This is a genomic window from Janthinobacterium sp. SUN033, assembly GCF_030397595.1.
Lineage (GTDB): Bacteria > Pseudomonadota > Gammaproteobacteria > Burkholderiales > Burkholderiaceae_D > Janthinobacterium > Janthinobacterium kumbetense.
Genome location: NZ_JAPQNV010000005.1, coordinates 403,005 through 458,196 on the forward strand (window position 1 = coordinate 403,005; position 55,192 = coordinate 458,196).

The 55,192-nt window shown below is 64.3% G+C and carries 52 protein-coding genes and 1 other RNA gene (2 of these 53 only partly in view); 28 read left to right on the forward strand and 25 right to left on the reverse strand.

Annotated elements, in window-relative coordinates; genetic code table 11:
• The 4 genes from ssrA to ompA form a co-directional block, all read right to left on the reverse strand.
• Positions 1–188: a transfer-messenger RNA gene (gene ssrA, locus OX460_RS22440) on the reverse strand; it reaches 173 nt to the left of the window's first position.
• Between the two features lie 67 nt (positions 189–255).
• On the reverse strand, positions 256–975 hold the full coding sequence (locus tag OX460_RS22445; RefSeq protein ID WP_289899980.1) for an HAD-IA family hydrolase: 720 nt from the start codon (positions 973–975) through the stop codon (positions 256–258).
• 68 nt (positions 976–1,043) lie between these two features.
• Positions 1,044–1,739 carry a bifunctional 2-polyprenyl-6-hydroxyphenol methylase/3-demethylubiquinol 3-O-methyltransferase UbiG gene (gene ubiG / locus OX460_RS22450; RefSeq protein WP_077400739.1) on the reverse strand — a complete coding sequence of 232 codons (696 nt, stop codon included), beginning with the start codon at positions 1,737–1,739 and terminating at the stop codon, positions 1,044–1,046.
• A gap of 127 nt (positions 1,740–1,866) precedes the next feature.
• Positions 1,867–2,577, reverse strand: coding sequence for an outer membrane protein OmpA (gene ompA / locus OX460_RS22455; protein ID WP_034782001.1), 711 nt, complete (start codon positions 2,575–2,577; stop codon positions 1,867–1,869).
• Between the two features lie 656 nt (positions 2,578–3,233).
• Between ompA and gyrA the strand changes: the two genes are divergently transcribed.
• The 15 genes from gyrA (at position 3,234) to OX460_RS22530 (ending at position 20,246) form a co-directional block, all read left to right on the forward strand.
• Entirely contained in the window at positions 3,234–5,918 is a 2,685-nt protein-coding gene (gyrA, locus tag OX460_RS22460) for a DNA gyrase subunit A (protein WP_251349945.1), read from the forward strand.
• Between the two features lie 106 nt (positions 5,919–6,024).
• Positions 6,025–6,609 carry a DUF2059 domain-containing protein gene (locus tag OX460_RS22465; RefSeq protein ID WP_251349946.1) on the forward strand — a complete coding sequence of 195 codons (585 nt, stop codon included), beginning with the start codon at positions 6,025–6,027 and terminating at the stop codon, positions 6,607–6,609.
• Between the two features lie 27 nt (positions 6,610–6,636).
• Positions 6,637–7,728 carry a 3-phosphoserine/phosphohydroxythreonine transaminase gene (gene serC, locus OX460_RS22470; RefSeq protein WP_289899981.1) on the forward strand — a complete coding sequence of 364 codons (1,092 nt, stop codon included), beginning with the start codon at positions 6,637–6,639 and terminating at the stop codon, positions 7,726–7,728.
• An 83-nt stretch (positions 7,729–7,811) separates the two neighbouring features.
• Positions 7,812–8,882 carry a prephenate dehydratase gene (pheA, locus tag OX460_RS22475; RefSeq protein WP_077400751.1) on the forward strand — a complete coding sequence of 357 codons (1,071 nt, stop codon included), beginning with the start codon at positions 7,812–7,814 and terminating at the stop codon, positions 8,880–8,882.
• Between the two features lie 44 nt (positions 8,883–8,926).
• Positions 8,927–10,033, forward strand: a complete 1,107-nt coding sequence (gene hisC, locus OX460_RS22480; protein WP_289899982.1) for a histidinol-phosphate transaminase — start codon at positions 8,927–8,929, stop codon at positions 10,031–10,033.
• A gap of 4 nt (positions 10,034–10,037) precedes the next feature.
• The gene (locus OX460_RS22485; protein ID WP_289899983.1) at positions 10,038–10,943 is read left to right on the forward strand and encodes a prephenate dehydrogenase/arogenate dehydrogenase family protein; all 906 of its coding nucleotides are present in this window, start codon (positions 10,038–10,040) and stop codon (positions 10,941–10,943) included.
• Between the two features lie 18 nt (positions 10,944–10,961).
• Positions 10,962–12,317 carry a 3-phosphoshikimate 1-carboxyvinyltransferase gene (aroA, locus tag OX460_RS22490; protein ID WP_289899984.1) on the forward strand — a complete coding sequence of 452 codons (1,356 nt, stop codon included), beginning with the start codon at positions 10,962–10,964 and terminating at the stop codon, positions 12,315–12,317.
• 15 nt (positions 12,318–12,332) lie between these two features.
• On the forward strand, positions 12,333–13,001 hold the full coding sequence (gene cmk / locus OX460_RS22495; protein ID WP_099665145.1) for a (d)CMP kinase: 669 nt from the start codon (positions 12,333–12,335) through the stop codon (positions 12,999–13,001).
• A gap of 141 nt (positions 13,002–13,142) precedes the next feature.
• Entirely contained in the window at positions 13,143–14,855 is a 1,713-nt protein-coding gene (gene rpsA / locus OX460_RS22500; RefSeq protein ID WP_071650172.1) for a 30S ribosomal protein S1, read from the forward strand.
• Positions 14,856–14,872: 17 nt separating this feature from the next.
• Positions 14,873–15,178 (forward strand): integration host factor subunit beta, encoded by a 306-nt coding sequence (locus OX460_RS22505; protein ID WP_008446215.1) that lies wholly within the window; start codon positions 14,873–14,875, stop codon positions 15,176–15,178.
• Positions 15,179–15,426: 248 nt separating this feature from the next.
• Positions 15,427–15,729, forward strand: a complete 303-nt coding sequence (locus OX460_RS22510; RefSeq protein WP_077400759.1) for a LapA family protein — start codon at positions 15,427–15,429, stop codon at positions 15,727–15,729.
• Positions 15,730–15,775: 46 nt separating this feature from the next.
• Complete coding sequence (lapB, locus tag OX460_RS22515; RefSeq protein ID WP_077400762.1) at positions 15,776–16,951, forward strand: lipopolysaccharide assembly protein LapB; 1,176 nt, start codon at positions 15,776–15,778, stop codon at positions 16,949–16,951.
• A gap of 102 nt (positions 16,952–17,053) precedes the next feature.
• Positions 17,054–18,421, forward strand: coding sequence for a UDP-glucose/GDP-mannose dehydrogenase family protein (locus OX460_RS22520; RefSeq protein ID WP_099665144.1), 1,368 nt, complete (start codon positions 17,054–17,056; stop codon positions 18,419–18,421).
• Positions 18,418–19,371, forward strand: a complete 954-nt coding sequence (gene rfaE1, locus OX460_RS22525) for a D-glycero-beta-D-manno-heptose-7-phosphate kinase (protein ID WP_251349952.1) — start codon at positions 18,418–18,420, stop codon at positions 19,369–19,371. The genes OX460_RS22520 and rfaE1 overlap by 4 nt, the downstream gene beginning before the upstream one ends.
• Before the next feature lie 164 nt (positions 19,372–19,535).
• Positions 19,536–20,246, forward strand: coding sequence for a helix-hairpin-helix domain-containing protein (locus OX460_RS22530; protein ID WP_289899985.1), 711 nt, complete (start codon positions 19,536–19,538; stop codon positions 20,244–20,246).
• A gap of 114 nt (positions 20,247–20,360) precedes the next feature.
• Here the strand turns inward: OX460_RS22530 and OX460_RS22535 are convergent, their stop codons facing one another.
• Together OX460_RS22535 and OX460_RS22540 are read right to left on the reverse strand one after the other, a co-directional pair.
• Complete coding sequence (locus tag OX460_RS22535) at positions 20,361–21,926, reverse strand: phospholipase D family protein (RefSeq protein WP_289899986.1); 1,566 nt, start codon at positions 21,924–21,926, stop codon at positions 20,361–20,363.
• Positions 21,927–22,051: 125 nt separating this feature from the next.
• The gene (locus OX460_RS22540) at positions 22,052–23,821 is read right to left on the reverse strand and encodes an FAD-dependent oxidoreductase (protein WP_289899987.1); all 1,770 of its coding nucleotides are present in this window, start codon (positions 23,819–23,821) and stop codon (positions 22,052–22,054) included.
• Positions 23,822–24,073: 252 nt separating this feature from the next.
• Here OX460_RS22540 and cysM point away from each other — a divergent pair, with 252 nt between their 5' ends.
• Positions 24,074–24,976, forward strand: a complete 903-nt coding sequence (cysM, locus tag OX460_RS22545; RefSeq protein ID WP_035825682.1) for a cysteine synthase CysM — start codon at positions 24,074–24,076, stop codon at positions 24,974–24,976.
• 100 nt (positions 24,977–25,076) lie between these two features.
• On the opposite strand, the gene OX460_RS22550 is transcribed toward cysM, so the two are convergent.
• The 5 genes from OX460_RS22550 to OX460_RS22570 all read right to left on the reverse strand — a co-directional run bounded on the left by OX460_RS22550 (position 25,077) and on the right by OX460_RS22570 (position 30,959).
• Positions 25,077–25,409 carry a hypothetical protein gene (locus tag OX460_RS22550; protein ID WP_034751784.1) on the reverse strand — a complete coding sequence of 111 codons (333 nt, stop codon included), beginning with the start codon at positions 25,407–25,409 and terminating at the stop codon, positions 25,077–25,079.
• A 438-nt stretch (positions 25,410–25,847) separates the two neighbouring features.
• Positions 25,848–27,008 (reverse strand): lytic murein transglycosylase B, encoded by a 1,161-nt coding sequence (gene mltB / locus OX460_RS22555; protein WP_289899988.1) that lies wholly within the window; start codon positions 27,006–27,008, stop codon positions 25,848–25,850.
• Between the two features lie 8 nt (positions 27,009–27,016).
• On the reverse strand, positions 27,017–29,038 hold the full coding sequence (locus OX460_RS22560) for a DUF3488 and transglutaminase-like domain-containing protein (RefSeq protein ID WP_289899989.1): 2,022 nt from the start codon (positions 29,036–29,038) through the stop codon (positions 27,017–27,019).
• Positions 29,035–30,045 (reverse strand): DUF58 domain-containing protein, encoded by a 1,011-nt coding sequence (locus OX460_RS22565; protein ID WP_289899990.1) that lies wholly within the window; start codon positions 30,043–30,045, stop codon positions 29,035–29,037. Before OX460_RS22565 ends, OX460_RS22560 begins: the two co-directional genes overlap by 4 nt.
• A 5-nt stretch (positions 30,046–30,050) precedes the next feature.
• Positions 30,051–30,959 (reverse strand): AAA family ATPase, encoded by a 909-nt coding sequence (locus OX460_RS22570; protein WP_099665136.1) that lies wholly within the window; start codon positions 30,957–30,959, stop codon positions 30,051–30,053.
• 244 nt (positions 30,960–31,203) lie between these two features.
• Here OX460_RS22570 and OX460_RS22575 point away from each other — a divergent pair, with 244 nt between their 5' ends.
• Positions 31,204–32,130 carry a histone deacetylase family protein gene (locus OX460_RS22575; protein WP_289899991.1) on the forward strand — a complete coding sequence of 309 codons (927 nt, stop codon included), beginning with the start codon at positions 31,204–31,206 and terminating at the stop codon, positions 32,128–32,130.
• A 13-nt stretch (positions 32,131–32,143) separates the two neighbouring features.
• Here OX460_RS22575 and OX460_RS22580 read toward each other — a convergent pair whose 3' ends face one another.
• Together OX460_RS22580 and OX460_RS22585 are read right to left on the reverse strand one after the other, a co-directional pair.
• The gene (locus OX460_RS22580; protein ID WP_143451364.1) at positions 32,144–32,530 is read right to left on the reverse strand and encodes a hypothetical protein; all 387 of its coding nucleotides are present in this window, start codon (positions 32,528–32,530) and stop codon (positions 32,144–32,146) included.
• A gap of 169 nt (positions 32,531–32,699) precedes the next feature.
• Complete coding sequence (locus tag OX460_RS22585) at positions 32,700–33,497, reverse strand: hypothetical protein (protein ID WP_289899992.1); 798 nt, start codon at positions 33,495–33,497, stop codon at positions 32,700–32,702.
• 200 nt (positions 33,498–33,697) lie between these two features.
• On the opposite strand from OX460_RS22585, the gene ylqF reads away from it, so the two are divergent.
• Positions 33,698–34,645 carry a ribosome biogenesis GTPase YlqF gene (ylqF, locus tag OX460_RS22590; protein WP_083411975.1) on the forward strand — a complete coding sequence of 316 codons (948 nt, stop codon included), beginning with the start codon at positions 33,698–33,700 and terminating at the stop codon, positions 34,643–34,645.
• Between the two features lie 69 nt (positions 34,646–34,714).
• Here the strand turns inward: ylqF and OX460_RS22595 are convergent, their stop codons facing one another.
• Positions 34,715–35,518, reverse strand: coding sequence for a class III extradiol ring-cleavage dioxygenase (locus tag OX460_RS22595; protein ID WP_289899993.1), 804 nt, complete (start codon positions 35,516–35,518; stop codon positions 34,715–34,717).
• Positions 35,519–35,632: 114 nt separating this feature from the next.
• Between OX460_RS22595 and OX460_RS22600 the strand changes: the two genes are divergently transcribed.
• Complete coding sequence (locus OX460_RS22600) at positions 35,633–36,523, forward strand: LysR family transcriptional regulator (protein WP_289899994.1); 891 nt, start codon at positions 35,633–35,635, stop codon at positions 36,521–36,523.
• Here OX460_RS22600 and OX460_RS22605 read toward each other — a convergent pair whose 3' ends face one another.
• Positions 36,524–37,408 (reverse strand): hypothetical protein, encoded by an 885-nt coding sequence (locus OX460_RS22605; protein ID WP_289899995.1) that lies wholly within the window; start codon positions 37,406–37,408, stop codon positions 36,524–36,526.
• The gene (locus tag OX460_RS22610) at positions 37,405–39,693 is read right to left on the reverse strand and encodes a M1 family metallopeptidase (RefSeq protein ID WP_289899996.1); all 2,289 of its coding nucleotides are present in this window, start codon (positions 39,691–39,693) and stop codon (positions 37,405–37,407) included. Before OX460_RS22610 ends, OX460_RS22605 begins: the two co-directional genes overlap by 4 nt.
• Before the next feature lie 245 nt (positions 39,694–39,938).
• Here OX460_RS22610 and OX460_RS22615 point away from each other — a divergent pair, with 245 nt between their 5' ends.
• From OX460_RS22615 to OX460_RS22635, 5 genes are all read left to right on the forward strand, one after another.
• Entirely contained in the window at positions 39,939–41,474 is a 1,536-nt protein-coding gene (locus tag OX460_RS22615) for a TonB-dependent receptor (protein ID WP_289899997.1), read from the forward strand.
• A gap of 147 nt (positions 41,475–41,621) precedes the next feature.
• A complete protein-coding gene (locus OX460_RS22620; protein ID WP_289899998.1) occupies positions 41,622–42,293 on the forward strand; it encodes a thiol:disulfide interchange protein DsbA/DsbL in 672 nt (223 codons plus the stop codon).
• Positions 42,294–42,307: 14 nt separating this feature from the next.
• The gene (locus OX460_RS22625) at positions 42,308–42,532 is read left to right on the forward strand and encodes a hypothetical protein (protein ID WP_070282668.1); all 225 of its coding nucleotides are present in this window, start codon (positions 42,308–42,310) and stop codon (positions 42,530–42,532) included.
• A gap of 91 nt (positions 42,533–42,623) precedes the next feature.
• A complete protein-coding gene (locus tag OX460_RS22630) occupies positions 42,624–43,370 on the forward strand; it encodes an SDR family oxidoreductase (protein ID WP_289899999.1) in 747 nt (248 codons plus the stop codon).
• A gap of 121 nt (positions 43,371–43,491) precedes the next feature.
• Positions 43,492–44,028, forward strand: a complete 537-nt coding sequence (locus tag OX460_RS22635; protein WP_289900000.1) for an ester cyclase — start codon at positions 43,492–43,494, stop codon at positions 44,026–44,028.
• A gap of 10 nt (positions 44,029–44,038) precedes the next feature.
• On the opposite strand, the gene OX460_RS22640 is transcribed toward OX460_RS22635, so the two are convergent.
• The 7 genes from OX460_RS22640 to OX460_RS22670 all read right to left on the reverse strand — a co-directional run bounded on the left by OX460_RS22640 (position 44,039) and on the right by OX460_RS22670 (position 50,680).
• Positions 44,039–44,956: a LysR substrate-binding domain-containing protein gene (locus tag OX460_RS22640; protein ID WP_289900001.1), complete on the reverse strand. Its 918-nt coding sequence runs from the start codon at positions 44,954–44,956 to the stop codon at positions 44,039–44,041.
• Complete coding sequence (locus OX460_RS22645; protein ID WP_251349973.1) at positions 44,953–45,858, reverse strand: efflux RND transporter periplasmic adaptor subunit; 906 nt, start codon at positions 45,856–45,858, stop codon at positions 44,953–44,955. Before OX460_RS22645 ends, OX460_RS22640 begins: the two co-directional genes overlap by 4 nt.
• A gap of 38 nt (positions 45,859–45,896) precedes the next feature.
• Positions 45,897–46,097 (reverse strand): DUF1656 domain-containing protein, encoded by a 201-nt coding sequence (locus OX460_RS22650; RefSeq protein WP_070224633.1) that lies wholly within the window; start codon positions 46,095–46,097, stop codon positions 45,897–45,899.
• Positions 46,087–48,231 (reverse strand): FUSC family protein, encoded by a 2,145-nt coding sequence (locus OX460_RS22655; protein WP_289900002.1) that lies wholly within the window; start codon positions 48,229–48,231, stop codon positions 46,087–46,089. Before OX460_RS22655 ends, OX460_RS22650 begins: the two co-directional genes overlap by 11 nt.
• 10 nt (positions 48,232–48,241) lie before the next feature.
• The gene (locus tag OX460_RS22660; protein ID WP_034782299.1) at positions 48,242–48,748 is read right to left on the reverse strand and encodes a MarR family transcriptional regulator; all 507 of its coding nucleotides are present in this window, start codon (positions 48,746–48,748) and stop codon (positions 48,242–48,244) included.
• Between the two features lie 73 nt (positions 48,749–48,821).
• Positions 48,822–50,234, reverse strand: coding sequence for an efflux transporter outer membrane subunit (locus tag OX460_RS22665; protein WP_289900003.1), 1,413 nt, complete (start codon positions 50,232–50,234; stop codon positions 48,822–48,824).
• Between the two features lie 128 nt (positions 50,235–50,362).
• Positions 50,363–50,680, reverse strand: coding sequence for a DUF4148 domain-containing protein (locus OX460_RS22670; protein WP_289900004.1), 318 nt, complete (start codon positions 50,678–50,680; stop codon positions 50,363–50,365).
• Between the two features lie 284 nt (positions 50,681–50,964).
• Between OX460_RS22670 and OX460_RS22675 the strand changes: the two genes are divergently transcribed.
• The 3 genes from OX460_RS22675 to OX460_RS22685 all read left to right on the forward strand — a co-directional run bounded on the left by OX460_RS22675 (position 50,965) and on the right by OX460_RS22685 (position 52,223).
• Positions 50,965–51,270, forward strand: a complete 306-nt coding sequence (locus OX460_RS22675) for a hypothetical protein (RefSeq protein WP_099665118.1) — start codon at positions 50,965–50,967, stop codon at positions 51,268–51,270.
• Between the two features lie 96 nt (positions 51,271–51,366).
• Complete coding sequence (locus OX460_RS22680) at positions 51,367–51,684, forward strand: hypothetical protein (protein WP_077400845.1); 318 nt, start codon at positions 51,367–51,369, stop codon at positions 51,682–51,684.
• A 74-nt stretch (positions 51,685–51,758) separates the two neighbouring features.
• The gene (locus OX460_RS22685) at positions 51,759–52,223 is read left to right on the forward strand and encodes a DUF2244 domain-containing protein (RefSeq protein ID WP_289900005.1); all 465 of its coding nucleotides are present in this window, start codon (positions 51,759–51,761) and stop codon (positions 52,221–52,223) included.
• Between the two features lie 13 nt (positions 52,224–52,236).
• Here OX460_RS22685 and OX460_RS22690 read toward each other — a convergent pair whose 3' ends face one another.
• Together OX460_RS22690 and mgrA are read right to left on the reverse strand one after the other, a co-directional pair.
• Positions 52,237–52,719 (reverse strand): hypothetical protein, encoded by a 483-nt coding sequence (locus OX460_RS22690; RefSeq protein ID WP_289900006.1) that lies wholly within the window; start codon positions 52,717–52,719, stop codon positions 52,237–52,239.
• An 84-nt stretch (positions 52,720–52,803) separates the two neighbouring features.
• Positions 52,804–53,844 carry an L-glyceraldehyde 3-phosphate reductase gene (mgrA, locus tag OX460_RS22695; protein ID WP_077400854.1) on the reverse strand — a complete coding sequence of 347 codons (1,041 nt, stop codon included), beginning with the start codon at positions 53,842–53,844 and terminating at the stop codon, positions 52,804–52,806.
• Positions 53,845–53,965: 121 nt separating this feature from the next.
• Here mgrA and OX460_RS22700 point away from each other — a divergent pair, with 121 nt between their 5' ends.
• A protein-coding gene (locus OX460_RS22700) for a CYTH and CHAD domain-containing protein (RefSeq protein ID WP_289900007.1) crosses the window boundary here: on the forward strand, positions 53,966–55,192 show its 5' portion. Its footprint extends 354 nt past the window's final position; 1,227 of the gene's 1,581 nt are visible here — the first part of the coding sequence; the start codon lies at positions 53,966–53,968; its stop codon lies off the right edge, out of view.

A 55,192-nucleotide genomic window follows, 5' to 3' on the forward strand; every position in this document is an offset into this window, starting at 1 on the left:
TAAATGACTCTAGAGCTTTTGACGGCCCACCCCAGGGACGAGGTGTTCTAGAGCTAACAGCGATTAAGCTGCCAGTGCGTACGAGTTATCGTTTGCAGTTAAGTTTTTTCAGGTTGTATTTACGAGGTAGCCCGCCCTCGGTATGCCCTGCGCTGCTTTGCAACCCACGTCGAAACCAGGTCGTCCCCACAGAACCTTCATTGTAGCGCAATCCGTCCACTCTTGCATGGTGCATTCGCTTGCTGGTGTGCCAGATCAAGCGCAGGCCGGTTTATGCCGCCAATTGCCGGCCTGCGCCGCCTTCACTACCGCGCTGACCAACTCGAGCAGCGCATGCGGGGTATCCAGCAGGTGGTCGGCGTTCCAGTGCTGCGGTTCGACGGGGCCGCAGTAGCCCCAGGCGCAGGCCACCGTGCGCATGCCGGCGGCGCGGCCGGCCTGGATGTCGCGCAGGTCGTCGCCCACGTACCAGCAATCTGCCGGCGCCAGGTCCAGGCGGCGCGCCGCTTCCAGCAGGGGGGCGGGGTGCGGTTTCGGATGGGACATGGTGTCGCCCGAGATCACGCAGCCAGCGGCGCCCAGGCCGATCTGGCCCACCAGCGGGTCGGTGAAGCGGGCGGCCTTGTTGGTGACCACGCCCCAGGCCAGGCCCAGGGCTTGCAGGCCTTCCAGCAGGGCAGGGATGCCGTCGAACAAACGGCTTTCCACGGCCAGGGCCGCTTCGTAATTGTTCAGGAATCCGTCTTTCAGGGCTTCGTAGCCGCTTTCGCCGGGGCCGATGCCGTAGGACGCACCGATCATGCCGCGCGCGCCGGCCGAGGCCGTGGGGCGCAGGACGTCATACGGGGTCGGCGCCAGGCCGGCGCGCGCGCGCAGCAGGTTGATGGCCGCCGCCAGGTCGGGCGCGGTGTCGGCCAGGGTGCCGTCGAGGTCGAACAGGATGGCGCGCGGGGCTGGCAGATGGTCAGTGATCATGGCGGACAAAGTGTGTCAAGTGGGAATGAAAAATGGCGGCCGCAGCCGCCTTGTATTGTGCGTGATGGTTACAGCGGCCGGGTGCAGGCCACCAGATAATTGACGCTGGTATCGCTATTAAGTGAGTAAATCTTGGTCAGCGGATTGTAGCCCATGCCGCGCATGCTGTTGACGTCCAGGCCGGCGCTGCGCACGTATTGCGACAGCTCGGACGGGGTGATGAATTTGTCATAGTCATGCGTGCCTTTCGGCAGCAGGCGCAGCAGGTATTCGGCGCCCAGGATGGCAAACAGGTACGCTTTCGGGTTGCGGTTCAGGGTCGACAGGAAGACGTGGCCGCCCGGCTTCACCAGCGCGGCGCAAGCCTTGACGATGGCGGCGGGGTCCGGCACGTGCTCGAGCATTTCCATGCAGGTCACGACGTCGTACTGGCCTGCCTCTTCCTCGGCCATGGCTTCGGCGGCGATCAGCTTGTAGCGCACCTTGGCGCCCGATTCCAGGCTGTGCAGGTCGGCCACTTTCAAGGCCTTGTCGGACAGGTCGATGCCCGTCACGTCGGCACCCTTGCGGGCCATCGATTCGGCCAGGATGCCGCCGCCGCAGCCGATGTCGATCACGCGCTTGCCGGCCAGCGGCACTTTCGCGTTGATCCATTCCAGGCGCAGAGGGTTAATTTCGTGCAGGGGACGAAACTCGGAAGTGGGGTCCCACCAGCGGTGGGCCAGCTCACTGAATTTTTGGATTTCGAGAGGGTCGGCGTTCATAGGTCGAATAATAGCGGCAATTTTACAATTGGGCAGCCACGGACGAAAAAAAACCCCGCCGTGGCGGGGTTTTTCATGCTGTTCTTGACTTGCGCGATGACTTGCGGCAAGTCCAAGGGTTCAGCTATTACTTGTTGCGGGTACCAACAACTTCGATTTCCACGCGACGGTTTTTCGCACGGCCTTCGGCAGTTTTGTTATCAGCAACAGGTTGTTTTTCGCCTTTGCCTTCGGTGTACACGCGGTTGCTTTCAACGCCTTTGGTGACCAGGTAGGCTTTGACAGCATCAGCACGACGTACCGACAGTTTTTGGTTGTAAGCATCGGTGCCGACGGAGTCGGTGTGACCCACAGCGATGATGACTTCCAGGTTGATGCCGCCCAGTTGTGCGGACAGCTCGTCCAGCTTGGCTTTGCCTTCTGGCTTCAGCGTAGCTTTGTCGAAATCGAAGAATGCATCAGCAGCGAAGCTGACTTTTTCCGAGGTAGGAGCAACGACGACTGGTACTGGTACGACAACGACTGGTGCCGGTGCTGGTACGACTGGTGCTGGAGGAGCCACGCATTTGCCGTCTTGCAGGGTTTCTGGCTCTACGCACAGTGGCACGTCGCAACCTGGCACTGCGTCAGCAGGTGTCCAGTAGCCGGTACGCCAGCACAGGCCGAATGGGTCACGCACGATCACGCCGCGGGCATCTTGCACGTAAGCGCTTTTTGGGCTTGGTGCTTTGATGTCAGTGGTAACTGGCGCGAATGGTGGGGAGGTTGGGGTTTGGGCCGAAGCCGAGCCAGCAATCACTGCGGATGCAGCGAAAAACAGCGTTACAAATTTATTCATTCTTTTTTCCTTTCGGGGGGTGATATCCGCAGAACAACACTGCGCTACTGGTGCTACGTGCCAAGATTTTATCATGTAGACCATATGCGCTCGTTTCAGATTGCGAAACTAGCAATTAACTTCCCAGTCATTTTGCCACACGCATCAGGGGCGCACGACCGTGGTTAAATCAAAGCTTGCCCGATTTTAGGCCGCGCGTTGTTTTTGCGCAACGAAAATGCCCATTTGTAACGCGTCTGTAACAATTGATCTCTTTTTTTGCCTCTTTTAAGGGCAGGTATCTTGAACTGGTATTGCCATTGTGCATTATCGAAAGGTCAGGCTGCACGGCTCCCGTGCAAACTGCCAATCTTGTTGGTATGGCCAATTTGTACAGGTAGCTGGGCGCGCATGCTAAAATCGTGCGCTTGACTGTTAAGAGTGTCGGGCAAATGCCCACGGCGGCACTGCATGGCCAGCGCGTACCACTGCGGTGCACGCACTGGCCGTGCCGCCAGCCCGCCGATTTGTTCCGGCACTCTGCGACATGGAAGCCGGGCCGCGCCAGCAGCGCGCGGCGCGGCGTCCACGACGACAGCCACCCAGGATATGCAGTATTGCGTCATACATTGCGTAACAGATAAGTTAACCACAGCCTGAGATCAGTCGAACCGCCAATGGATCAATTCGCAAAAGAAACAATTCCTATTTCCCTCGAAGAAGAGATGCGCAAGAGCTACCTCGATTACGCCATGAGCGTGATCGTCGGTCGCGCCTTGCCCGATGCGCGCGATGGCTTGAAGCCAGTGCACCGCCGCGTCTTGTTCGCGATGCATGAAATGAACAACGTGTGGAACCGCCCTTACGTCAAGTGCGCCCGCGTGGTCGGCGAAACCATGGGTAAATACCATCCCCACGGCGATGCCTCGATCTACGACACGCTGGTGCGCATGGCGCAGGATTTCTCGCTGCGCTACATGCTCGTCGATGGCCAGGGCAACTTCGGTTCCGTCGACGGCGACGGCGCCGCGGCGATGCGTTACACCGAGTGCCGCCTGGACAAGATCGCCAGCGAGCTGCTGGCCGATATCGACAAGGACACCGTCGACTTCCAGCCCAACTACGATGGCAAGGAAAAGGAACCGACGGTCTTGCCGACGCGTATCCCGAACCTGCTGATCAATGGCTCGTCCGGTATCGCGGTCGGCATGGCGACGAACATTCCGCCACACAACATTACCGAAGTCATCGACGGCGCGCTGCACGTGCTGCGCAACCCCGAGTGCACGATCGATGAATTGATCGAGCTGATCCCGGCGCCGGACTTCCCGACGGCCGGCATCATCTATGGCGTGTCCGGCGTGCGCGACGGCTACCGCACGGGCCGCGGCCGCGTCGTCATGCGCGCCAAGACCCACTTCGAAGAATACGGCAAGGATGGCGGCCGCATCGCCATCATCGTCGATGAGCTGCCATTCCAGGTCAACAAGAAATCCTTGCTGGAACGCATCGCTGAAAACGTGCGCGACAAGAAGCTCGACGGCATTTCCGACATCCGCGACGAATCCGACAAGTCGGGCATGCGCGTGGTGATCGAGCTGAAACGGGGCGAAGTGCCGGAAGTGGTGCTGAACAACCTGTACAAGCAGACCCAGTTGCAAGACACCTTCGGCATGAACATGGTGGCCCTGGTCGATGGTCAGCCGAAGCTGCTGAACCTCAAGCAGATGCTGCAATGCTTCCTGTCGCACCGCCGCGAAGTGGTGACGCGTCGCACCGTGTTCGAACTGCGCAAGGCGCGCGAACGCGGTCACGTATTGGAAGGCCTGGCTGTCGCGCTGGCCAACATCGATGACTTCATCGCCATCATCAAGGCTGCGCCGACGCCGCCGATCGCCAAGGTCGAGCTGATGGCCAAGGCCTGGGATTCGTCCGTCGTGCGCGAAATGCTGGCCCGCACGGGCGACGGCTCGACGCCAGGCGGCATCGATGCCTACCGTCCGGAAAACCTGCCGAAGCACTATGGCATGCAGGGCGATGGCCTGTACAAGCTGTCGGACGACCAGGCGCAGGAAATTCTGCAAATGCGTCTGCAGCGCCTGACCGGCCTGGAACAGGACAAGATCGTCAACGAGTACAAGGACGTGATGGAACACATCGCCGACTTGCTCGACATCCTGGCCAAGCCGGAACGCGTCACCGTCATCATCACCGACGAAATGACGGCGGCGAAGAACGAATACGGCGCCGGCAACAAGGACGTGCGCCGCTCGCAGATCGAGTTGAATGCCACCGACCTGGAAACGGAAGATTTGATCACGCCGCAGGACATGGTCGTGACCCTGTCGCACACCGGCTACATGAAGGCCCAGCCGATCACCGAATACCGCGCGCAGAAGCGCGGCGGCCGCGGCAAGCAGGCCATGGCGACGAAAGAGGAAGACTGGATCGACCAGCTGTTCATCGCCAACACGCACGACTACATCCTGTGCTTCTCGGATCGTGGCCGCATGTACTGGCTGAAGGTGTGGGAAGTGCCGCAAGGCTCGCGCAATTCGCGCGGCAAGCCGATCGTCAACATGTTCCCGCTGCAGGACAACGAAAAGATCACCGTGATCCTGCCGCTGTCGGGCGAGAACCGCACGTTCCCGGAAGACCATTACGTGTTCATGTCGACCAGCCTCGGTACCGTCAAGAAGACGCCGCTGAAGGACTTCAGCAATCCACGCAAGGCCGGCATCATCGCGGTCGACCTGGACGACGGCGACTTCCTGATCGGCGCGGCGCTGACCGACGGCCAGCACGACGTGATGCTGTTCTCCGATTCGGGCAAGGCAGTGCGCTTCGATGAAAACGACGTGCGTCCGATGGGCCGTACGGCGCGCGGCGTGCGCGGCATGAACCTGGAAGAAGGCCAGCACGTGATCGCCCTGCTGGTGGCCGAGAACGAGCAGCAGTCGGTGCTGACGGCCACGGAAAACGGCTACGGCAAGCGTACGCCGATCACCGAGTACACGCGCCATGGCCGTGGCACGAAAGGCATGATCGCCATCCAGACCAGCGAGCGCAACGGTAAAGTGGTTGCCGCGACCCTGGTCGATACCAGCGATGAAATCATGCTGATCACCACCGGTGGCGTATTGATCCGCACCCGCGTGTCGGAAATCCGCGAGATGGGCCGCGCGACGCAGGGCGTGACCCTGATCGCCGTGGAAGACGGCACCAAGCTGTCCGGCCTGCAGCGCGTGGTGGAGACGGATATCGACGAAGTCGAGCTGACGACGGAGGCGGGCCAGGAGGCTGCGGCCGCGCCGGCAGCGGCTGAACCGGCCGATCCTGTCGACCCGGCGCAGCCGGAGTAAGATGATTGGGGCTCTTTCGGGAGCCCCAATTGCTGTTGGCGTGCCAGTTGCGGCGCCAGCCTGCGTACCCCCAGATATTCCCCGCTTTTGTAAAGTCCCGCATGCCATGAGAAAAATCGTCGCCACCTTCTTCGCCGCGTTTTCGCTGGCCTTCCTTGCGACCCTGCCGGCCCTGGCCCAGAGCACGCAAGCCACGCCCGCCCGCCAGGCGGCGCCCAGCCCCGCCATGAAGGTGGCCGTGCGGCGCATGCTCGACGCGATGCAGTTTCCGCAACTGACGCGCAACATCTTCGACCAGATGCTGCAATCGGTGCCGGCCATGATCCGCCAGTCGGCGCAGCAGCAAATCAGCAGCAACCCGAACCTGGACGAGCAGCGCAAGGCGCGCGCGCTGGCCAGCGCCGAGGAAGAAATCCCCCTGGCCATCGCCACCCTGACGCAGGTGCTGGCCGACCCGACCCTGATCGACGAACTGGCCGCCGAAATGGTGCCCCTGTACGCGCGCTTTTATACGGTGCCCGAAGTCGAGCAGCTGACGACCTTCTACAAGACGCCGCTGGGCCGCAAGATGCTGGCCACCATGCCGCAACTGTCTGCCGAATCGATGGCCATCAGCCAGCGCGTGCTGATCCCGCGCGTGAATGCGGTGCTGGACCAGGTCATGCGGGCGGCCACGCAGTCGCCCCAATAAGATTTTCATTTTGCCAAGGACCGTATCGTGACCCATATCTACAATTTTTCCGCCGGCCCCGCCGTCCTGCCCAAGGAAGTGCTGGCGCAAGCGGCTGCCGAGATGCAGGACTGGCATGGCAGTGGCATGTCGGTGATGGAAATGAGCCACCGTGGTCCCGAATTCATTTCCATCTACCAGCAGGCAGTAGCCGACCTGCGCGAGCTGCTGGCCGTGCCCGAGAACTACAAGATCCTGTTCCTGCAGGGCGGTGGCCTGGGCGAGAACGCCATCATTCCCATGAACCTGGTGGGCCTGGCAGCGCAGCAGCCGGCCACCGTGGACTTCGTGCACACGGGCTCGTGGTCCGGCAAGTCGATCCAGGAAGCGGCCAAGTACGCCAACGTCAACGTGGCCGCGTCGTCCAAGGCCGGCCGTTTCACGGGCGTGCCGCCGGTCGCCGAATGGCAGCTGACGCCGGGCGCCGCCTACCTGCACATCTGCACCAATGAAACCATCGACGGCGTGGAATTCCAGCAGGCGCCGAACGTGCCGGCAGGGACCACCATCGTGGCCGACATGTCGTCGCACATTTTGTCGCGTGTTATTGATGTATCGCAATATGGCGTCATCTTCGGCGGCGCGCAGAAAAATATCGGCCCGGCCGGCCTGACCCTGGTCATCGTGCGCGAAGACTTGCTGGGCAAGGCGCTGCCGATCTGCCCGTCGGCCTTCGACTGGAGCATCGTGGCCGAACATGAGTCGATGTACAACACGCCGCCCACCTACGGCATCTATATCGCCGGCCTGGTTTTCCAGTGGCTCAAACGCCAGGGTGGCGTTGCAGCCATGGAACAGCGTAATATTGAGAAAGCGGCGCTGCTGTACGCGGCGCTCGATGCGGACGACTTTTACCAGAACCGGGTCGCCCCAGAATACCGCTCGCGCATGACCATCCCGTTCTATCTGCGCGATGAAAGTCTGAACGACGCATTCCTGGCCGGTGCGAAACAGCGCGGCCTGCTGCAACTGAAGGGCCACAAGTCCGTCGGCGGCATGCGTGCATCGATTTATAACGCGATGCCGATCGAGGGCGTGCAAGCCCTGGTCAACTATTTGAACGAGTTTGCCGGACGCTGAGTCGCCTAGACGACCGCGCCGGCCCGCCGCCGGCGCAGGCCGCGCGGCCATGATTGAAGTACAGCTGACGAAACAAACCAACCATGACCGATAAATTGAAACCGCTGCGCGAACAGATCGATGCGATCGATGCGCAAATCCTCGAACTGCTGAACCGCCGCGCGCAAATTGCCCAGCAAGTGGGCCACGTGAAAGCCGAAACCCAGGCTCCCGTGTTCCGTCCCGAGCGCGAGGCGCAGGTGCTGCGCGGCGTGGCCGAACGCAATCCCGGCCCCATGGGCGACCGCGAAGTGCAGACCATCTTCCGCGAAATCATGTCGTCCTGCCGCTCGCTGGAAAAACGGGTCACTGTGGCGTACCTTGGCCCGGCCGGCACCTTCAGCGAACAGGCCGTGTACCAGCAGTTCGGCAGCGCCGTGGAAGGCTTGCCATGCGCGTCCATCGACGAAGTATTCCGTTCCGCCGAGGCGGGAACGGCGGATTTCGGTGTGGTGCCGATCGAAAATTCCTCGGAAGGCGCCGTCAACCGCACCCTGGACATGATGCTGCAGACGAGCCTTATCATCAGCGGCGAGGTGGCGATCGCCGTGCACCACAGCCTGATGACGAAGAGCGGCAACATGGATGGCGTCACCGCCATCTGCGCCCATTCGCAGGCGCTGGCGCAGTGCCAGGTGTGGCTGAACCAGAACTACCCGCACATCGCGCGCCATGCCGTGGCGTCGAACGCCGAAGCGGCCCGCATGGCCGGCGAAGACGGCACGGTGGCGGCCATCGCCAGCGAACTGGCGGGCGCGCAGTACAAGCTGGGCGTGGTCAAGGGCCATATCCAGGACGACCCGCACAACCGCACGCGCTTTGCCGTCGTCGGTACCTTGCAGACGGCGCCGTCGGGCAAGGACCAGACGTCGCTGGTGCTGGCCGTGCCGAACAAGGCGGGCGCCGTGTACCAGTTGCTGGCGCCCCTGGCGAAACACGGCGTGTCGATGACGCGCTTCGAGTCGCGCCCGGCGCGCATGGGCAGCTGGGAGTATTATTTCTATGTCGACGTGGAGGGTCACGTGCACGACGCAGCCGTCGCCCAGGCGCTGGCCGAGCTGCAAAGCAATGCGGCGTTTTTCAAGGTGCTGGGGTCATATCCTGTCAGCCTGTGAAGCTGTAGCTATTCTTACAATCACCCACTTTTTTAAAGAACACCATGTCTAAAAATATCGGTCCAGAATACGTCCGCGCCATCGCCCCTTACCAGAGCGGCAAACCGATCGCGGAAGTCGCGCGCGAATTCGGCCTCGACGAGGCAGCCATCGTCAAGCTGGCGTCGAATGAAAACCCGTACGGCATGCCGGAATCGGCCAAGCAGGCGATGATCGCCGCCATCGATGACCTGGGCCGCTACCCGGACGCCAACGGCTTCGACCTGAAAGCCGTGCTGTCGAAGCGCTATGACGTGCCGGCCGACTGGATCACCCTGGGCAACGGCAGCAACGACATCCTGGAAATCGCCGCGCACGCCTTCGTGCAGCATGGCGAATCCGTCGTGTACTCGCAGTATTCGTTCGCCGTGTACGCGCTGGCCACGCAAGGCCTGGGCGCGCGCCACCTCGTCGTGCCCGCGCAAGCCTATGGCCATGACCTGGACGCCATGGCGGCGGCGATCACGGACGACACGCGTCTGATTTTCATCGCCAACCCGAACAACCCGACGGGCACCTTCCTGACGGCGGCGCAGCTCGAAGCCTTCCTGCAGAAAGTGCCGGCGCATGTCGTCGTCGTGCTGGACGAAGCCTACAACGAATTCCTGTCGGCCGACGAGCAGTACGAGTCGACGGCGTGGGTGCGCCAGTATCCGAACCTGGTGGTCTCGCGCACCCTGTCGAAGGCGTATGGCCTGGCCGGCCTGCGCATCGGCTTCGCCATCGCCCAGCCGGTGCTGACGGACCTGATGAACCGCATCCGCCAGCCATTCAACGTCAATTCGCTGGCGCAGGCGGCCGCGATTGCCGCCCTGAACGACAAGGCCTTCCTCGAGCAAAGCGCGCGCAACAACGCGGCCGGCTACCAGCAGTTTACGGAAGCGTTTGCGCAACTGGGCCTGGAATACGTGCCGTCGCACGGCAATTTCGTGCTGGTGAAGGTGGGCGACGATGATGAAGCGGGCGCGCGCGTGAACCTGGCGCTGCTGAAACAGGGCGTGATCGTGCGCCCCGTGGGCAGCTATGGCTTGCCGCAATGGCTGCGCATTTCCATCGGCCTGCCGCAGGAAAACGCCATCTTCATCGCCGCGCTGACGAAAGCGCTGGCCTGACGCCATGACGACGCCTGCACTGAAGAAGGTCGTCATTTTTGGCGTAGGCCTGATCGGCGGATCGTTCGCGCGCGCCTTGAAACACGCGGGCGCGGTTCAAACCGTAGTCGGCATGGGCCGCTCACGCGCGTCGATGGTGCGCGCGCTCGAACTGGGTATCATCGACGAGATCGGCGGCGACATGGCGCAAGCCTTGCATGGCGCCGACCTGGTGCTGCTGGCCGCGCCCGTGGCGCAGACGGGGCCCATCCTGGCATCCATCGCGCCGCACCTGCAGCCCGGCACCATCGTCACCGATGGGGGCAGCACGAAGAGCGACGTGGTGGCGGCCGCGCGCGCGGCGCTTGGCGGCAAGGTGGCGCAATTCGTGCCCGGCCACCCGATCGCGGGGCGCGAGACGAATGGTCCCGACGCCGCCATCATTGATCTGTATCAAGGCAAGAAAGTGGTGCTCACGCCGCTGGCGGAAAACGCCGCGGACGACGTCGAGCGCGTGGCGGCCGCGTGGCGCGCCTGCGGCGCCATCCTGCACACCTTGAGCCCCGAAGAACATGACAAGGTGTTTGCCGCCGTCAGCCATCTGCCGCATTTGCTGGCCTTTGCGCTGGTCGACGACATCGCCAACAAACCGCACGCGGGCCTGCTGTTTCAATACGCGGCCAGCGGCTTTCGCGACTTTACGCGCATCGCCGGCTCATCGCCGGAAATGTGGCGCGACATCAGCCTGGCCAACCAGCCGGCGCTGCTGCACGAACTGGACGCCTACCTGGCGCAGTTGACGACCTTGCGCGCCCACCTGGCCGCGAACGACGGCGCCGCCATCGAGGGCGTGTACGCGAACGCCCAGCACGCGCGGCAGCAATGGATCGAGGCGATCGAGACGGCGGAAGCTCCCGCGCCCGCACAATAAATACTCAAGGATTCCAGCATGACCCAGACCAAGCACTACCCCCACCATATCGACTTGAAACCGGTGATGCACGCCGAGGGCACGGTGCGCTTGCCCGGCTCGAAAAGCATTTCCAACCGCGTGCTGCTGCTGGCCGCGCTGGCCAAGGGCACGACGAAGATCGTCGACCTGCTCGCTTCCGACGACACCTTCGTCATGCTGACGGCCCTGACGTCGCTGGGCGTCAAATGGACGCAGGACGAGTTGCAGGGCGACCCGGCCACCGCGCACCAGATCCACCACGTGGAAGGCTGCGGCGGCGTGTTCCCGCACCACGAGGCTGACCTCTTCATGGGCAATGCCGGTACGGCGATCCGCCCGCTGACGGCGGCGCTGGCCGTCATCGGCGGCGATTACACCTTGCACGGCGTGTCGCGCATGCACGAGCGCCCGATCGGCGACCTGGTCGACGCGCTGAACGCCGTCGGCACGCAGATCGAATACACGGGCGAGCAGGGCTTCCCGCCGCTGCGCATCCGCCGCGGCCACATCCACGCGCAGCGCATCGCCGTGCGCGGCAACGTGTCGAGCCAGTTCCTGACGGCCCTCTTGATGGTGGCGCCGCTGATGGCGCGCGATCATGCCGTCACCATCGATGTCACGGGCGAGCTGATTTCGAAGCCGTACATCGAGATCACCCTGAACCTGATGCGCCGTTTCGGCGTGACGGTCGAACATGACGGCTGGCAGTCGTTCACCGTGCAGCCGGGCCAGCAATACCAAAGCCCGGGCACCATCCACGTGGAAGGCGACGCTTCGTCGGCCTCGTATTTCCTGGCGGCCGGCGCCATCGGCGGCGGTCCCGTGCGCGTGGAAGGCGTGGGGCGCGACAGCATCCAGGGCGACGTGCGCTTCGTCGAAGCCTTGCAGCAGATGGGCGCGACCATCACCATGGGCGAGAACTGGATCGAAGCCCGTTCGAACGGCGTGCTGAAAGCCGTCGACATGGACTTTAACCACATCCCCGATGCGGCCATGACGATCGCCGTGGCCGCCCTGTACGCGGACGGCACTTCGACCTTGCGCAATATCGCCAGCTGGCGCGTAAAAGAGACGGACCGCCTGGCCGCCATGGCAACGGAACTGCGCAAGCTGGGCGCGGAAGTGGAAGAGGGTGCCGATTACCTGCGCGTGACGCCGGCGGCGCAGATTCTTGCCGCCACCATCGACACGTATGACGACCACCGCATGGCCATGTGCTTTTCGCTGGCTTCGCTGGACGGCGCCGCGCGCCGCGGCAACGAGATGCGCATCAACGACCCGAAATGCGTGGCCAAGACCTTCCCCGAGTATTTCGCCGCCTTCGCGGGGATTGCCAAAGACACTTTGATTTAATTGATTGCTAACACTATGCCGACCTCCAACATCCCAGTCATCGCCATCGACGGCCCTACCGCTTCCGGCAAGGGCACGGTGGCGCACCGCGTGGCAGACAAGCTGGGCTTTCATTACCTGGACTCGGGCGCGCTGTACCGCCTGACGGCCTTGAGCGCGCTGCGCCGCGGCACGGACTTGCGGGACGAGCACGCGCTGGCCAAGCTGGCCGAGCACTTGCCCTGCCATTTTGCGGGCGGCGAGATCCTGCTGGCGCATGAAAATGTCACCGAGCAGATCCGTGCCGAAGAAGTGGGGAATACGGCGTCGAAAATTGCTGTTTTGCCAACTGTTCGCCATGCCTTGGTCGGTTTGCAGCTGGGCTTTCGCAAGACGCCGGGCCTGGTGGCCGACGGACGCGACATGGGCACGGTGATCTTCCCGCACGCCCCGTTGAAGGTGTTCCTGACCGCCAGCGTCGAGGCGCGCGCGCAACGGCGCTACAAGCAATTGATAGACAAGGGTTTTTCTGCTAATATGGAAGACCTTCTGATGGATTTGCAGGCGCGGGACGAACGTGATACTCACCGTGCGATTGCGCCGCTGGTCCCCGCGGAAGGGGCGCATGTCCTCGATACCTCGGCCATGACGGCAGATGATGCCGTCGAAACCGTGTTGAAATGGTATGCCGCAGTTGCAAAATAAGCAGCAAAATAGCGTGTATTGATGTGTAGTGCATGCTATGTGGTGCCCGTTGACGGCTCCTGGCCTGTCCGGGTGTGTCAAAAACCTAACCCAGTTTAAGTCGCATCGTGCGATCTCTGCTGGATAACCTGTGTGAACCCTATGTCTACTGTTACAACTAACGAATCTACCGGTATGGAAAGTTTTGCTGCGCTCTTCGAGGAATCGTTGTCGCGTCAAGATATGCGCTCCGGCGAAGTTATTTCCGCTGAAGTCGTGCGCCTCGACCACAATTTCGTGATCGTGAACGCTGGCCTCAAATCCGAAGCATTCATCCCTGTCGAAGAATTCAAGAACGACCACGGCGAACTGGAAGTCAAAGTTGGTGACTTCGTTTCCGTGGCGATCGAATCGCTGGAAAACGGTTTCGGCGATACCATCCTGTCGCGCGACAAAGCCAAGCGTCTGGCTTCGTGGCTGGCTCTGGAAAAAGCGATGGAATCGGGCGAAATCGTCGTCGGTACCGTCAATGGTAAAGTCAAAGGCGGTCTGACCGTGTTGACCAACGGCATCCGTGCATTCCTGCCGGGTTCGCTGGTTGATACCCGTCCTGTCAAAGACACCACCCCATTCGAAGGCAAAACCCTCGAATTCAAAGTGATCAAGCTGGATCGCAAGCGTAACAACGTGGTTCTGTCCCGCCGCGCCGTCATCGAAGCTTCGATGGGCGAAGAGCGTCAGAAACTGATGGAAACGCTGAAAGAAGGCACGGTCGTGACCGGCGTCGTCAAAAATATCACCGACTACGGCGCGTTCGTGGATCTGGGCGGTATCGATGGCCTGCTGCACATCACCGACCTGGCATGGCGCCGTGTACGTCACCCGTCGGAAGTTCTGACGGTTGGCCAGGAAATCACCGCCAAAGTCCTGAAATACGATCAAGAGAAAAACCGTGTTTCGCTGGGCGTGAAACAACTGGGCGACGATCCTTGGACCGGTCTGTCCCGTCGTTACCCACAAAGCACCCGTCTGTTCGGTAAAGTAACGAACCTGACCGACTACGGCGCGTTCGTTGAAGTGGAACAGGGTATCGAAGGTCTGGTACACGTTTCCGAAATGGACTGGACGAACAAAAACGTTGCTCCTAACAAAGTTGTCCAATTGGGCGACGAAGTAGAAGTGATGGTTCTGGAAATCGACGAAGAGCGTCGTCGTATTTCGCTGGGCATGAAACAGTGCAAAGCCAACCCATGGGACGACTTCGGTGTTACCCATAAGAAAGGTGACAAAGTCCGCGGCGCGATCAAATCGATCACCGACTTCGGCGTGTTCATCGGCCTGGCCGGCAACATCGACGGTCTGGTGCACCTGTCCGACCTGTCCTGGACCGAAACCGGCGAAGAAGCCGTGCGTCGCTTCAAGAAAGGTGACGAACTGGAAGCCATCGTTCTGGCCATCGACGTTGAGCGCGAGCGCGTTTCCCTGGGCGTCAAGCAACTGGAAGGTGACCCATTCAACAACTTCGCAGCCATGAACGACAAAGGCTCGCTGGTAACCGGTACCGTTAAATCGGTTGAGCCTAAAGGCGCCGTGATCCAACTGTCCGAAGAAGTTGAAGGCTACCTGCGCGCTTCCGAAATCTCGCGCGACCGCGTTGAAGATGCTGGTACGCACCTGAAAGTCGGCGACACCGTCGAAGCAATGGTGTTGAACATCGACCGCAAAGCCCGTGGTATCCAACTGTCGATCAAAGCGAAAGACAACGTTGAAACCCAGGAAGCCATGCAGAAGATGGCAGCTACCGACAACAACGCAGCTTCGGGCACCACCAGCCTGGGCGCCTTGTTGAAAGCTAAGTTCGATAACAAGAACTAAGACTGCGGATACGGCAGATGACAAAGTCCGAGCTGATCAACCGCCTCGCTGAGCGTTATTCTCAGCTGGTGGCGAAAGATGCGGAGTATGCCGTCAAGACCATTCTCGATGCGATGACCAACGCCCTGGCGACCGGTCAGCGTATCGAGATCCGCGGTTTTGGCAGTTTTGCCCTGAACAGCAGGCCCCCGCGCATCGGCCGCAACCCGAAATCCGGCGACAAGGTGATGGTTCCCGAAAAACGGGTACCCCACTTCAAGCCGGGCAAACAGTTGCGCGAGCGGGTGGACGCGATGGTCGGACAACCGATCATCGAGGATTAATCGTCTGCTGGAAGGCGACACAAAGAGCGGCGTCCTTGGATGCCGCTTTTTTTTGTTAATATGCTGAGAATGCCTGACATAAGCTACTGCGCGTCGCGCTTTGCGGCCTGCGATGCTCACCGTACTTCAGTACGGTTGCGCTTCTCGGACCAAAGGGGGCGCCGAGCCTCGCTGACGCTCGCTACGCTTCTGTCAGGCATTCCAAGGTTGTGCCATACGGGCATTTTTTGTACTTTCTGGGCGTATCGATGAAAATCATCTCCACCATCGTTGGCTGTGTTCTCTTCGTCCTGTTCTTCAGTTTCGCGCTGAAGAATGCGCAGGTTGTCGACCTGCATGTTTTCCTCAATTATGAAATTCGCGGCCCCCTGGTCCTGATGCTGCTGGGCTTTTTTGTCGCCGGCGCCAGCCTGGGCGTACTGGCCCTGACGCCGACCGTGTTCCGTCACCGCCGCGAAGCGAGCAAGCAAAAAACCACCATTGCCGCGCTGCAGACCGTTGGCGTGGCCAGCAATGTCCAGCCGCAACCGGACAGCGTGAGCGCGCAGTAAGTGGCGCCATCGCTCCTATCTCTCTTACTCGAATAAAAACAATCGCATGGATTTTGAACTCTGGTGGCTCTTGGGTATCCCCGTGTTTTTCGCGCTGGGCTGGATTGCCGCGCGTGTTGACATTCATCAACTGGTGTCCGAATCGCGCAGCCTGCCGCGCAATTACTTCAAGGGCTTGAATTTCCTGCTCAATGAGCAGCATGACAAGGCCATCGATGCCTTCATCGAAGTCGTCAAGCTGGACCCGGAATCGGCCGATATGCACTTTGCCCTGGGTAACCTGTTCCGCCGCCGCGGCGAGACGGAGCGCGCCATCCGCGTGCACCAGAATTTGCTGGCGCGCCCGGACTTGCCGCTGGAGCAGCAGGGCCATGCCGCCTATGAGCTGGGCATGGATTACCTGAAGGCGGGTCTGCTGGACCGCGCCGAAGAAACCTTCAACAGCCTGGTCGACACGCAATATGCGGCCCAGGCGCGCCGCGCGCTGCTGGAAATCTACCAGCGCGAAAAGGAATGGCCACGCGCCATCGAAGCGGCCGTGGGCTTGCAGGAATCGGGCGCCGGCGCGCGCCAGAAGGAAATCGCCCAGTTCTATTGCGAACTGGCGCATGACGCGCTGGTGCACATGAAGCCGGACGAAGCCATGCCGCTGCTGGAAAAAGCCTTGCAGACGGACCGCAAGAGCGTGCGCGCCACCATCCTGACGGGCGACGTGCTGCTGGCGCGCGGCGACGTGGAAGGCGCGCTGACCACCTGGCGCCGCGTGGAGCAGCAAAGCGTGCCGCATGTGGCCCTGGTGGCGCAGCGCCTGATGGACGGTTATACCAAGCTGGGCCGTCCACAGGAAGGCGTCAACCTGCTGCGCTCCTACCTGGAAGAGGCGTCGTCGATCGACTTGATCGAAGTCGTCTTCAAGGCCGTCATCGAGCTCGACGGCGTGGAAGCGGCGAAACAGCTGGTCAGCGCCGAGCTGCGCCGCACGCCGACCCTGCTGGGCCTGGATAAACTGCTGGAAGCGCGCATGATGGATGCGCCGGCCGCCATCTGGTCGGAGCTGTCGATGGTGAAAAACCTCGTGCACGGCTATACGCAGAAGCTGGCCCGCTACCAGTGCAGCCACTGCGGCTTCAAGGCGCGCCAGTTCTATTGGCATTGCCCGGGCTGCAACAAGTGGGAAACCTATCCGCCACGACGCACGGAAGAACTCAACGTCATGAATTAGTCGTGCCCAGCACAGGGCTCATGGCTGCGTTGCAGCGCCTTGCCCTGAACCCTGTGCTGTGCACTTGCAGGTCAGAACCCATATTACAAATACGGCACAACCATGAAAATCACCATTATCGGCACGGGCTATGTGGGCCTCGTGACGGGCGCCTGCCTGGCGGAGCTGGGCAATGACGTCTTTTGCCTCGACCTCGATGTACAGAAGGTCGCCTTGCTCAACAGCGGCGGCATCCCCATCCATGAACCGGGCCTGGAAGAAGTCGTGGCGCGCAACCGCGCCGCCGGGCGCATGACCTTTTCCACCGACGTCGAGGCTGCCGCCGCACATGGCGTGATGCAATTCATCGCCGTCGGCACGCCGCCCGATGAAGACGGTTCGGCCGACCTGCAATACGTGCTGGCCGCCGCGCGCGGCATCGGCAAGTACATGACGGACTTCAAGGTCATCGTCGACAAGTCCACCGTGCCCGTCGGCACGGCCGAAAAAGTGCGCGCCGCCATCCAGGGCGAACTCGATGCGCGCGGCGTGGCCGCCACGTTCTCCGTCGCGTCGAATCCGGAATTCCTCAAGGAAGGCGCGGCTGTCGAAGACTTCATGCGCCCTGACCGCATCGTCATCGGCGTCGACGCCACGCCGGACGGCGAACGCGCGCGCGAATTGCTGAAAAGCCTGTACGCGCCGTTCAACCGCAACCACGAGCGCACCTACTGGATGGACGTGCGCTCGGCCGAATTCACGAAATATGCGGCCAACGCCATGCTGGCCACGCGCATCTCGTTCATGAATGAGCTGGCGAACCTGGCCGACAAGGTGGGCGTCGATATCGAAGCCGTGCGCCACGGCATCGGTTCCGACCCGCGTATCGGCCACAGCTTCCTGTATGCCGGTTGCGGCTACGGCGGTTCCTGCTTCCCGAAAGACGTGCAGGCGCTCGAGCGCACGGCGCGCGGCCACGGCCAGGAATTGCTGATCCTGCGCGCCGTCGAAGCCGTCAACGACCAGCAAAAGCAGGTGCTGGGCCGCAAAGTGGTCGCTCGCTTCGGCGAAGACTTGACGGGCCGGCATTTTGCCGTGTGGGGCCTGGCCTTCAAGCCGAATACGGACGACATGCGCGAAGCGTCGGCCCGCGTGCTGCTGGCCGACTTGCTGGGGCGCGGCGCCACGGTGGCCGTGTATGACCCCGTCGCCATGGCCGAGGCGCGCCGCGTGCTGCAACTGGACTTGACGCCTGAGCAATTGGCCAAGGTGCGCTTTGCCGACAGCCCGAAGGATGCGCTGCAGGATGCCGATGCGCTGGTCATCGTGACCGAATGGAAAGCCTTCCGCAGCCCCGACTTCGAGCAGGTCAAGGCGCGCCTGAAGCAGGCCGTCGTCTTTGACGGGCGCAACCTGTTCGAGCCGGCCGTCATGGCCGAGAATGGCATCGAATACCACGGGATCGGCCGCTCGATCCTGACGCGCGCATGAGCGCCCACGAGGTGGTCGCCTTGACGGCGCCGGCCGCGTTGGCCCAGGTACGCCTGCTGGTGGTGGGCGATGTGATGCTGGACCGCTACTGGTTCGGCGACGTCAGCCGTATTTCGCCGGAAGCGCCCGTGCCCATCGTGCGCATCGAAAAGCGCGAGGAACGCCTGGGCGGCGCGGCCAACGTGGCGCGCAACGCGGCCGCGCTGGGCGCGAAGACGAGCTTGCTCGGCGTGGTGGGCGATGACGAGGCCGGCAGCCAGGTCGAGCGCCTGCTCGAAGGCGGCGGCATCCACAGCTATCTGCAGCGCGACGCGGCCATTTCCACCATCATCAAGCTGCGCGTGATCGGCCGCCAGCAGCAGATGCTGCGCATCGACTTCGAGGATGCGCCCAGCGATACGGTGCTGCGCGACAAGCTGGCGCAGTTCAACGCGCTGCTGCCCCATTATGACGTGGTGATCCTGTCCGACTACGCCAAGGGCAGCCTGGTGAACGTGGCCGAGATGATCAAGGCGGCCCGGGCCGCCGGCAAGATCGTCATGGTCGACCCGAAAGGCGATGATTTCAGCCGCTATTCAGGTGCGTCAGTGCTCACTCCGAACAAGTCCGAACTGCGCCGCGTGATCGGCAGCTGGAATACGGAGGAGCAACTCACGGAGCGCGCGCAGCAGATGCGCGCGCAACTGGGTCTGGACGCCTTGCTGCTGACCCGTTCCGAAGAAGGCATGAGCTTGTACACGGCCGATGAGGTGCTGCACATGCCGACCGATGCGCGCGAAGTGTTCGACGTCTCGGGCGCCGGCGACACGGTGATCGCCACCATGGCAGCCATGCTGGGGGCCGGCATGGCCCTGGGCGATGCCGTGCGCACGGCCAACCGCGCCGGCGGCATCGTCGTCGGCAAGCTGGGCACTGCCACCGTCACTCGCGACGAGCTGTTTTCGCAGTAATATGTTGTATCGCCTGCGCCGGACCGTTTGATCTGGCGCAGGTTTTCCCGCAGTTCCGCAGTCCCATCTTGTCAACCGTATCACGCTACAGCCGTTAAGCCGTTAAGGCGCTGTTCCTCCCTTGCGTTCGAGTCATCTTGAAACCACATCACGGAGAGATACCCATGTTCAAAAAAATACTGCTGGCCGTCGCCACCCTGATCGCGACGATGGGCTTTGCCTTTGCCCAGGTCGATGTCAACAAGGCGGACCAGGCGGCACTCGACAGCGTCAAGGGCATCGGCCCCGTTACGTCGAAAGCCATCGTCGATGAACGCGCCAAGGGCGGCGCCTTCAAGGATTGGGCCGATTTTGAAAGCCGCGTAAAAGGTATCGGCCCGAAAAGCTCCGTGAAACTGTCGGAAGCGGGCTTGCAAGTGAATGGCCAGGCCAAGTCCGGCGCGCCAGCGGCACCCGCTTCGGCGGCGAAAGCTGCCCCGGCAAAAAAGGATGCTGCAGTGAAGGAAGTTGCAGCGAAAGAAGCCGCACCGAAGCCAGCTGCTGCGACCGACACCGCTGCGGCACCAGCCAAGTCGGCCGCTGAAGCGAAGAAGGAAGCTGCTGCAGCCAAGAAAGAAGCCAAGGCCGCCGCCGCTGCCGCCAAGAAGGAAGCCGCCGCCGCCAAGGCAGTGCCTGCTGCCGCGCCGGCTCCCGCTGCTGCCGCGGCCGATGCCGCCCCTGTGAAAACGGCTGCCGAGACGAAGAAGGAAGCCGCTGCCGCGAAGAAAGCAGCAACGGCGGCCAAGAAAGAAGCCAAGGCTGCGGAAGCGGCTGCGAAGAAGGAAGCCAAACTGGCTGCTGCCGACGCGAAGAAGGCAGAAGCCGAGAAAAAGTAAGCGTGTTGCTGTAAAGCGTGTTGCGTGGTGGTGCCGCGCAGCACGAGAAGAAAACCCCGCGTGGTACCGGCCGCGCGGGGTTTTTTTTATGCGCCAGCCAGTTTACAGCTGCGATTACAGCTGCGATTCGATCGGCAGCCAGCGCATCACGGACACCAGCGTGCGGCGCCAGAAGCCAGCTTCGGGATCGTGCGTCCACACCTTGGCGGGCTCTTCGGTAGCGTCGGACCAGCGCAGGGCGCCGTTGTCGAGGAACACGCGGTAGCTGGTGTCGCTGGCCGTCGAATGCTGGAACAGCGCGCGCATGTCGGCCGCCAGCGCGGCATCGTCGAACAGCACGCCCATTTCCGTATTCAGCTGGGCCGAGCGGGGATCGAGGTTGAAGGAGCCGACGAAACCCCGCTGGCTATCCACCACGACGGCCTTGGTATGCAGGCTGGCGCGGCTCGACCCCATCAGGCTGATGCGCTTGCGGTGCAGGGTCTTCAATTCATACAGCTCGATGCCGCCGCCCAGCAGCGCCTGGCGGTAGCGCGCATAGCCCGCATGCACGAGGGCCACGTCGGTGGCGGCCAGCGAGTTGGTCAGCACCTGGACCTGGACGCCAGCGGCAACCTTTTTACCCAGGGTCTGCGTCAGTTCCGCGCCGGGCACGAAGTATGGCGAGGTCAGCAGCGCTTCCTGGCGCGCGTCCGTCAGCAGGGGCAGCAAGCTGTGCATGAGCCAGTGCTCGCTGCGCTGCAAACTGGCCACGGGCGCGGCTTTTTCCGGCGGGTCCGACAATACTTGCACGTGCGTGCTCCAGTGCAGGCGCAGCCGGCCATCGAGGTGGGCTTGCAGCTGGCCCGCATCGGTCAGCTGGCGCAGGTAGGGCGAGGCGCCCAGTTCTCCGGTCAGCGCGTCGAGGCGGGCGCGCACGGCCTGTAGCTCCGATGCGCCCGCGTCCTTGCCAGCGTGCAAGGCGCTGATGGGAATGACAGCGCGGCTGTTCCAGAAGCGGTCGAAGATGTCGCTCGTCTGCTGCACGGCGGGGCCCACCAGCAGCAAGTCGGCATCCTGGAAATTGACTTGTTCTGCGGCATCGAAGTATTCATCGCCGATATTGCGCCCGCCGACGAGGGCGACCCTGCCGTCGACGATCCAGGCCTTGTTGTGCATGCGCCGGTTCAGGCTGACGGCGCGCAAGGCCATTTCCATGGCGCGCAACCAGATGCCATCGCGGTTGCGACCCGGATTGAAGATGCGCACGTCGATCAGCGGGTGGCTGTCGAGCGCCAGGATGGCGGCGTCCTGGCCCCGCGCGTTGATATCGTCGAGCAACACGCGCACGCGCACGCCACGGTCGGCCGCGCGCAGCAGTTCGCGCACGAGCAGGCGTCCCGTGACGTCGTTATGCCAGATGTAGTATTGCAGGTCGATGCTGCGGCCCGCTTCGCGCGCGCTCAGGGCGCGCAGGGCGAACGCTTCCAGGTTGTCGTCGATCAGCGCCGTGCCGCTGTGGCCCGGGCGTTGCGCCAGTTGCGGCGCCAGCACGCGGTCGAGCAGGGTGGCGTCCGCCGCCACGGGCAAGGCCATTCCTGGCGCACCCAGCGACCGCTCGGCGAAACGCCCGTAGCTGTACAGCGCGGCGATGCTGAGCACGGTAAACAAGGTGGCCAGCAGCAATAGTTTGACGAGCATGCGGCGCACCGTCAGCGGACCGCGGGCATGCTGCGGCGCGAGGAAAGCTTGGCGGTGTGGGACATGCGGACTCTTTCAGCTGGATGGCAACAGCCGATTGTAGCAGTTTCTACAATGCACGATTTTCAGGCGGAGCCCGCCGGCAGCCGCGCCAGGAAGCCGTGAATCTGCGACACCACGGCCGCCCCTTCGCCGACGGCGGCGGCCACGCGCTTGGTGGAACCGGCCCGCACGTCGCCGATGGCGAACACGCCCGGCACGCTCGTTTCCAGGGCGGCCCGCTCCGGCAAGTCCGGCGGCGGATAGGCTAAATGCGCCGCATGGCCGTGCGCGCGGCATTCGGCGCGCGTGACGTCGAAGCCCGTGCGGATAAAGCCCTGTTCATCGACGGCCACGGCGCAGTCGTGCAGCCAGTCCGTGTTCGGATCGGCGCCGACGAAGAGAAACACGCGGCGCACGGCGCAAGCGGCTTCCTCGCCCGTGCGGTTGTTGCGCCAGCGCACCTCCGTCAATCCATCGTTGTCGCCTTCGAGGGCGATGATTTCCGTGTGCGTGTGCAAGGTGATGTTGGGTGTGGCGGCGATGCGCTCGATCAAATAGCTCGACATGCTGGCCGCCAGCCCTTCGCCGCGGATCACCATGTGGACCTTGGCGGCGTGGCCGGAGAGAAACACGGCCGCCTGGCCGGCCGAATTGCCGCCGCCGACCAGGATGATCTCCTCTTGCCGGCACAGCTTGGCTTCGATGGGCGAGGCCCAGTAATACACGCCCCGTCCTTCATACGTTTTCAGGTTGGCCAGCGAGGGGCGGCGATAGCGCGCGCCGCACGACAGCACTACCGTGCGGGCCCGCACCTGCGTGCCGTCGCACAGGTTGACGCGCAGGGGCCAGGTGTCGCACAGCAAGTTGGCCGCGCTGGCCGGCGTGGCGATTTCGACGCCGAATTTTTGCGCCTGCACATAGGCGCGCCCCGCCAAGGCGCGGCCAGAGATGCCGGTGGGAAAACCCAGGTAATTTTCGATGCGCGCGCTGGCGCCTGCCTGGCCACCGTACGCGCGCTGCTCCAGCGCCAGCACGGTGAGACCTTCGGACGCCGCATACACGGCCGTGGCCAGGCCGGCAGGGCCGGCGCCCACCACCAGCACGTCGAAGATCTTGTCGCCGGACAAATCGGGCAGCATGCCCAGACAGCGCCCCAGTTCCGCATTGCCGGGATTCTTCATGATCTTGCCGTCCGGACAGACCACCAGCGGCCACTCCTGCGACGTGGGCTGGTAGCGCCCGGCCAGCGCGGCGGCGGCCGCATCCGTGGCCGGATCGAGCACCGTGTGCGGATGGCCATTGCTAGACAGAAAACTTTGCAGGTGGAACAGATTGCCGTTGCCGCGCGGCCCCACCAGCACGGGGCCGCCCGAATTCGATTCGATCAGCGCCACGCGGCGCAGGATCAGGGCGCGCACGATGCGTTCACCCATCTCCGCCTCGGCCACGATCAGCGCGCGCAAGGATTCCGAGCTGATGTCGAGCAATTCCACGGCGCCCACGGCGCTGCCGTTGACGAGGGTGGGGCGGCCGGACAATTGCGCCACTTCGGCAATGAAGTGGCCGACGCCCACTTCGCGCAGCTGCGACGCCTGCCCCAGCACTTCGTGACGCTTGATGCTGACCCGCCCGGACAATATCACCAGCATGCCGAAGCTGCTGCTGCCCGCCTCGAACAGCGTATCGCCATCGGCAAAACGCCGCCGCGTGCCATAGCGCTGCAAGCGCTGCAGTTCTGGTGCAGTGAAGACGGGCGAGATCTGGTGGCTGCGGCCCTGCAAGTCGAGCGTGGCAAACTGGACGGGATCGTCCTGCGTCGTTTCGGGAATGAATTCGGGTGTGTTGCTGGCCATGGCGAGTCCGTTCGGAGGCTGAATAAGCAAATAACAAAAATAACTAACAGTGGCGAGTCTAGCGCATGCGGCGCGCGCCTGCCGCAATCGCCCTTGTACACGCCCGGAAACGGCAGCGCGGCAGGCGCCGTGCGGCATGCGGCGGCGCAGCCGGACGCGCGCGCAGGCCCGGATGCAGGCGCCGATGAGCGATACGCCGCCCAGCATCTCATATTAGAATGGGTCTTTGTTGAATCTACTCAAACAGACACGATGGCTTACAAGACACTTGAAGATACGATAGGCAATACCCCGCTGGTGCAGCTGACGCGCTTGCCGGGTGCCGATGCGCTTGCGCGCAACAACGTCATCCTTGGCAAGCTGGAGGGCAATAATCCGGCCGGCTCTGTGAAGGATCGCGCCGCCATGTCCATGCTCAAGCGCGCTGAAGAGCGCGGCGTCATCAAGCCGGGCGATACCCTGATTGAGGCGACCAGCGGCAATACGGGCATCGCGCTGGCCATGGCCGCCGCCTTGCGCGGCTACAAGATGCTGCTCCTGATGCCGGATAACCTGAGCGTGGAGCGCCGCCAGAGCATGGCTGCCTATGGCGCCGACATTCTGTTGACGCCGAAGACGGGCGGCATGGAATATGCGCGCGACCTGGCCGAGCAGATGCAGAAGGATGGCCGTGGCGTGATCCTCGACCAGTTCGCCAACGAAGACAATTCGCGCGCCCACTATGAAAGCACTGGGCCGGAAATCTGGCGCGATACCAATGGCCAGGTCACGCATTTCGTCAGCGCCATGGGCACGACGGGCACCATCATGGGCGTGTCGCGCTATTTGAAAGAGCAGAATCCCGCCATCCAGATCATCGGCGCCCAGCCCGAGGAAGGTTCGCAGATTCCCGGCATCCGCAAGTGGCCGGAAGCATACTTGCCGAAAATCTATGACAAGTCGCGCGTGGACCAGGTGGAATACGTGAGCCAGGGCGTGGCCGAACGCATGGCGCGCAGCCTGGCGGCGGAAGAGGGCTTGTTCTGCGGCATCTCGGCCGCCGGCGCGTGCGAAATCGCGCTGCGCATCTCGCAAACGGTGGAAAACGCGACGATCGTGTTCGTCGTCTGCGACCGTGGCGACCGCTATCTGTCGACCGGCGTGTTTCCTGCTTGATAGTTGATACGGGAAAATAATATCGGCCAGAACGGCCTGAGAACTGCTGGAAATACCCCCTCCCCATGGCGGGGAGGGAAAACCTGCGCAACTGGCAGGATCAGCCTTGTGGCGTTTCGCCTTCTTTTGGCTTGAATTGCTTGTCGCTGATGCGGAATTTGTTGCGGCGGTCACCCATCAGGTAACGCAGGTCGCGGATGCTCAGGTCGCTGACTTCGTGCATGCGGATCAGCAGCGATGCGCCGACCGGCAGGCGGTGGTGGCGGATTTTGCTGATGACTGGTGGCGCTACTTCCAGCGCGCGGGACAGGGCTGCGTCGTTTTTCAGGCGCAGGTTTTCGATCAGGGTATCGAGCAATCTGTTTGGGTTGTATTGAAGCAGATCGTCGGAGTCCGAATCGCTGTTCATATCAATGCCGACTTGGTTTGTCATGATGTTATTGTTCCTTCTGTAGTTGCACTGCAAAGTAAAAAACACTCGGAGCTCGCTCTTGCTGCGTTCATGTTCATTCTTTACTAAAAGGAACGAATTCACACACGGTACGATCCGGGATACAGTTTTTCGTAATATATACACAATTGTACAACAGGATTCAATTTCAGGCCGGAAAGCCCAGTAATCTTGCTTTGTACAAAATAGGTGTTGTCTTGTTGCAACACCTATTTATTCTTTATTATGCTCTATGATAGAACAAAAATTGTACTTTGACAAAAGTTAAGTATAAAACCATTTCCGTATTCCGTGCCGCACAAAGGCTGGCGAGCAAGGCTGGCACATGTTATCGGCCCTACCATAGACTTGTTTTCTGGTCGCTTCAACATCCCTTACGCTTTCTTACAAGTAATATTATAACTTTACACCGACTTTCAGTTAGCGTGCGCGCACTTGACTGATGGCCTTGCCCAAGTCGATCACTGACATGGCATAAAAATAACTTCTGTTGTACTGAGTTATAGCAAAGAAGTTATTGGTTGCCAAGTGATACTCAGTTGCTTCTGAACCATTTTGCAGATCGATCAGGCCGAACAACATGTTCTGCGGCGTGGACGGGGCGGCGCTCACGCCGGCCTCCTGCAATTCCGCCAGCCGGTACTTGGCTTGCAATCCCTGGCCGATGAACTTTTCCCAGGCGCGGCTGGCCGAAACGGTGACGGGATAGGTGCTGATGACGGGATCGTCGCGCCGCCAGCCGTGCTCGACGAGGAAATGCGCGACGCTGCCGATGGCATCGGCCGTGGAATTGCGCAGGTCGATGTGACTATCGCCATCGAAGTCCACCGCATATTTCATGATGCTGCTAGGCATGAACTGGGGCAAGCCGATGGCGCCCGCATACGAGCCGAGCAGGGTCAAGGGATCGATGCCATCCTTGCGCGCATACAGCAGCGCGTTTTCCAGTTCCCCCTTGAAAAACTCCATGCGCGCGGCGCGGGTCGGGCTTTCCGGATAGGAAAACGCCAGGGTGGTCAGCGCGTCGAGCACGCGGAAGCGGCCCGTGTTGCGTCCGTACACAGTTTCCACGCCGATGATGCCGACGATGATTTCGGCCGGCACGCCATATTCGCGTTCGGCGCGCGCCAGCGCTTCCGCGTTTTCTTCCCAGAATTTCACACCCGCATTGATGCGCACCGGCTCGATGAAGCGGGCGCTGTACGCTTGCCAGTTCTTCGGCTTGCCCGGCGGGGCCGGCTTCATCAGTTGCACGGTCGATTCGACATAGCGCACCTTGCCGATCAGGGTATCGAGTTCGGCGCGGTTAAAGCCATGCTTGGCGGACATGTCGTCGAGGAAGGCGCGTACTTCTTTCCAGTTGGCATAGTCGACAAATTCGCCCTCGAAGTCGAATTTCGCCGGTGCTTTCTTCGCCGCCGGCTTGCCGGCGACCTTCTTGACGGGCTGGGCCTTGGCCGCGCGCACGGCACGGGCGCGGTCGGCGTCGGAAATATTGCTGTTTTCGCCTGCGTGCGCGGTGGACAGGCACAGGGGAAGGGAGAGGAGCAGGGACAGGGCGGAGGTTTTGATCGGTAACAAGGAGCGTCTCATCGGCATTGGGTTAACAGGCGGCGCAAGCTGCGCCGCGCGCGGAGTTGTTCGTCTGGGTTGGCATTACCATACTTCATCGCGGCATAGATTGCCAGAAACTGTGCGATGGCGGCGTGCGCTTCGGGCGTGGCCTTGCCTGCGGCCAACCGGGCAGCATAACCGTGCGGGCCTTCATGCGGCGCACGGCTGTAGCCGCGCCGCGTCTGCCGGTGGCAAAACTGCGCGTACAGGGCGTCGAGCGGATCGCCTTGCCGCGCCTGCCGCCACCAGACCAGTGCGCCGGCCAGGGCGAACAGCAGGGCCAGCACGGCGCAAGCGGCTGCCAGCTTCTTTGCCGGCAGGTTTTTCAAGCCATCGAGCATGGCGCGCCGGCGTTGCGGCGTGGTGTCGAGCACCCAGCTGCTCCAGGCTTGCTCGGCTTGCTGCCATTGCTGGCGCCACGCGGCAAGCGCTGCGTGCGCGCCGCCGTCGAGGCCGGCCAGGGCGCGCCATGCCGTCAGCGGCGACGGGGCCGGCGGCAGGGCGGCATCGAGGTTGCGCTCCGTGCGCAGGGGCGCGACGGCGCTGGTGGGATCGACGCGCACCCAGCCCCGGCCCGCCAGCCACACTTCGCTCCACGCATGGGCGTCGGACTGGCGCACGCTCAGGCTGTTGTCTGCCTCGCCATGCAGGCCGCCCTGGTAACCGGTGACGACGCGCGCGGGAATGCCCATGGCGCGCATCAGCACGACAAAGCTGCCCGCGTAATGTTCGCAAAAGCCCGCTTGCGTGGCAAACAGGAAGTCGTCGACGCCATGCTTGCCCAGCAGCGGCGGCTGCAGGGTGTAGCGGAAGGGTGCGCGGCGGAAGTGTTCGAGCACGGCGGCGATGGCGTCGGTGGGCGCCAGCGCCTGCGCGCCATGGCCGCGCAATGCGCGGGCCCAGGCCACGCTGCGCGGATTGCTGCCGGCAGGCAAGGCCAGCCAGGGCTGCTGCTGGGCAAAAGTCAGGCTGGCCTGCAAGCGGTAGCGGGGCTGGGAACTGACGCGGTAACGGACGGTCGAAGTAATGGGCTGTATGGTCAGCACTTCCAGCGCGGACGACACGACGTACTGATTGCCGGGCAAGCGTTCGATGCTGCGCGGCACGTCGAGCGCGAAGATGAGCCGCTGGCCGCTCGCTTGCAACGTCACTTCGTACTGGCTGGGCTGGCCTTCCAGGGCGATGTCTATCCGGCTGTCGCTGGCAGGCGTGCGCTGGCCAGCGCCCCTGCGTGTCCAGGTGGCGCCGTCGAAGTCGCCCAGCACCACGCCGCGCCAATACAGCTGGTCTTGCGGCGGGAGCGGTATGCTGAAACGGGCTGTGAAGACGGGTTCGCTTGACAGGGCCAGCGAGGCGATGGTGCCCGGCTGCATGCTGTCGGACAAGCCCGTGCGCGCCTGCATGCCTTCTGGTGCCGCGCCCCACAGGGGGCCGTCGACGCGTGGCACGGCAAGAAACATCACGGCCGACAGGGGAAGGGCCAGCGCCAGCATGCGTCCCAGTAAGCCCAGCCTGTGCGCCAGGCGCGGTTGCACGGCGCCATACTGGGATGACAGCAGGCCGGCCAGCAGGACGATGACGGTGGCCAGCATCCAGGCGGCGCTGACGATGCCTTGCGCATGAAAGAAGTTCGCCAACAGGAGGAAAAAACTGAGGAAGACGAACATGAAGATGTCGCGCCGGCCATGCATTTCCAGCGATTTCAAGGCCAGCAGCAAGGCCAGCATGGCCACGCCCGCATCGCGTCCCAGCACGGTGCCGTAGCTGACATAGACGGCGGCGATGCCGAGCAAGGCCAGCGGCGCGAGCACGGCCACCTGCGGCTGGCGCCGGCCCCGCACGGTGATGACGGCGCGCCACAGCAGCGGCGCGGCAGCGGCGGCCGACAGCCATGGGGGCAGGTGCAGCGCGTGCGGCGCCAGCACCATGGCGGCGGCCAGCAACAGCAGCAGGATGTCGGCCTTGTCTCGCGGCAAGTTGGCTAGCCATTGCCTCATGCCATGGCCTCGTCCTGTGGCAAATCGTGCGGCAAATCGTGCAGGGCCAGCGCGCGCAGGCAGGCGTCGCGCTGGCTGGCGCCCAGGGCCGGCGCCACGGTCAGCGTGCCCAGGCGCAAGCCGTATGGCAGGCCCGTGCGTTCCGCCTGCAGCACCCAGGCGGCCAGGCGCGACAATCGCGCTTCCGGCGCCAGCGCGTGCAGGGCGGCGTGCTCGAACACGATGCTGTCAGGGGCGACTCCCGTTGGCGCGTCGGCGGCTGGCTGGAATTGCTTGCTGAATAAATGCTCGCCGTCATGGCGTGCGATCTGGCGCCAGGCCAGGCGCCGCAGCGGGTCGCCCGCTTGGTAGGCGCGCACGCCCGCCAGTTCCACTGCCAGTTCCAGGGCGCCATCGGACGTGCGTGGCCGTGTTTGCTGCCGTGTCTGCTGTACCGTGCCAGCCGGCAAGGGCAGCGGCGGCGCGTTGTGCTCGGGTTGCGGATACACGAGCACGCGCGCCTCGGGTTGCCAATGGCACCAGGCGATAAACAGGCCCAGCGGGAAACTGCCGGACAGGCGCACCGGCGGGGCAATCACCCATCCGCGTTGCCGCGCCGCCACGACGATGCTGACGGCCGTTTCCCCGTGGGCGGCGATATCGACCGGGCCGGGTGCCGCCGCCGAATCGCGCATGGCCAGGTGGATCGCATGGCGCGGGCGCGTGCTGCCGTTGATCAGGCGCAAGGTGAACGTGACCTGGCTGCCCGCGAACACGGGATTGCCCGGCGTGGCGGCCAACGCCAGGCCCGCCAGGTTACGGCTGGCAAACAGCATGTCGGCGATGGCGCAGGCGGCCGCGAAACAGGTCAGCGCGTAGCCCAGGCCCAGGCGGTAGTTGACGGCGGCGATCCACAGCGCCAGCAGCAGCACGGCAAAGGCCAGGCCCGCGCGCGAGGGGCGGATGTGCACGCGCTGCGCGCCCAGCCAGGGGCGCGCCGGCAGCCAGCGGATGGTGCGCAGGCGCACGGCTGTCAGACGGGTGTCGCCAGCAGCAATTGCTGCAGCAGCATGCGGCTGTCCGTGACCCCTTGCGCGGCGTGCAGGCGGTGGGCGCAGACGGGAATGAGTACGGCTTGCACATCGTCGGGCGTGACGTGGTCGCGTCCGGCCAGGGCAGCCCAGGCGCGCGCCGCCTGCAGCAAGGCCAGCGCGGCGCGCGGGCTCAGGCCATCGGCAAACACGCCCGGCACGCGGGTGGCATGCACGAGGGACAGCACGTAGTCGACGACGGCAGGTGAGGCGTGGATGGCGCGCAGGCCCGCTTGCGCCTGCAGCAATTCTTCCGCGTTCATGACGGCCGGCAAGGTTTGCAGCATGGCGCGGCGGTCGGCGCCCAGCAGCAGCTCCCGTTCGGCGGCTGCATCGGGGTAGCCCAGGGTGACGCACATGAGAAAACGGTCCAGCTGCGATTCGGGCAGGGGGAAGGTGCCCAGCTGGTGCGCGCAGTTTTGCGTGGCGATGACGAAAAACGGCTGCGGCAGCGCGCGCGTGACGCCATCGAGCGTCACTTGCCGCTCTTCCATCGCTTCCAGCAAGCCCGATTGCGTCTTCGGCGTGGCGCGGTTGATCTCGTCGGCCAGCAGCACCTGGGTAAACAGGGGGCCTGGATGAAAGATGAAACTGCCACTGCCCCGGTCATACACGCTCATGCCGGCCACGTCGGCGGGCAGCAGGTCGCTGGTAAATTGCTGGCGCTTCCATTGCAGGCCCAGCGAGATGGCCAACGCATGCGCCAGGGTCGTCTTGCCCACGCCGGGCACGTCCTCGATCAGCAGGTGGCCGCCGGCCAGCACGCAGGCGAGGGTCTGGCGGATCTGTAACTGTTTGCCGACGAGAACTTCGCCGATCTGCCGTGCGGCCTGGTGTATTTTCGAAAACATGCTATTTCTATCACAGTGAGACGGATTATTTAATTTACAATCGCTTTGGCCAGGTCAAACCGCGCCGCCCGCCGCCTGCGCGCTCGTGGTAGATTAGCGTGACAGCAAAGGCGGCAAGGGCGGCACAGACCAGCCAGTGATTTTATGCGAGAACGGGCCAGGCAGGCAGGAATGCTCTGCAGTGATTCCGGCACGCGTTCCCGGTATGGATAGAGAGCAGAGACAGAGGTAACCAGTACAGCGCATGAGCACAGCCATTTATACCCATCCCGATTGCCAGCGCCACGAAATGGGCGACTGGCATCCCGAATCGCCGGCCCGCTTGCAGGCCATCAACGATCAATTGATCCTGGCGCACATCAGCGACCTGGTCGAGCACCGCGAAGGCGTGCGCGCGCAATTGTCCGATATCGAGCGCAACCACAGCGCCACGGCCATCGGCCTCGTGCGCGACAACGTGCCGCCCGCGGGCGACTATTACCCGCTCGACGGCGACACCTTGCTCAATGCACACAGCTACGACGCGGCGCTGGCCGCCGCTGGCTCGGCCGTGGCAGCCACGGACGCCGTCATCGACGGCGAGATCAGCAACGCGTTTTGCGCGATCCGCCCGCCCGGCCACCATGCGCGGCCCAGCGAGCCCATGGGCTTTTGCCTGTTCAACAATATCGCCATCGCCGCCAAGCATGCGCTCGACGTGCGCGGGCTCGAACGGGTCGCCATCGTCGACTTTGACGTACATCATGGCAATGGCACGGCCGAATCCGTGGCGCACGATCCGCGCATCCTGATGGTCAGCTTTTTCCAGCACCCGTTCTATCCGTACAGCGACGTGGAATCGTACACGGACACGCGCGTCAACGTGCCCGTGCCGGCCCGCTCGAAAGGCGATGCCGTGCGCCAGCTGGTGCTCGACCACTGGCTGCCCGCGCTGCACCGGCAGCAGCCGCAGATGATTTTCATTTCCGCCGGTTTCGACGCCCACCGCGAAGACGACGTGGGCGGCATGGGCCTGGTGGAGGCCGACTACACGTGGATGACGCAGCAAATGATGGCCGTGGCCCATCAGTATGGCAAGGGCCGCATCGTCAGCTGCCTCGAAGGGGGCTACAACCTGTCGTCGCTGGGCCGCAGCGTGGCCGCGCACGTGAAGGCGCTGGCGGAGCTGTAAGGGGGAGCTTGAACTACAGCAGGCTGGGCCGGCTGCGGGAATTCGTGTGGCGGTGCGTCTGGTAGTCGAGCGCGTCGCCAGCCATGAAGCGGCGCCAGGCTTGCGTGTAGACGAGCGATGATTTATCCGCGTCAAAACTGTCGAGCTGCAACATGTCGCGGTGGTGCTTGATTTCATTGACCAATTGGTCATACAGCACTTGCAAGCCATAGCTGTCGGCGCTCTGGCGCTTCAGGCGCTCTTCCAGCTGCGCCACTTGCCCCTGCAATTGCCGGCATTCCTTCTTCCACTGCAACAGGCTGCCATTGCGCGGCACGCGCTTGGCCGCCGCCTTGGCCGGGCGCGCGCTGCCACGTTCGCATTCCACGTGTGCCGCTGGCGCCTTGCCAGTGTGTTCCATCACCATATCGAGCCATCCCTATCGCCTATCTCCCTGCACCCGGCGCTAGCCAGCCTGGAAAATAATTGCTTTTCATTTAAGAGGCGATATTAGAACATACTTCTTTATTTCTTTCAGTAAATATAAGAATCCATGTGGAAATATTTGACCTGGCGGCGCGGGCGGCGCTTTACTGGCGCTGCGCTGCCTGCGAGGGCGCTGCCGGGGCGGCTCCCGCCATTTTCCCGTCGTCGGCGTAGGTCAGGGTCAGCAGGGTATTGTCGTCCCAGTTCAGGTCATGCAGCGGCGGCACGAAGCGCTGCCGGTCTTGCGTGACGCGGATGTCCAGCGTGCGCTCGCCCGAGCGCGCCTGCACGGCAAGCAGCTTGTGCACCACGGGAAACGGCACGTGGATCAGCGACGAGTGGCATGGCCCGCCTGCCAGGCGGAACAGGTTGCGCCGGACAAAGGACAACTCATCCTGCTCGACGGCCCAGCGGATTTCGCATTCCAGGCGCAAGTCGCCCAGGCGGCGCACGTTCTGGGGCAGGCCCGGCGTATGGATGTCGGCGCGCCAGCGCAGGGTGTCGCGCTTCTTGTTGCTGACCAGGTCGGCATTCGCATCGTAGGCGGTCTTGTCGCGCGACAAGGTGAAGCCACCGTCCGCCGCCAGCGGCACGGGGATGGACAGGTTGTCGGCCGACAGGTGCAAGGTCACGCCTTCGAGCCTGGCCTGCGGCGTGGCGGGAATCAGCATGAAGCGCAGCGGCGCGCCCGGCGCCAGGCGCTGGTGGTCGGCATACGCATCAAGTCCCTTGAGCATGGTGCGGTAGGGGCGCAGGTCGGGATCGCGCGTGCTTTGCACGTCGACAATCTGCTGCATTTCCTGGCTTGCCGCATCGCCCGGCGCCGCCGCTTGTTCCTGGGCCATGGCGGGCAGCAGGCTGGCATAAAGGGAGGCGAGGAGGCAAAAGCGGGGAAAGTGCATGGATTGCGTGCCAGGTTAAGCTTGCGATGGGAAACCGTCCAGGCTGGACGGACTGCGAATCTTATCATTCATGTAACTGCCAAATTATCACCAATTGTCTCGTTCGTGTCGCACGGCTGGCGTTGGCGGCGGAAAATGGGACGTCGTGGCGGCAACCACGTAAAATAGCGGATTGACCGAACGATTTTGAAAGCAAGAGCATGGCGATACAATGGTACCCAGGACACATGAACGCGGCCCGCAAGAAAGCGGCCGAGACCATGGAAAACACCGATCTGGTGATTGAAGTGGTGGACGCGCGCCTGCCGGCAGCCAGCTGCAATCCCATGGTGGACGAGCTGCGCCTGTTCCGCCAGCGCCCTTGCCTGAAAATCCTCAACAAGACCGACCTGGCCGATCCTGCCGCTACCGCCGCCTGGGTGGCCTATTTCAATGCCCAGGAAGGCGTGACCGCATATGCGATGACGACCAAGAAGCCGGGCGACGTGGCGCGCATCCCGGAACTGGCGAAATCGCTGGCGCCGCACCGCGGCGTGCCGACGAAGCCGCTGCGCATCATGATCATGGGCATCCCCAACGTGGGCAAGTCGACCCTGATGAACGCGCTGCTGAAAAAGCGCGTGGCCAAGGTGGGCGACGAGCCGGCCGTCACCAAGATGCAGCAAAAGTTGTACCTGGACAAGAACACCATCCTCGTCGACACGCCCGGCATGCTGTGGCCGAAGATCGCCATCCCCAGCGATGGCCTGATGCTGGCGGCCAGCCACGCCATCGGCTCGAACGCGCTGATCGAAGAGGAAGTGGCCGTGTTCCTGGCCGAGGAATTGCTCAAGCGCTATCCGGACTTGCTGGCGGCCCGCTACGGCACCAAGGTCGATGAAGTCGACGCCATCGGCGTGGTCGAGGGCATCGCCGCCAAGCGCGGCTTCCGCATCAAGGGCGGCGACTACGATTTCGAGAAAGCCTCGCATACCCTGCTGCTCGACTACCGCAGCGGCATCCTGGGACGCATTTCGCTGGAAACGCCGGACACGCGCGCGGCCCTGCTGGCCCAGCACGCGGCAGAGATGGCGGAAAAAGCGGCCAAGGCGGCGGAAATCGCGGCCGAGAAGGCCAGGAATGCGGCGCGCGGCAAGCGCGGCACGTAAGTTACCGCTCCACCATGCAAAAAGCGCCGCGACAGCAATGTCGCGGCGCTTTTTTCATGCGCTGGCCGATTAGCCGAATTTGAAGCTGGTGACGGCCAGCGCGCCAAAGAAATCCTCCTCGTGGTACACGACGTGCGCCGCTTCCTGCTCGGCCGCGCCCAGCGCCACCATCAGCGGCAGCAGATGGTCTTCCTGCGGATGAGCCTGGCGCGCGCCCGGCGCCTGGTCCCAGGCCAGCAATTGCTCCAGCCTTTGTTCTGGCGGCAGGGCCATGGCCTGGCGCAGCCAGGCGTCGAACTGGTGCGAGGCGACGGCGCCCGCCTGGCCGAACTGGCGCAGGTTGTGATAACTGAGGCCGCTGCCGAGTATCAGCACGCCCTGGCGGCGCAGGCTGGCCAGCGCGCGGCCCACCTCGACGTGCGTGAGCGGGTCGTAGCCGTGTTTCAGCGACAGTTGCACCAGCGGCATGTCCGCCTGCGGGTAGATGGGGAACAGGGCGCTGAAGGTGCCGTGGTCGAAACCCCGCTCGTGGTCCAGGCGTGCCGGATGGCCGGCCGCGTCGAGCAACTGTTTGACTTGCGACGCCAGTTCCGGCGCGCCCGGCGCCGGGTACTGGATCTGGTACGTATGCGGCGGAAAGCCTGAATAATCGTAGATCATGCCCGGACGGGGGCTGGCCGAAACGAGGAATTGCGGCCCTTCCCAGTGCGCCGTGACGACCAGCACGGCCTTGGGACGCGCGCCGATCTGGCGCGGGATAGCCTGCAGCGACGCTTCCAGCACGTCGTAGCGGCCGCCGAACTGGTCTTTCATGAACGGCCACGGGCCGCCGCCGTGCGACAGGAAATACGTGGGGAAGGTGTGCTCTTGCATGGCGGCTCCTGAGGGGAATGGCTAACGATGGAACCATGATAGTCATGCGCAGTCAGTTGATCAAGATCGCTATTATTGATATATCATTTCCATTTTGTTGATGATTGGGTCGTCATGGATACCTTGCGCAGCATGCGCGTGTTTCGCGCCGTGGTGGAGCTGGACAGTTTTGTGCGCGCCAGCGAGCGCCTGGACCTGTCGCCGGCCATGGTCAGCAAGCACGTGATGCACCTGGAGCGCCACCTGGGCGCGCGCCTGCTGAACCGCAGCAGCCGCCACCTGAGCCTGACGGAAATCGGCAAGGTGTATTTCGAACAGTGCCGCGACATGCTCGACAATCTCGACGAGGTGGAAGCCACCGTCGGCCGCACGACGGTAGTGCCGCGCGGCATGCTGCGCCTGAGCGCGCCCGTCTGGTTCGCCAACGCCATCTTTACGCGCACCCTGGCCGTCTACCGCGAGCGCTTTCCGGAGGTGACCTTCGACATCGACCTCAGCGGCCGTGTGGTGAACCTGGTGGAAGAGGGTTTCGACCTGGCCCTGCGCGTGAGCCAGGCCCCATCGCCGGCCCTGATCGCGCGGCCCATCGGCAGCATCGAATTCCACCTGGTGGCCGCGCCCGCCTATCTGGCGCGCGCGGGCCACCCGCACCTGCCGCAAGACCTGGCGCAGCACGCCATGATCAGCTATTCCTTGCTGGCGAACGGCAATGAACTGGCCTTCGACGGGGCACAGGGGCGCGAGACGGTGAAGTTTTCGCCCGTCCTGCAATGCAATAACGAAAGCCTGCTGCACGCGGCCGCGCTCGACGGCATGGGCATCGCGCTGCTGCCGTCGTGGCAAACGGATGCGGACCTGGCGGCGGGGCGGCTGGTGCGCCTCTTCGACGATTTCAAGCTGGCGGGCGGCAAGGTGTACGCCGTGTACACGAGCCGCCGCTACCTGTCGTCGAAAGTGCGCACCTTCATCGACTTCCTGGCCGATGAAGGGCGCCTGGGGGCGTGACTACGCGAGCGAGCGCTTGACGTCGATCAAGGCGAACAGGCGCGCGCTGCGCATCCACGCCAGCACCAGCGCCGCCAGCTGCGTCACCAGCAAGCCGGCCACGATGGCCAGCGGGCCGGGCGCGGCCAGGTTCAGGCGCGCCACGCCCAGCAGCGCATACAGCGCCAGTCCCAGCACGGTGATGACGAGGTAGATGGCCAGGCTGGCCAGCGGACGCCGGCGCAGCATGCCCAGTCCCCGCCACCAGGCCTTGACGGCCGACGTGCGGCGGCGGTCGACGGCCAGCGCCGCGCGGCCCGCGTCGAGCGTGGCGCAGGCCAGCAGGAACAGCAAGCCCGTGAGCAGCAAGGCCAGGTGGCGGGCCAGGTCGGCGTCCGCTTCCAGGATGGCCTTTGCCGCGTGCTTGTCGGCCAGTTTCAGCGCGCCGGCGCCGATCGCCAGCGCCACGCCCAGCGGCACGATGCTCCACAGCAACATGCGCAGCATGCGGCCGTATTCGCTGAAGGCACCCGTCAGCAGGGGGCCGAAGCCGGGTGGCGCAGGCGCGCGCGCGGCCGTCACCACCAGGCCGCTCAGCAGCGGCGACAGCAGCAGGGCCAGCACGACGCCGGTGATGGCCGCCTGGCTGATGGCGGCGCCGTTGCGTCCCGTATTGGCCACCAGGTCGGCCAGGGTCATCAGGTCGAGCTTGTGCGCCAGGGCCGCTGCATGCACGGCGTTATCGAGGCTGGCGCTCAAGGTGCGCCAGAGGGGTATGACGGCAAGGATGGCGGGGATCAGCAGCAGGCCCGCCCACAGCAGCAGCAAGCGCCATTGCAGGGCGGCGCGGCTGGCGCGCGTGGTCAGGGTCAGGCCGCTGGCCCGTGTCGTGGAAGTGGCGCTCATACGGTGGCAATCAGGGAAAGGAGGTATTGGAAGACGGCGGCAAGGTCGAAGCTCCAGCGCCGCGCGGCCGAGGTGTCGGCTTTCAGGGTGCGGCTGTCATCGAGCTTGTTGACGTCGAGGTAGTGCACGCGGTCGGGATCGAGTTCGGCCGAGACGGCCTTCACGGGCTTGCTCCAGGTGTAGCGCTGCCACAGCTGCTCGTTATCCCACACCACGCGTTCGGAGCTGCCGTCGGCGAATTTCACCAGCAGCACCTGCGGCACGGGCGCGCCGCGGCGGCGCAAGACCACGCTGGTGAGATAAGGATACGGTCCCGTGCCGGGCTTGGCGTCCGGATGCGCCTTGTCCCACGCCTCGCGTACCTTTTTCTCCTCTTTTTCCAGCGCTTCGGCCGTATGTTCCACGCGCTTGCCGTTCACCACCGCCATGCCGGCCAGCGGCGTCTGCTCTTCGCTGGTGAAGGTGCCGATGCGGTCGTCGATATTTGCGCTGGCATAGACCTGCTGCGCGAAGACCTGTTCCACGATGCGGCGCTGGCCCGTCGCCTCGGCCAGCGTTTCGCGCAGGTCGGCCACGCTCGGGTGGCGGAATTTCCACTGTTCGTAATAGGCCTTGAAGCCCCGTTCCATGGCTTCGCTGCCGATGCGCGCTTCCAGGTCGCGCATGGTGATGGCCGTGCGGCTGTAGACGGGGCCCACGCCCTGCAGGCGGTTCCACGCGTTCTGGCCCAGCGGGTCGGCCGCATCCTGGCGCGGCGCGGCCATGCGCTCGAATTCGAAGACCTTGAAGACGGGATCGAAGCCCAGGCGCTTGAGCAGGGGCGTGGTGGCATGGATGTCCTGGCCGCGCGCGCGCAGCATGCGCTGGTCCCAGTACTCGTTCAAGCCTTCGTCGAGGAGGGGTTCCTCGAACTCGTTCGACGCCAGGATGCCATAGAAATAGCCATGACCGAATTCATGGATGGTGACGAAATCGAGGCCGAATTCGGGGATGGTCTTCGGCTGCAGGTTGGCGTAGCTCGAGGCCGTGATGAAGGTCGGGTATTCCATGCCGCCCGCTTCGGCCGCGTTAAACGGCGGAATCACCACCGTCAGGGTCTTGTATGGATACGGGCCCAGGGTGCGCGAGAAATACGTGAGCGAATCCTTCGCCGCCTGCAGCGCGGGCGCCGCATTCGACGCGTATTCGGGCGGGTACAGCACCTTGATGGCCACCGGCGGGCTGCCAGGACCGCTCCAGCTGCCCGTCAACGGCTGCGCGCTGCGCTTGTCTGCCGTCCAGGCGAAATCGTGCACGTCGCCCTGCACATAGTGATGCGTGAGCATGCCGTTCTTTTCCTGCGGCGCGCCCTGCAGTTCGCCCGTGGCGCCCACCGTGTACTCCTTGGGCACGGTCAGCTTCACGTCGTAGTTGCCGAAATCGGCGTAGAACTCCGAATTGAGGTGGAATTCATGCGCGTTCCAGCGCGGCGCGGTGGCGCCCCGTTCGCCGGGCAGTTCCAGCACGGCGATCTTGGGGAACCACTGGCCCACCAGGTGGAAGCTGCCGAAATAGCCGGTGCGCGCGATGACGCGCGGCAGCTGGTCGAAGAAGCGGATGTCGAGCGTCGTCTCGGCACCTGGCGCGACGGCCTGCGGCAAATCGACGCGCACGACCGTGCGGTCGGTGGCCGGGCCGTTGTCCGGCTGGACGAAATGCCAGGGCGCCTTGGCGCCGTTCTGCGTCATGCTGCGCAGTTCGATGTAGCCCCACTCGCCGTCGCGCGTGTCGACGCCCGAGCGGAAGCCCGTGTCGAGCTTGCGCTTTTCGGTGAAGAAGGTCGAATGTTCGCCTTCGAAGGCATTCAGGTACAGGTGCAGGTACACGCTGCTGACGGCTTGCGCGCTGCGGTTGCGCCAGCGCAGTTTCTGCTGGCCGTCGATCGTGTGCTTGACGGGATCGAGCGTCGCTTCGATCTGATAATCGACGACGCGGTCCGACAGGGTCGCTTGCGCGCCCGTGCGCGCACCGCCCCAGGCATTGCTGGCGCTGGGCGTGCTGACGGCCGACGCATGTGGCGACGCCAGGGCGATGCCGTCGGCGGATGGCGCCAGCGGCGTGGGCGCGCTGGCCGGCTTGCCTTGGCCCGGCTGGGCGAACAGGTCGGCCTGCAAAGCAAGGCCGGCCAGCAGCATGGCGGTGATGGAAAGGGCTTTGAGCTTGCCCGAGATGGGGAAAAAACCAATGCTGCGGCGCGTGCCGCGGGGACTTGGCGGCCCCCGGCGCGTTGTGCTACGACTTTCCATGCGTGACTCCCACAGTGACTTCTTATTGTTGATTTTTAAATGCAGTCGGCTGCGCCCAGGATCGCCGGGCGCACCTTAATATACCTACAAAAATGCCAAATCACCAATAAAATATTGGCATAAGGAAAGTACCGCCGGGCTGGCGCTTGCGGCGCCGTGCGCCGTGCGTATAATGATTCGCTTTTGCCATCCCTCCGTTCCACCAGCGCGCATCCGCGCCGCGGTGACGCCTCCAGCCTGCCGCCATGATGCCTGCCCCTCCCGTCCTGACCATCGCCACGCGCGCCTTGCTGCTGTGCGCCCTGGCCATGCCGGCGTGCGCGCAGGAAGGCGTGGATGCCGGCGCGGCCGGCGTCACGCATGGCGACGTGTCCGCCGAGCTGGCGCAGGGCGGCCAGCACAGCGTGCGCGGCGCCCTGTCGCGCGAGCAGGACGGCATGACGCTCGATGTGGCCATGGATGGGCTGCGCAATGGCAATTACCGCGATGGCAGCGTGTTTCACCAGCGCGGCTTCAACGGCGGCGCGGAATGGAAGGCGCGCCAGGGCCGCTTCGGCTTCAGCGCCGACCAGCTGAACCAGGAGACCCGCTATCCCGCGCCCGAGGCGCCGTTCCTGGCCTTGCTGGCGGCCCGCCCGGAAGACCTGTACCGCTATGAGGTGCGGCGCGCCAGCGCCTTCGTGCAGCGCTATGTGGGCAGTTTCGAGCTGGGCGTGGAACTGTCGCAGCGGGAAAAGCGCGCCACGGCCCACTATGCGGGCGAGGATGGCAGCAGCGAATCGAGGTACAGCAGCCGCCGCCGGCAGCTGGCGCCCCGCCTGCGCCATTACGGCAAGGTGGGCGGCGTGGGCACGGATACGGAAGTGGGCCTGGACCTGATGCAGTGGCAGCGGCGCTCGGACCGCGATGGCGACGGGCAGCGCCGCCAGTATTCGCGCGCGCTGCTGCTGCGCGAAGAGCTGGCCTTCGGCGGCCCGTATGCGCCGCGCCTGCTGCTGGGGCTGCGGCATGAGCAGTTCCAGCTCGATCCGGCCGACCTGCCCGCCGGCGGCAGCGACTGGGAAAACCAGAATGCCTGGGATTTGCAGGGCAGCCTGCAATTGCGCCCGCAACTGAGCGTCTACGCCAAGGCCGCGCGCAGCTACCGCATCGACGACGATGGCTATACCCGCGCCGGCTACCGCCCCCTGGCGGGCCAGTTGCGGCGCGAAATGGAAGTGGGCGCCACCGTCGGCGACGCGGCGCGCAGCGCTTCCGTGCGCGTATTCTGCGAGCGCCTGAGCAACCAGATCGTTTTCGACCAGAGCCTGGGCCAGCTGGGCTTTGCGGGCAACCTCGACCCCTCGCGCCGCGACGGCATCGCCATCGAGGCCAGCATGGCGCTGGCGCGCGACTGGCGCCTCGACGGGCAACTGCGGCAAGTGCATGCGCGCTACGACGATTACGCCTATGACGGCCCGGATATCGCCCTCGTGCCGAAAACCCTGGCCAGCCTGCGCCTGTACTGGACGGGGCAGGGCGGCGCCAGTGCCGACGTGGGCGTGCAATGGCTGCGCGCGCTGCGCTATGGCCCCGATTTCGCCGGCAGCTGCCTGGCGCAGGTGCCCGCGTTTGCCACCGTGGACGGTCGCTATGTGCGCAAGCTGGGCGCCTGGGAGCTGGAACTGGCCGGCAGCAACCTGGCCAACCGCCGCCATTACGGCGATGCGCCCGGCTGCCGTTCCAGCATTTACCTCAAGGATGCGCGCCAGCTGCGCGTGTCGGCGCGCTACCATTTTTGAGGCGCGGGCGCAGCGGGGCTTAAATACGGCTTAAGCTGGCGCAAACCGGGGCGATAAACATGGCTTTTTTCCGCCCGGGCCTCATCGCCAGGCGCAAAAAGTGGTAATCTCGCCCCGTTCACGACCACTTTATGATGAAGGATTATTATGCGTTTTCTGCGTTTCTTGCGTCCCCTGCTTGCCGCCGTCACCCTGGTGGCGGCCACCGGCGGCGCCATGGCGGCCGATACCGGCTTTACCACGCTCCCGACGCCAGTGCGCACGGACACGGGCAAGAAGGTGGAAGTGGTGGAGTACTTCATGTATTCCTGCCCGCATTGCTATGCGCTCGATCCGCTGATGCACGACTGGGTCAAGAAGCAGGGCGACAAGATCGCCTTCCGCCGCATCCACCTGGCCTTCAATGGCCCGAAAGATGCGCAGGCGCACGCCTACGCCACCCTGGAAGCGATGGGCCAGCTGGACCAGTTCCACGACAAGATCTTCCGCGCCATCCACGTCGAGCGCAACCGCCTGAACCGCGATGACGCCATCCTCGACCTGCTGGTCAAGAACGGCATCGACAAGGCGAAATACCTGGACATGTTCAATTCCTTCGGCGTGCAGACCAAGCTGAAACGCAATGAACAGCTGATCACCGCCAGCAAGATCGACAGCGCGCCGACCATCGTCATCGATGGCCGCTTCGTGACGTCGCCGGCGCAGCTGTCGCGTCCGGGCCAGTCCGAGCCGCAAACCCAGACAGCGACCCTGCGCGTGATGGATGAACTGGTGGCGCGCGTGCTGAAAGAGCGCGCCCCGGTGCCTGCGAAGAAGTAATACTGGAGAACGTCATGAAACAGCTGCCCTGGACACTGTGCGCGCTGGCTCTTGCCCTCGTGGCCTGGCTGGCGATTGCCGTCGTCAGCGTGGAAAACCAGCGCAATGCGCTGGCCACCAAGGCGTGCGTGGACCCCGCGTTCAAGAACGAGGTCGACGCAAAGTGCCTGGCGTCCGTGCAGTCGCGCGAACACTGGTGGCAGCATCTGACGTACGCCATGACGCACTTCAGAAACTGAATACGCTTGCACCAAAAACCCGCCGCGCGCGGGTTTTTTTTCGTCCGCGTATGATGCAGCCACAAGCAGCCACAACAATTCAGGAGGGGCGATGAAGGAAGTGATCTTGATTACCGGTAGCAGCCGCGGCATCGGCGCGGCGACGGCACAACTGGCGGCGCGCCAGGGCTATGCCGTCTGCGTCAACTATGTGCGCGATGCGCAGGCGGCCGAGGCGCTGTGCGCGCGCATCGTCGCCGGCGGGGGCGAGGCTATCGCCGTGCAGGCCGACGTCAGCGATGAAGCCGACGTGAAACGCTTGTTTGGCGAAGTCGATGCGCGCCTGGGCACGCTCACGGCGCTGGTCAACAATGTGGGCGTGCTGGAGCAGAAATGCCGGCTGGCCGACATTTCCGTGCAGCGCCTCGAACGCGTGCTGCGCACCAACGTGATCAGTTATTTCCTCTGCTGCCAGCAAGCCGTGCGGCGCATGTCGACGGCCAATGGCGGGCAGGGCGGGCGCATCGTGAACGTCTCGTCGGCAGCCGCGCGCCTCGGTTCCCCGGGCGAATACATCGATTACGCGGCCTCGAAAGGCGCCGTCGATACCTTGACCCTGGGCCTGGCGAAGGAAGTGGCGGCCGAGGGCATCCGCGTCAACGGCGTGCGCCCCGGCATCATCTACACGGACATCCACGCGTCGGGCGGCGAACCGGGACGGGTGGCGCGCCTGGCGTCCGGCGTGCCCATGCAGCGGGGCGGCCAGCCGGAAGAAATCGCCGACGCCATCCTGTACCTGCTGGGACCGGGCGCCACGTATGTGACGGGCAGCATCCTCGACGTGGCCGGCGGCCGCTGATTTTCAACTACTGCAAGCAAGTGATTCAAGTGCGGGGCCAATTATCAAATAGGGCAAGCGAGTCCAGAATGACGGGGTGCCCTATGCAGCAGGCACGCCGATCAACCCATCTGGATTCATTATGCCCGCACCTGTTCTTGCCCCCGCCATCCTGGCCCTTTCTCTGCTGGCCGCAGCGCCCGCCCAATCCGCCACGCACCTGCCCATGCCGGCCCACCTGGCCGGCGCCGCCATCACCGACAAGGTGGTGCTGGCGGCGCGCCGCTACGCCGCGTTCTGGCAGAGCGGCGCCCCGGCCCTGGCGCGCCAGGCGCTGGCCGACGATTTTACCGACCGCACCTTGCCCGCCGGGCGTCCGCAAGGATTGGCCGGTCCGCTGCAGGCATCTGACGTGTTTCATGCGGCCGTGCCGGATTTGCAGGTGGCCATCGAGGACATGCTGGTGGCGGGCGACCGTGTCTCCTTGCGCCTGCATTTCACGGGGCGCTTCACGGGCGTCTTCCCCACGCCGCAGGGCCCCTTGCAGGGGCAGGGGCAGGCCATCGACTTTTACGCGTTCGATTTGTACCGGGTGAATGCGCAGGGGCGCATCAGCGACAACTGGCACCTGGAAGACAATTTGACCCTGCTGCGCCAGCTGGGCGTGCTGGCGCCCTGACCGTGGCCCGCTAGCGCTGCGCCGGCAGGGCGGCGAATTGCTGCAGCAGGAAGTCGGCCAGCAGGGCCACGCGCGGCGGCTGGAAGCGGCTGCGCCGGTACAGCAGGTTCAGGGGGACGCTGTCGGCAAAGTAATCGTCGAGCACCGTGTGCAAGCGCCCCGCGCGCAGGTCGTCGCCGATGTCGAGCAGGGATTTGTAGGCATAGCCATGGCCGGCCACGGCCCAGCGGCGGATGATTTCGCCATCGTTGCTGTGCCAGGCGCCTTGCGGGCGCAGGCTGTGGCGCTTGCCATCCTCACGGTAGCGCCACTCCTGCGGCGCGCCGTCACCCGCCGTCAGCACGAGCGTCGGCAGCAGCGCCAGGTCGCGCGGTGTGGCCGGCACGCCCACTTTGGCGGCCAGCGCGGGCGCCACGCACACGACGCGCCGGCCCGGGTGCAGCAGGCGCGCCACCATGTCGCTGTCGGGCAGCTCGCCGTAGCGGATGGCCAGGTCGATATCGTCCTGCACCAGCCTGGCCGTGGCGTCCGTCAAGGTCAGCGCATGGCGCACCTGCGGGTGCAGCGCGGCAAAGCGGTCGAGCATGGGCAGCAGCAGCTGGCGGCCGATGTCGGACGGCGCCGAGATGCGCACCACGCCGCGCACGGCGGCGCCGCCTGCAGGCAAGCCGTCTTCCGCCTGCGCCAGCAAGTCCAGCGCCTGTTCGCTGTAGTGGCGGTAGTGCAGACCCTCTTCCGTCAGGCGCAGCTGGCGCGTGGTGCGCTCGAACAGGGTGACGCCCAGCGCCGTTTCCAGGCGCGCGATGGCGGCGCTGGCGGCGGCCGGCGACAGGCCGTGCTTGCGGCCGGCCGCGGAAAAGCTGCCCAGCGCCGCGGCGTTGAGGAACAGGGCGATTTCCGCCAGGCGTCCGGCGCCGCCGCGGCTCATGCCGGGTGCGCGGCCGCTGGCTTCGGCGCCGGTGCGGAATGCGCCGAGTGGGGCGTGATCACCACGGTGCACGTGGTGCCGGCCACCAGCAATTGCCCCTTCGGCTGCTCGTCGATGTGGATGCGCACGGGCACGCGCTGCGCCAGGCGCACCCAGTTGAAGGTGGGATTGACGTCGGCCAGCAATTCGCGGCCCGTGGCGGCGTCGCGGTCGGTGATGCCGCGCGCGATGCTCTCGATGTGGCCATGCAGGGTGCCGCCGCTCATCAGATTCATTTCCGCCTTGTCGTCCTGCGCCAGCATGCCCAGCTTGGTCTCTTCGAAGTAGCCGACGACGTAGTACGAGGCGCTGTCGATGACGGCCAGCTTGGCCGCGCCGACGGCGGCGAAATCGCCCTTGTGCACGTTCAGGTTGGTCACGTAGCCGCTGACGGGGGCGCGCACGGTGGTGCGCTCCAGGTTCAATTGCGCCAGCGCGCGGGCGGCCACGGCGGCCTGCACTTGCGACGAGGCCGAGCTGGCGGCAAAGGCCGCGCTTTCGCGGCTTTCCGTCGAGATGATGCTGGCGTCGAGGCCTGCGCGGCGCTGCGCTTCCTTGCCGCGGCGGCCCATCTCCGTTTTTTGCGCCGCCAGCACGGCGTCGGCCTGCGCCAGCGCGCTCGTGTAGCGCTCCTTGTCGACGACGAACAGCACATCGCCCTTTTGCACCACCTGGTTGTCGCGCACCAGCACGTCCGTGACGGTGCCGGCCACGTCGGCGCTGATGTTGACGATGTCGGCCTTGATGCGGCCGTCGCGCGTCCACGGCGACTCCATGTAGCGGTCCCAGACGGTCTTGCCTATCCACAGGGCTGCGGCCAATAGCAGCAGGGTGATTGCATAGCGGGTCAGTTTGCTTACCATGTCGGCAGCCTTTCCTTGATTGGGTTGAACAGTTTTTTTTATTTGTAAAGCGATAAGGCCAGCGCGCCGAAGATGGCGATGAAGATGCACAGTCGCGCCAGCGACGGGTGCCACACCATGCGGTACACGCCCAGCCAGCCCAGCACGCGGTCGAGCAGGGTTTGCAGGCCGATGCTGAGGATGAACAGGGGCAGCAGGGTAGGAATCAGAATTCCGAACAGGGCGAATTCACGCGGCATGGTGGTCTCCGGCGCCAGGCGCCATGTGGTCGAGTAAAGAGGTGTAGATCGAATGCAGGTCGGCCAGCGCCGTCTGCAGGCGCGCGCTGCGCTCGGGCGTGACGCCGGCTTCGTTTTGCGCCGCGCGCACCACGGCGCCCGTCTGCAGGGTGGCCGCCAGGGCTGCCTGCAGTGCCGTGTCGCCGCGCGTGCGCAGCCAGCCGGCGATGTGGTCGACGCATTGCTGCAGCGCGTGGCGCGTGGCGCCTGGCCGGGCGGCCGCGATCAGTTCGCGCAATTCGATCACCGAGTGGCCGATTTCCAGCAGGGTCAATGCCTGGCGCACGACGGCGCGCGTGGCCTCGCCAGGCGCCGGGCCGGCCGCCGCGTTGAGCTGGCTGAGCAGGTCGCGCACGCGGTTGTCGAAACGGTGTTTCACGCGCCGCGCCGGCGCCGTGCACGCATGCAGCGCTTCGCGCCACAGGGCGCGGCCGATATGGTCCTTGTGGCCCATCGTGTGTTCGGGCAGCAGCACGGCAAACACGAGGGCGGCCAGCATCAGGCCGACGATCAGCGCCATGCCCGTGTTGAGGAAGGCGGCGCCGTCGACATGCATCAGATTTGTCGGCGCCATCTGCGTGATGAAGGTCGACACGCCCAGGCCCACGCCCAGCTTGGCCGGATTCGTCATCAGATACAGGCCCACGGCGAGGAAGGGTGCAAAACTGAGTACCAGCATGGGGAAGCCGTCGCCGTGCACCAGCACGAAGTACACGCAGACGAGCGACAGCGGCATGGCGATCAAGAAGCCCGCCAGCACTTGCCGGATCATCAGGATGGGGCGCGGCGAGGACGAGGCCAGCGCGCAGAACACGGCCGCCATCAGCATCGCCGTGCTGGCATAGGGCCAGGCGAGAAAGTAGGCGCCCAGCGCCAGCAGGGCCAGGCTGATGGCCGCGCGTGCGCCGCTGGCGATCACCAGCGCGGGCGGCGTCTTCGGCGCGTAGGCCTGCGGTGTGCTGATTTCCAGCGGCGTATCGTGCGCCAGGCTGAAATACACTTCGTGAAAGCGGCTCATGTCGCGCGCGAAGCGCTCGAGCAGCTCGCACACGGTGTCGAAATCGATGCGCTGCGCATGCGCGATGGGGGCGCCGTCGATGTCCGCGCGGGCCTGGCCCAGCGCCGTTTGCAGGTGCTGCTGCATGGTGTCGAGCGAGTCTTGCGACGGCGTCGTTTGCAGCGCTTCGGCGACGATGGCGTACAGGGGCGCGCAAGCCTGCATGACTTGTGTCTCGTCGTCGCGCTGCAGGCGGTCGAACAGGCGGTGGAAGGTATAGAAAGTGGTCAGCGCCGTCATGAAAGTGGCGTTGAAGGCGTGCAGCTTGCGGTTTTGCGCGCGCACGTGGCTCACTTTGCTGGTGACTTCGAACAGGGCGGCCGAGCGGCCCAGCTCCAGCGCCGCGACGTCGGCGGCAAACTGCAAATGCGTCAGTTCCACCTGCGCCGGCGTGAGTTTTTGCTGCAGCACGTCCTGGCAAAAGGCGAGGAATTTGCCGTAGCGCGCTTGCACCGTGCGCATCACCTGCGTGCCCTGGTGGCGCGGCAGCAGCACGCTGGAGACGGCCGCCGAGCAGATGATGCCCAGGCTGACCTCGGCCACGCGCGTGACGGCCAGCGCGAACACCTGCATCGGCTGCTCGATGGCGGGCAGCACGATCATGCAAGCCGTGTAGCCGGCCAGCACGTACACATACGACTGGGCATTGCGGTGCAGGGCCGAGCCGCTCGTGCACAGGCCCACCCACAGGGCCAGGCCGGCGAACAGCAGCACGGGCTGCTGCGGGAACAGGCCGATCAGGGTCAGCGCGGCCGTGCATCCGAGCAGGGTGCCGCACAGGCGGTAAAAGCTTTTTTCCAGCACCATGCCGCTGCTGGGCAGGGCCAGGATGATGGTGGTGGTCATCGCCGTGCTGGGCGAATCGAGGCCCAGGCGGTAGGCCAGCCACAGCGCGCAGAACGAGGCGATGAGGGTCTTGCCGACGTAGATCCAGCGTTCGCCTTCCGTCGAGCGCCAGTCCTGCAGCGCCAGCGCCAGCCAGTGGGCCGCCCGGGTCAGGGGGCCGTATATAGGTTTTGTTGCTGTGGCTGGCGTCATCGATAGGCTATCAGTTCTGGTTGTTGAGATTGTTGAGGTTGCGCAACTGGCGCATGTACAGCTTGTCGAGCACTTGCAACTCTTCGTCCGTGAAGCCTTCGTACAGGGCCGAGGTTTCCTGGTACACGTCCGGCAGCGCCGTTTCGATCAGGGCGCGGCCCTTGTCGGTCAGCGAGATCATCACGGAGCGGCGGTCGCCGGGGCGCGTGCCGCGGTGGATCAGTCCGCGCGTTTCCAGGTCGTTGCACACGCGCGTCAGGTTGGCCGGCTTTTCATGGCACGCCATGCCCAGGGTGCAGGCGTTCGAGGTTTCGTCGTCCGTGCCGTACAGCACGGCCAGCACCATGTAGCTGGCATCGACCAGGTCGTGCTTTTTCAGCGCGGCATTGGTCAGATCCTTCATGCCTTTTTGAATGTGGTACGTCATGCGCAACAGGCGCATCAGTTCCATGGGGAAGCCTGGCATGCGCGTGCGGATGTTTTGCAGCCGCTTGGAGGTGGCGTCAAAAGCGGTCATGTCATATTCCTTCATGTGTGAATAAAGTTCCGATTGTATCTTGTTGGGCTAGGGCAATGCCAGGATTGCAAGCTCAGATGCCGCCTCCCAGTGCATTCATCAAGGAAACGTACAGATCGAGCTCGCGCGCCCCATTTTGCGCCTGCTGCTGTTCTTCCGCCAGCAGCGCCACTTGCGTGTTGAGCATGTTGATGGCGTCGCTCATGCCCGCCTTGTAGGCCTTCTCCGCCAGGTCGCGCGCGCGCTGCGCCGTGGCCAGCGCCTGCACGGTCAGCTGGTGCTGTTTGGCCAGCGACTGGGCCTTCGTGACGGCATTGGCCACGTCTGACATGGCGTTGATGACGGTGGCGTTGTATTGCTCCACGGCACCGTCGTACACGGCAGTCTGGCTGCCCAGCTGGGCGCGCAGGCGGGCGCCGGCGAAGATGGGCAGGCTCAGTGCGGGCGAGGCGCCGCGCACCTGCGAATTGGCGTCGAGAAAGTGGCTGAAGCCGAAGGCCTGGAAGCCGGCAAAGGCCACCAGGTTGACGTTCGGGTAGAACTCGGCCTTGGCGGCGTCGATGCGCTGCGCCGCCGCTTCGACTCTCCAGCGCTGGGCGGCGATGTCGGGACGGCGGCCGATCAGGTCGGCCGGCAGGGCGGCGGGAATGGCCAGCGGCTGGTCCAGGCGCAGCACGGGGCGGCTCAAGGCTGCGCCCGCTGCCGGGCCCTTGCCCGCCAGGGCCGCCAGCTGGTTGCGCAGCAGGGCCAGCGACTCGGCCGACTGTTCCAGCTGGCGGCGTCCCGCCGGCAAGGTGGTTTCGATCTGCGCCACGTCGATGTCCGTGCCGATGCCGGCGGCCTTGCGCTGGCGCGTGATGTCGAGGATGCGGGCGCGCTGCGCCAGGCTGCGTTCGATCACGTCCTGCAGCTGGAATTCATACGACAGCTGGATGTAGGTGCGCACCAGCGCCGTTTCCAGGGCCAGGCGCGCCATCTGCGATTCGGCCGACGCCATCTGCACGTCGCCCAGCGCGGCGGACAGGGCGGCGCGGTTGCGGCCCCACAGGTCCAGGTCGTACGAGGCCGTGACGGTGGCCTGGTTGCGCCAGGCGTAGTTGCCGGCCAGCGGCGCCGGGGTGCTGCCGTGCTGGGAATACAGTTCGCGGTTGATGGAGACATTCGCGTCGGCCTGCGGACGGGTCTTGTCCTCGGCCGCGCCGGCCAGGGCCTCGGCCTGGCGCACGCGCGCCTGGGCGCCGCGCAGGGTGGGACTGTCGGCCAGCGCCTGCTCCATCAGGCGGTTCAATTGGGGATCGTGCAAGTCTTGCCACCATTGCGTGCGCGGCCATTGGATGGCGGCGCTGGCGGCGGCATCCATGGCCTGGCTCGCCTGCAGCTTGTTGGCGTCGAGCATGGCCGATTGCGGCGCGATATGGCCCATGTCGGCACAGGCGCTCAAGGCAAGGATCAGGCTGGCGGCAAGCAAACGGCGGTGCAGGGACATGCAGGAACTCCGGAAGGTGGGGTTGGGGTGAGGCTGACAGCTCGCCGCGGTGAGCGCCGGGAGTGGCCCGGGTGCTGCGCCGCAACTGAGGTGTGTTACTGACTGACTGAAACCGGCTGACTGGTTTCTTATTTCACGACGTGTTTTGCCGTTTGCGCGACATCAAAGTCCGCTTCCGTTTGCGGGATCAGGCCAGCCTTGCGGGCGGCGTAGAACTCGGCCATGACTTCTTCGCGCGTCACGTTGCTGGCGGCGGTGGCCGGCGTTTTCGGGTAGTCGACTTCGCTGGTGGCGATTTCGCCGGCGTTGCGGGCACGGATGTATTCGGCCGTGACGTCGGCGCGTGTGAGTTGCTGGCTGGCAGCGGCTGGCGCGGCGCTCTGGGCGAAAGCCGACGTGGCGGCGGTGATGGCAAACAATGCTGCGATGAGTGATTTGGCTTGCATGATAAGACTCCAATATGTGCATGATGGCTGGGTGGATGGGCCGGCTCGCCACGTACCGGTCGGTTCGGCGGCATGGCGCTGGTGGGCGCCGTGCCGCTGATGAAGCAGTTTCTGGATGAGAAGATGCTTACTTGAATTAACTATAGCAATGAATAGTACATTTGTGAAGTAATTTCTGAAAATAGTTGTGCGCCGCCGCATTTCTCCTGGGAAAATGCCGTGCAGGCGTGCGCCGCTGGCCAGGCCAGCGGAGTAAGCTGATTTTTTATGAACGGGAGGCCGCCATGAGCAGCAGCACACTCGATCCGGACAATTTGCCCGTCACGCCTGACCGCGTCCTGGGCAGCGGCCATGGCAAGGGCGCGCTCGGTCCCAGCGACAGTTCCGACAGCGGCAGCGACATGCAGGGCGTGCCGGGCCAGGATGCGGAAGCGCTGGAGAACGACAGCGATGCGGCCGGTACGGGCGAGCGGGCCGGCGTGGAGCCGCGCAATACGGCGCCTGCTGGCGGCGACATCGACGTCGATCATGTGGAAAGCGTGGCGCCCGTGCAGCCGGCGCAGGGTGGTGATGGCGAATTGCCCCCATGAATTACCGCCTCTCCTGCGCCATCGGCGTAAAATGCAGGCAAGGCGGCGTGCGCGCCGCCATGGCCAGCCGGCCGGCACAGGATAGGATGTCAGAGGATGCAAACGCAGATGTCGGAAGAGAAAGAAAAAGACTTGATGTCGATGTACCGCGAGACGCGGCCGCGCGAGTTTTTTGGCGAAAAAAGTAACACCAATCACCTGGCCTGGAGTTCGCTGGTGGTCTTGCTGGCGCTGGCGTTCTGGCTCGTCGTGGCCCTGGCGGCGGCGGAGAATCAGCGTTACGCACTGGAAACGAAGGTGTGCCAGGATCGTGTCTTCCCCGCGGAAATCGACACGTCTTGCCTGAAACAGGTCAAGTCGCGCGATCACTGGTGGCAGCACGTGGGCCATGCGCTGGTGCGGATGGGCGCCTGAGCGGCGCAAGCATATCCTGAAGGACGCGCCGCTGCAGCGATGACGCCGGCGCCCTTCCTGTTGCGGGAGGCGAGATGCCACGCGATACTGCACGGGAACAACCGCAATGGCTGTTTACGCGCCACAGTGCCTTGACGGTGCGCCAGTTGCTGCGCGCCTATGGTGTGCTGTGCCTGTTTTCCACCGCCATCGCCGCCGCCTTTGCGCTGCGCGGCTACTGGTACATTCCCGTCTTTTCATTTGCCGAACTGGTCTTGGTGGCCATTTCCCTGCTGTATTACCTGCGCCATGCCCACGACTACGAGCATCTGGCCCTGCGCGACGGCGTGCTGGTCGTCGAGCAGGTGAGCGCCGGCCGGCACCAGCGCAGCAGCTTTCGTCCCTGGTGCACGCATATCGTCGTGCCGGAGGGGCCGCGCCAGCTGATATGCATCAGCTGCGGCAGCACGCATGTGGAGGTGGGCGCCTTTGCCACGCCGGAACGGCGGCGGCAGGTGGCGCAGGAGTTGCTGGCCTGGCTGCCGCCGCTGGAACCGTGAGGGAAGCTGGCCTTTACTTCGGGCCGTAAAACTGGAACGTTTGTACCACCAGCAAGGTGGTGGGAAAGCCGGTGAGCGTCTTGAATTCCTTCGCACCCGTGATCTTGTAGGCGCCGGCCTGGAACGCTTCGCCTTCCTCCCAGCTGTGATCCTTCATGGCAAACTGCAGCAGGCGCTTGTCGTTGTAGCGGTAGCTGAAGATGGTGTAGGCGCCGACGCGGCTGGTGACGACGAAGCGTTCATCGCGCTCGTCGGCGATGAGCAGGATGCCCGGATAGCGGCTGATGCCCGCCTCCTCGTTCTGGATCCTGAGGATCACATCCGTAAAGCTGCATTCGGCGTCGCGGATCTTGTCGCGCTTCGTGGCGATCTGCATGACCTCGTCGTAGCTCTTGCCATGCGTAATCGACCACGACGGCGCGTCGCAATAATTGGCCGCGCCGGCGTTGGCCGCGCACAGCAGCAGGCAAAGGGTCGTGGCAGTGATGGTCTTCATGGTGTCTGGTCGCGGGCAGGGATGTTGTGAAGCCGGCAGTCTAGCGCCAGACCGCCGGCTTCACAAGCACCGGGGAGCGCGTGCTCAGACGGCCCGCGACGGACCTTCCCACAGATTGATATGGCCTTCGCGCGCCTGCACGTCGATGGCGGCCAGCTCGTCGGCCGTGAACGACAATTGCTGCAGCGCGGCCACGTTTTCGCGGATTTGCGCGCTGCTGCTGGCGCCGATCAGGGTCGAGGTGACGCGCGGATCGCGCAGTACCCAGGCCAGCGCCATCTGCGCCAGGGTTTGTCCCCGCTGCGCGGCGATCTGGTTCAGCGCGCGCACGCGGGCCAGGTTTTCCGCGCTCAGGTGTTTTTGCAGCAGCGAGCCGCCGCCGGGGCGGTTGACGCGGGCATCCTGCGGCACGCCGTCCAGGTATTTGTCGCTGAGCAAGCCCTGCGCCAGCGCCGTGAACGTGATGCAGCCCATGCCTTCTTGCTGCAGGGTATCGAGCAAGCCGTCTTCCTCGATCCAGCGGTTGAGCATATTGTAGGCAGGCTGGTGGATCAGACACGGCACTTTCCACTCTTTCAGCAGGGCGGCCGCCTCAGCCGTCTTTTGCGGCGAATACGACGACAGGCCCACGTACAGCGCCTTGCCCTGCTGCACGGCGGTGGCCAGCGCGCCCATGGTTTCTTCCAGCGGCGTGTCGGCGTCGTAGCGGTGCGAGTAAAAGATGTCGACGTAGTCGAGGCCCAGGCGCTGCAAGCTCTGGTCCAGGCTGGCCAGCACGTATTTGCGCGAGCCGCCGCCCTGGCCGTACGGGCCCGGCCACATGTCCCAGCCTGCCTTGGTGGAAATGATCAGTTCATCGCGGTACGGTAAAAAATCGTCGCGCAGCAGCTTGCCGAAATTGCTTTCCGCGCTGCCATACGGCGGGCCGTAGTTATTTGCCAGGTCGAAATGCGTGATGCCCAGGTCGAAGGCCGTGCGCAGCATGTCGCGCTGCGAGGCCAGGCTGTTGCTGTCGCCAAAATTGTGCCACAGTCCCAGGGACAACAGCGGCAGTTTCAGCCCGCTGCGCCCGCACGTGCGGTATTGCATAGTGTCGTAGCGGTTTTCGGCGGCGTGGTAGGTCATGGCATCTCCTGGTTGAATGAAGCGCCTATTTTCGCGCAAAATCAAGGTCGGTGCGCGTGCTCCTTGTATGTGGCCGGACGCGCCTTACAATGGGCGTTCAGGAGTCTCGCGAGGAGCGGTCATGGAAATCGAATTGAAATTGTTGCTGGCGCAGCAAGATGTAGCGCGCCTGCGCGCGCACCCGTTGCTGGCGCAGCAGGCGCAAGGAGAAGTGCAGCTGCTGCAGATGCACGATATCTATGTCGATACGCCCGATTTGCAGCTGTGCCGCCACCAGGCGGGCTTGCGCGTGCGCCAGGTGGACGGGCGCTGGGTGCAGACCCTGAAGGCAGGTGGCACCGTCAACAGCGGCTTGCACAGCCGCCACGAATGGGAGGGCGAAGTTTCCGGGCCGCAACCGGATCTCGCCGCGCTGGACTCGGCCATCGGCCGCAAGCAGCCCATCCGCGCGCTGTTGCGCCAGGACGCCGTCCGCGACGCCTTGCAGCCCGTGTTTACCACGCGCATGGAGCGCACCGTATGGCAGCTGCGCACGCCGCAGGGCGACGAGATCGAATGCGTGCTGGACCAGGGTGTCATCGAAAGCGGTGCGGATGGGGCGAATGGCGCCGTCCGCAGCGTGCCCGTCAGCGAGATCGAACTGGAATTGAAGCAGGGGCAAGCGGCCAGCCTGTTCGACGTGGCGCTGGCCCTGCTGCAGGATGTGCCGCTGCAGCTGGGCCACATGAGCAAGGCGGAACGCGGTTACCGCCTCGCGGCGTCACAGCCTCTGCAGGCGGTCAAGGCGCAGCCCCTGGCGCTGGACGCGGCGATGTCGGTGGAGCAAGTGTTCCTGGCCATCGCTGGCAATTGCCTGGAGCAAGTCAGCGGCAATCAGGATGGCGTGGCGGCGGGCGAGGATGTGGAAAGCGTGCACCAGATGCGCGTGGGCCTGCGCCGTCTGCGCTCGGCGCTGGGCATGTTCAAGTCCTTGCTGGCGCTGCCCGAGGCCTTGAAGGCCGAACTCGGTTGGCTGGGCGGCGCGCTGGGCGAGGCGCGCGACTGGGATGTGTTGGCTGGCAATACCCTGGCGCAGCTCGATGGCGAGGCGCAGGCGGATGCGGCGGCGCTGGCAGAGGCGGCGCACGCGCAGGCGCGCCTCAAGCATGCACAAGCGGCCCAGGCCGTTACATCGGCGCGCTACACGGCTTGCATGCTGGGCTTGCAGCGCTGGCTGCAGGCGCGCGCCTGGCGCGACAGTTGCTCCGCGCGCCAGGTGCGGCGCCTCGATGCGCACGTCTCGCCGTTTGCCCGCGCCACCCTGCGCAAGGACCAGCGCCGCCTGGTGAAGCGCGGCAAGCGCCTGCTG

What these genes read in the sequence shown, in the direction of transcription:
- OX460_RS22445 (WP_289899980.1), bottom strand. Translation starts at nt 975, where the DNA reads ATGATCACTGACCATCTGCCAGCCCCGCGCGCCATCCTGTTCGACCTC.
- ubiG (WP_077400739.1), bottom strand. Translation starts at nt 1,739, where the DNA reads ATGAACGCCGACCCTCTCGAAATCCAAAAATTCAGTGAGCTGGCCCAC.
- ompA (WP_034782001.1), bottom strand. Translation starts at nt 2,577, where the DNA reads ATGAATAAATTTGTAACGCTGTTTTTCGCTGCATCCGCAGTGATTGCT.
- gyrA (WP_251349945.1), top strand. Translation starts at nt 3,234, where the DNA reads ATGGATCAATTCGCAAAAGAAACAATTCCTATTTCCCTCGAAGAAGAG.
- OX460_RS22465 (WP_251349946.1), top strand. Translation starts at nt 6,025, where the DNA reads ATGAGAAAAATCGTCGCCACCTTCTTCGCCGCGTTTTCGCTGGCCTTC.
- pheA (WP_077400751.1), top strand. Translation starts at nt 7,812, where the DNA reads ATGACCGATAAATTGAAACCGCTGCGCGAACAGATCGATGCGATCGAT.
- hisC (WP_289899982.1), top strand. Translation starts at nt 8,927, where the DNA reads ATGTCTAAAAATATCGGTCCAGAATACGTCCGCGCCATCGCCCCTTAC.
- OX460_RS22485 (WP_289899983.1), top strand. Translation starts at nt 10,038, where the DNA reads ATGACGACGCCTGCACTGAAGAAGGTCGTCATTTTTGGCGTAGGCCTG.
- aroA (WP_289899984.1), top strand. Translation starts at nt 10,962, where the DNA reads ATGACCCAGACCAAGCACTACCCCCACCATATCGACTTGAAACCGGTG.
- cmk (WP_099665145.1), top strand. Translation starts at nt 12,333, where the DNA reads ATGCCGACCTCCAACATCCCAGTCATCGCCATCGACGGCCCTACCGCT.
- rpsA (WP_071650172.1), top strand. Translation starts at nt 13,143, where the DNA reads ATGTCTACTGTTACAACTAACGAATCTACCGGTATGGAAAGTTTTGCT.
- OX460_RS22505 (WP_008446215.1), top strand. Translation starts at nt 14,873, where the DNA reads ATGACAAAGTCCGAGCTGATCAACCGCCTCGCTGAGCGTTATTCTCAG.
- OX460_RS22510 (WP_077400759.1), top strand. Translation starts at nt 15,427, where the DNA reads ATGAAAATCATCTCCACCATCGTTGGCTGTGTTCTCTTCGTCCTGTTC.
- lapB (WP_077400762.1), top strand. Translation starts at nt 15,776, where the DNA reads ATGGATTTTGAACTCTGGTGGCTCTTGGGTATCCCCGTGTTTTTCGCG.
- OX460_RS22520 (WP_099665144.1), top strand. Translation starts at nt 17,054, where the DNA reads ATGAAAATCACCATTATCGGCACGGGCTATGTGGGCCTCGTGACGGGC.
- rfaE1 (WP_251349952.1), top strand. Translation starts at nt 18,418, where the DNA reads ATGAGCGCCCACGAGGTGGTCGCCTTGACGGCGCCGGCCGCGTTGGCC.
- OX460_RS22530 (WP_289899985.1), top strand. Translation starts at nt 19,536, where the DNA reads ATGTTCAAAAAAATACTGCTGGCCGTCGCCACCCTGATCGCGACGATG.
- OX460_RS22535 (WP_289899986.1), bottom strand. Translation starts at nt 21,926, where the DNA reads ATGCTCGTCAAACTATTGCTGCTGGCCACCTTGTTTACCGTGCTCAGC.
- OX460_RS22540 (WP_289899987.1), bottom strand. Translation starts at nt 23,821, where the DNA reads ATGGCCAGCAACACACCCGAATTCATTCCCGAAACGACGCAGGACGAT.
- cysM (WP_035825682.1), top strand. Translation starts at nt 24,074, where the DNA reads ATGGCTTACAAGACACTTGAAGATACGATAGGCAATACCCCGCTGGTG.
- OX460_RS22550 (WP_034751784.1), bottom strand. Translation starts at nt 25,409, where the DNA reads ATGACAAACCAAGTCGGCATTGATATGAACAGCGATTCGGACTCCGAC.
- OX460_RS22560 (WP_289899989.1), bottom strand. Translation starts at nt 29,038, where the DNA reads ATGAGGCAATGGCTAGCCAACTTGCCGCGAGACAAGGCCGACATCCTG.
- OX460_RS22570 (WP_099665136.1), bottom strand. Translation starts at nt 30,959, where the DNA reads ATGTTTTCGAAAATACACCAGGCCGCACGGCAGATCGGCGAAGTTCTC.
- OX460_RS22575 (WP_289899991.1), top strand. Translation starts at nt 31,204, where the DNA reads ATGAGCACAGCCATTTATACCCATCCCGATTGCCAGCGCCACGAAATG.
- OX460_RS22580 (WP_143451364.1), bottom strand. Translation starts at nt 32,530, where the DNA reads ATGGAACACACTGGCAAGGCGCCAGCGGCACACGTGGAATGCGAACGT.
- OX460_RS22585 (WP_289899992.1), bottom strand. Translation starts at nt 33,497, where the DNA reads ATGCACTTTCCCCGCTTTTGCCTCCTCGCCTCCCTTTATGCCAGCCTG.
- ylqF (WP_083411975.1), top strand. Translation starts at nt 33,698, where the DNA reads ATGGCGATACAATGGTACCCAGGACACATGAACGCGGCCCGCAAGAAA.
- OX460_RS22595 (WP_289899993.1), bottom strand. Translation starts at nt 35,518, where the DNA reads ATGCAAGAGCACACCTTCCCCACGTATTTCCTGTCGCACGGCGGCGGC.
- OX460_RS22600 (WP_289899994.1), top strand. Translation starts at nt 35,633, where the DNA reads ATGGATACCTTGCGCAGCATGCGCGTGTTTCGCGCCGTGGTGGAGCTG.
- OX460_RS22605 (WP_289899995.1), bottom strand. Translation starts at nt 37,408, where the DNA reads ATGAGCGCCACTTCCACGACACGGGCCAGCGGCCTGACCCTGACCACG.
- OX460_RS22610 (WP_289899996.1), bottom strand. Translation starts at nt 39,693, where the DNA reads ATGGAAAGTCGTAGCACAACGCGCCGGGGGCCGCCAAGTCCCCGCGGC.
- OX460_RS22615 (WP_289899997.1), top strand. Translation starts at nt 39,939, where the DNA reads ATGATGCCTGCCCCTCCCGTCCTGACCATCGCCACGCGCGCCTTGCTG.
- OX460_RS22620 (WP_289899998.1), top strand. Translation starts at nt 41,622, where the DNA reads ATGCGTTTTCTGCGTTTCTTGCGTCCCCTGCTTGCCGCCGTCACCCTG.
- OX460_RS22625 (WP_070282668.1), top strand. Translation starts at nt 42,308, where the DNA reads ATGAAACAGCTGCCCTGGACACTGTGCGCGCTGGCTCTTGCCCTCGTG.
- OX460_RS22630 (WP_289899999.1), top strand. Translation starts at nt 42,624, where the DNA reads ATGAAGGAAGTGATCTTGATTACCGGTAGCAGCCGCGGCATCGGCGCG.
- OX460_RS22635 (WP_289900000.1), top strand. Translation starts at nt 43,492, where the DNA reads ATGCCCGCACCTGTTCTTGCCCCCGCCATCCTGGCCCTTTCTCTGCTG.
- OX460_RS22640 (WP_289900001.1), bottom strand. Translation starts at nt 44,956, where the DNA reads ATGAGCCGCGGCGGCGCCGGACGCCTGGCGGAAATCGCCCTGTTCCTC.
- OX460_RS22645 (WP_251349973.1), bottom strand. Translation starts at nt 45,858, where the DNA reads ATGGTAAGCAAACTGACCCGCTATGCAATCACCCTGCTGCTATTGGCC.
- OX460_RS22650 (WP_070224633.1), bottom strand. Translation starts at nt 46,097, where the DNA reads ATGCCGCGTGAATTCGCCCTGTTCGGAATTCTGATTCCTACCCTGCTG.
- OX460_RS22655 (WP_289900002.1), bottom strand. Translation starts at nt 48,231, where the DNA reads ATGACGCCAGCCACAGCAACAAAACCTATATACGGCCCCCTGACCCGG.
- OX460_RS22660 (WP_034782299.1), bottom strand. Translation starts at nt 48,748, where the DNA reads ATGACCGCTTTTGACGCCACCTCCAAGCGGCTGCAAAACATCCGCACG.
- OX460_RS22665 (WP_289900003.1), bottom strand. Translation starts at nt 50,234, where the DNA reads ATGTCCCTGCACCGCCGTTTGCTTGCCGCCAGCCTGATCCTTGCCTTG.
- OX460_RS22670 (WP_289900004.1), bottom strand. Translation starts at nt 50,680, where the DNA reads ATGCAAGCCAAATCACTCATCGCAGCATTGTTTGCCATCACCGCCGCC.
- OX460_RS22675 (WP_099665118.1), top strand. Translation starts at nt 50,965, where the DNA reads ATGAGCAGCAGCACACTCGATCCGGACAATTTGCCCGTCACGCCTGAC.
- OX460_RS22680 (WP_077400845.1), top strand. Translation starts at nt 51,367, where the DNA reads ATGCAAACGCAGATGTCGGAAGAGAAAGAAAAAGACTTGATGTCGATG.
- OX460_RS22685 (WP_289900005.1), top strand. Translation starts at nt 51,759, where the DNA reads ATGCCACGCGATACTGCACGGGAACAACCGCAATGGCTGTTTACGCGC.
- OX460_RS22690 (WP_289900006.1), bottom strand. Translation starts at nt 52,719, where the DNA reads ATGAAGACCATCACTGCCACGACCCTTTGCCTGCTGCTGTGCGCGGCC.
- mgrA (WP_077400854.1), bottom strand. Translation starts at nt 53,844, where the DNA reads ATGACCTACCACGCCGCCGAAAACCGCTACGACACTATGCAATACCGC.